This window comes from Halorussus rarus, assembly GCF_003369835.1.
Classification (GTDB): Archaea; Halobacteriota; Halobacteria; order Halobacteriales; family Haladaptataceae; genus Halorussus; species Halorussus rarus.
The window spans coordinates 1,481,565-1,537,148 of record NZ_QPMJ01000002.1; the positions used below are offsets into that span (position 1 = coordinate 1,481,565).

General features: G+C 68.4%; 55 protein-coding genes (2 of these 55 running past the window's edge). 37 read left to right on the forward strand and 18 right to left on the reverse strand.

The window, feature by feature from the left end; all coding sequences use genetic code 11:
- The 5 genes from DVR07_RS15710 to DVR07_RS15730 all read left to right on the forward strand — a co-directional run.
- Positions 1-185 carry the end of an SRPBCC family protein gene (locus DVR07_RS15710; protein ID WP_115798210.1) on the forward strand. 223 nt of this gene lie to the left of the window's left edge, so the window shows 185 of its 408 coding nt (coding positions 224-408); its start codon lies off the left edge, out of view; the stop codon is at positions 183-185.
- Between the two features lie 134 nt (positions 186-319).
- Positions 320-544, forward strand: a complete 225-nt coding sequence (locus DVR07_RS15715) for a zinc-ribbon domain-containing protein (RefSeq protein ID WP_115798211.1) — start codon at positions 320-322, stop codon at positions 542-544.
- A gap of 69 nt (positions 545-613) precedes the next feature.
- Entirely contained in the window at positions 614-913 is a 300-nt protein-coding gene (locus DVR07_RS15720) for a hypothetical protein (protein WP_115798212.1), read from the forward strand.
- Complete coding sequence (locus DVR07_RS15725; protein ID WP_115798213.1) at positions 913-1,884, forward strand: ArsA family ATPase; 972 nt, start codon at positions 913-915, stop codon at positions 1,882-1,884. Before DVR07_RS15720 ends, DVR07_RS15725 begins: the two co-directional genes overlap by 1 nt.
- A 240-nt stretch (positions 1,885-2,124) precedes the next feature.
- Positions 2,125-3,969: a carbon starvation CstA family protein gene (locus DVR07_RS15730; RefSeq protein ID WP_115798214.1), complete on the forward strand. Its 1,845-nt coding sequence runs from the start codon at positions 2,125-2,127 to the stop codon at positions 3,967-3,969.
- Here DVR07_RS15730 and DVR07_RS15735 read toward each other — a convergent pair.
- Positions 3,966-4,643, reverse strand: a complete 678-nt coding sequence (locus DVR07_RS15735) for a hypothetical protein (protein ID WP_193570152.1) — start codon at positions 4,641-4,643, stop codon at positions 3,966-3,968. The genes DVR07_RS15730 and DVR07_RS15735 overlap by 4 nt on opposite strands.
- The gene (locus DVR07_RS15740) at positions 4,640-5,014 is read right to left on the reverse strand and encodes a cupin domain-containing protein (RefSeq protein ID WP_115798215.1); all 375 of its coding nucleotides are present in this window, start codon (positions 5,012-5,014) and stop codon (positions 4,640-4,642) included. The genes DVR07_RS15735 and DVR07_RS15740 overlap by 4 nt, the downstream gene beginning before the upstream one ends.
- A gap of 142 nt (positions 5,015-5,156) precedes the next feature.
- On the opposite strand from DVR07_RS15740, the gene DVR07_RS15745 reads away from it, so the two are divergent.
- Positions 5,157-5,384 (forward strand): hypothetical protein, encoded by a 228-nt coding sequence (locus DVR07_RS15745; protein ID WP_115798216.1) that lies wholly within the window; start codon positions 5,157-5,159, stop codon positions 5,382-5,384.
- A 19-nt stretch (positions 5,385-5,403) separates the two neighbouring features.
- Here the strand turns inward: DVR07_RS15745 and DVR07_RS15750 are convergent, their stop codons facing one another.
- Together DVR07_RS15750 and DVR07_RS15755 are read right to left on the reverse strand one after the other, a co-directional pair.
- Positions 5,404-6,891 (reverse strand): hypothetical protein, encoded by a 1,488-nt coding sequence (locus tag DVR07_RS15750; protein WP_115798217.1) that lies wholly within the window; start codon positions 6,889-6,891, stop codon positions 5,404-5,406.
- 1 nt (position 6,892) lies between these two features.
- The gene (locus DVR07_RS15755; RefSeq protein ID WP_115798218.1) at positions 6,893-7,834 is read right to left on the reverse strand and encodes a DUF7537 family lipoprotein; all 942 of its coding nucleotides are present in this window, start codon (positions 7,832-7,834) and stop codon (positions 6,893-6,895) included.
- A gap of 178 nt (positions 7,835-8,012) precedes the next feature.
- Between DVR07_RS15755 and DVR07_RS15760 the strand changes: the two genes are divergently transcribed.
- Both DVR07_RS15760 and DVR07_RS15765 read left to right on the forward strand, forming a co-directional pair.
- Complete coding sequence (locus DVR07_RS15760; RefSeq protein ID WP_115798219.1) at positions 8,013-8,699, forward strand: DUF5828 family protein; 687 nt, start codon at positions 8,013-8,015, stop codon at positions 8,697-8,699.
- A gap of 129 nt (positions 8,700-8,828) precedes the next feature.
- Positions 8,829-10,016: an inorganic phosphate transporter gene (locus tag DVR07_RS15765; protein WP_115798220.1), complete on the forward strand. Its 1,188-nt coding sequence runs from the start codon at positions 8,829-8,831 to the stop codon at positions 10,014-10,016.
- Positions 10,017-10,067: 51 nt separating this feature from the next.
- Here the strand turns inward: DVR07_RS15765 and DVR07_RS15770 are convergent, their stop codons facing one another.
- On the reverse strand, positions 10,068-11,480 hold the full coding sequence (locus DVR07_RS15770) for a hemolysin family protein (protein ID WP_115798221.1): 1,413 nt from the start codon (positions 11,478-11,480) through the stop codon (positions 10,068-10,070).
- A gap of 133 nt (positions 11,481-11,613) precedes the next feature.
- On the opposite strand from DVR07_RS15770, the gene DVR07_RS15775 reads away from it, so the two are divergent.
- From DVR07_RS15775 to DVR07_RS15790, 4 genes are all read left to right on the forward strand, one after another.
- Positions 11,614-11,931, forward strand: coding sequence for a glutaredoxin family protein (locus DVR07_RS15775; RefSeq protein WP_115798222.1), 318 nt, complete (start codon positions 11,614-11,616; stop codon positions 11,929-11,931).
- Positions 11,931-12,443 carry a redoxin domain-containing protein gene (locus DVR07_RS15780; protein WP_115798223.1) on the forward strand — a complete coding sequence of 171 codons (513 nt, stop codon included), beginning with the start codon at positions 11,931-11,933 and terminating at the stop codon, positions 12,441-12,443. The genes DVR07_RS15775 and DVR07_RS15780 overlap by 1 nt, the downstream gene beginning before the upstream one ends.
- A gap of 39 nt (positions 12,444-12,482) precedes the next feature.
- The gene (locus tag DVR07_RS15785; RefSeq protein ID WP_115798224.1) at positions 12,483-13,112 is read left to right on the forward strand and encodes an L-threonylcarbamoyladenylate synthase; all 630 of its coding nucleotides are present in this window, start codon (positions 12,483-12,485) and stop codon (positions 13,110-13,112) included.
- Between the two features lie 285 nt (positions 13,113-13,397).
- Positions 13,398-13,715: a HalOD1 output domain-containing protein gene (locus DVR07_RS15790; RefSeq protein ID WP_115798225.1), complete on the forward strand. Its 318-nt coding sequence runs from the start codon at positions 13,398-13,400 to the stop codon at positions 13,713-13,715.
- Positions 13,716-13,722: 7 nt separating this feature from the next.
- Here DVR07_RS15790 and DVR07_RS15795 read toward each other — a convergent pair whose 3' ends face one another.
- A complete protein-coding gene (locus tag DVR07_RS15795; protein ID WP_115798226.1) occupies positions 13,723-14,394 on the reverse strand; it encodes a CRISPR-associated protein Cas4 in 672 nt (223 codons plus the stop codon).
- A gap of 316 nt (positions 14,395-14,710) precedes the next feature.
- Positions 14,711-15,313: a conditioned medium-induced protein 4 gene (locus DVR07_RS15800; RefSeq protein WP_115798227.1), complete on the reverse strand. Its 603-nt coding sequence runs from the start codon at positions 15,311-15,313 to the stop codon at positions 14,711-14,713.
- A 115-nt stretch (positions 15,314-15,428) separates the two neighbouring features.
- Here DVR07_RS15800 and DVR07_RS15805 point away from each other — a divergent pair, with 115 nt between their 5' ends.
- The 4 genes from DVR07_RS15805 (at position 15,429) to DVR07_RS15820 (ending at position 19,811) form a co-directional block, all read left to right on the forward strand.
- The gene (locus DVR07_RS15805) at positions 15,429-16,013 is read left to right on the forward strand and encodes a biotin transporter BioY (protein ID WP_115798228.1); all 585 of its coding nucleotides are present in this window, start codon (positions 15,429-15,431) and stop codon (positions 16,011-16,013) included.
- Positions 16,014-16,033: 20 nt separating this feature from the next.
- Positions 16,034-16,762: an energy-coupling factor ABC transporter ATP-binding protein gene (locus DVR07_RS15810; protein WP_115798229.1), complete on the forward strand. Its 729-nt coding sequence runs from the start codon at positions 16,034-16,036 to the stop codon at positions 16,760-16,762.
- On the forward strand, positions 16,759-17,466 hold the full coding sequence (locus tag DVR07_RS15815; protein ID WP_115798230.1) for an energy-coupling factor transporter transmembrane component T family protein: 708 nt from the start codon (positions 16,759-16,761) through the stop codon (positions 17,464-17,466). The genes DVR07_RS15810 and DVR07_RS15815 overlap by 4 nt, the downstream gene beginning before the upstream one ends.
- Before the next feature lie 158 nt (positions 17,467-17,624).
- Positions 17,625-19,811 carry a heterodisulfide reductase-related iron-sulfur binding cluster gene (locus DVR07_RS15820; protein WP_115798231.1) on the forward strand — a complete coding sequence of 729 codons (2,187 nt, stop codon included), beginning with the start codon at positions 17,625-17,627 and terminating at the stop codon, positions 19,809-19,811.
- 280 nt (positions 19,812-20,091) lie between these two features.
- On the opposite strand, the gene DVR07_RS15825 is transcribed toward DVR07_RS15820, so the two are convergent.
- Positions 20,092-20,817, reverse strand: coding sequence for a DedA family protein (locus DVR07_RS15825; protein ID WP_115798232.1), 726 nt, complete (start codon positions 20,815-20,817; stop codon positions 20,092-20,094).
- 251 nt (positions 20,818-21,068) lie between these two features.
- On the opposite strand from DVR07_RS15825, the gene hemB reads away from it, so the two are divergent.
- Complete coding sequence (gene hemB, locus DVR07_RS15830) at positions 21,069-22,055, forward strand: porphobilinogen synthase (protein WP_115798233.1); 987 nt, start codon at positions 21,069-21,071, stop codon at positions 22,053-22,055.
- Positions 22,056-22,288: 233 nt separating this feature from the next.
- On the opposite strand, the gene DVR07_RS15835 is transcribed toward hemB, so the two are convergent.
- Entirely contained in the window at positions 22,289-23,167 is an 879-nt protein-coding gene (locus DVR07_RS15835) for a mechanosensitive ion channel family protein (protein ID WP_115798360.1), read from the reverse strand.
- Positions 23,168-23,251: 84 nt separating this feature from the next.
- Positions 23,252-23,746: a cupin domain-containing protein gene (locus DVR07_RS15840; RefSeq protein ID WP_115798234.1), complete on the reverse strand. Its 495-nt coding sequence runs from the start codon at positions 23,744-23,746 to the stop codon at positions 23,252-23,254.
- A gap of 369 nt (positions 23,747-24,115) precedes the next feature.
- On the opposite strand from DVR07_RS15840, the gene DVR07_RS22545 reads away from it, so the two are divergent.
- The 3 genes from DVR07_RS22545 to DVR07_RS21800 all read left to right on the forward strand — a co-directional run bounded on the left by DVR07_RS22545 (position 24,116) and on the right by DVR07_RS21800 (position 27,103).
- Positions 24,116-25,759, forward strand: coding sequence for an ammonium transporter (locus DVR07_RS22545; protein ID WP_115798235.1), 1,644 nt, complete (start codon positions 24,116-24,118; stop codon positions 25,757-25,759).
- A gap of 148 nt (positions 25,760-25,907) precedes the next feature.
- Positions 25,908-26,324: a DUF5518 domain-containing protein gene (locus tag DVR07_RS15850; protein ID WP_162829603.1), complete on the forward strand. Its 417-nt coding sequence runs from the start codon at positions 25,908-25,910 to the stop codon at positions 26,322-26,324.
- A gap of 128 nt (positions 26,325-26,452) precedes the next feature.
- Complete coding sequence (locus tag DVR07_RS21800) at positions 26,453-27,103, forward strand: DUF7504 family protein (RefSeq protein WP_162829604.1); 651 nt, start codon at positions 26,453-26,455, stop codon at positions 27,101-27,103.
- Positions 27,104-27,105: 2 nt separating this feature from the next.
- On the opposite strand, the gene DVR07_RS21805 is transcribed toward DVR07_RS21800, so the two are convergent.
- Positions 27,106-27,546 (reverse strand): hypothetical protein, encoded by a 441-nt coding sequence (locus DVR07_RS21805; RefSeq protein ID WP_162829605.1) that lies wholly within the window; start codon positions 27,544-27,546, stop codon positions 27,106-27,108.
- Between the two features lie 129 nt (positions 27,547-27,675).
- Here DVR07_RS21805 and hemL point away from each other — a divergent pair, with 129 nt between their 5' ends.
- Both hemL and DVR07_RS15860 read left to right on the forward strand, forming a co-directional pair.
- On the forward strand, positions 27,676-29,016 hold the full coding sequence (hemL, locus tag DVR07_RS15855) for a glutamate-1-semialdehyde 2,1-aminomutase (protein WP_115798362.1): 1,341 nt from the start codon (positions 27,676-27,678) through the stop codon (positions 29,014-29,016).
- A 201-nt stretch (positions 29,017-29,217) separates the two neighbouring features.
- Positions 29,218-30,567: a sodium:calcium antiporter gene (locus DVR07_RS15860; RefSeq protein ID WP_115798236.1), complete on the forward strand. Its 1,350-nt coding sequence runs from the start codon at positions 29,218-29,220 to the stop codon at positions 30,565-30,567.
- A 172-nt stretch (positions 30,568-30,739) separates the two neighbouring features.
- Here the strand turns inward: DVR07_RS15860 and DVR07_RS15865 are convergent, their stop codons facing one another.
- Positions 30,740-30,937 (reverse strand): hypothetical protein, encoded by a 198-nt coding sequence (locus DVR07_RS15865; RefSeq protein WP_115798237.1) that lies wholly within the window; start codon positions 30,935-30,937, stop codon positions 30,740-30,742.
- A 133-nt stretch (positions 30,938-31,070) separates the two neighbouring features.
- Here DVR07_RS15865 and DVR07_RS15870 point away from each other — a divergent pair, with 133 nt between their 5' ends.
- From DVR07_RS15870 to DVR07_RS15910, 9 genes are all read left to right on the forward strand, one after another.
- A complete protein-coding gene (locus tag DVR07_RS15870) occupies positions 31,071-31,529 on the forward strand; it encodes a hypothetical protein (protein WP_115798238.1) in 459 nt (152 codons plus the stop codon).
- A gap of 90 nt (positions 31,530-31,619) precedes the next feature.
- The gene (hemC, locus tag DVR07_RS15875) at positions 31,620-32,795 is read left to right on the forward strand and encodes a hydroxymethylbilane synthase (RefSeq protein ID WP_115798239.1); all 1,176 of its coding nucleotides are present in this window, start codon (positions 31,620-31,622) and stop codon (positions 32,793-32,795) included.
- Entirely contained in the window at positions 32,788-33,582 is a 795-nt protein-coding gene (locus DVR07_RS15880; RefSeq protein WP_115798240.1) for a uroporphyrinogen-III synthase, read from the forward strand. The genes hemC and DVR07_RS15880 overlap by 8 nt, the downstream gene beginning before the upstream one ends.
- Positions 33,583-33,929: 347 nt before the next feature.
- A complete protein-coding gene (locus tag DVR07_RS15885; protein ID WP_115798241.1) occupies positions 33,930-34,595 on the forward strand; it encodes an RNA 2'-phosphotransferase in 666 nt (221 codons plus the stop codon).
- 349 nt (positions 34,596-34,944) lie between these two features.
- Positions 34,945-36,402 (forward strand): single-stranded-DNA-specific exonuclease RecJ, encoded by a 1,458-nt coding sequence (locus tag DVR07_RS15890; RefSeq protein WP_115798242.1) that lies wholly within the window; start codon positions 34,945-34,947, stop codon positions 36,400-36,402.
- A 558-nt stretch (positions 36,403-36,960) separates the two neighbouring features.
- A complete protein-coding gene (locus DVR07_RS15895; protein WP_115798243.1) occupies positions 36,961-37,293 on the forward strand; it encodes a DUF5783 family protein in 333 nt (110 codons plus the stop codon).
- A 292-nt stretch (positions 37,294-37,585) separates the two neighbouring features.
- Complete coding sequence (locus tag DVR07_RS15900) at positions 37,586-38,830, forward strand: ABC transporter substrate-binding protein (protein ID WP_115798244.1); 1,245 nt, start codon at positions 37,586-37,588, stop codon at positions 38,828-38,830.
- A 156-nt stretch (positions 38,831-38,986) separates the two neighbouring features.
- Positions 38,987-39,352: a NifU family protein gene (locus DVR07_RS15905; protein ID WP_115798245.1), complete on the forward strand. Its 366-nt coding sequence runs from the start codon at positions 38,987-38,989 to the stop codon at positions 39,350-39,352.
- Positions 39,353-39,446: 94 nt separating this feature from the next.
- Entirely contained in the window at positions 39,447-40,979 is a 1,533-nt protein-coding gene (locus DVR07_RS15910; protein WP_115798246.1) for a sulfatase, read from the forward strand.
- An 86-nt stretch (positions 40,980-41,065) separates the two neighbouring features.
- Here DVR07_RS15910 and DVR07_RS15915 read toward each other — a convergent pair whose 3' ends face one another.
- On the reverse strand, positions 41,066-42,091 hold the full coding sequence (locus tag DVR07_RS15915) for a lysylphosphatidylglycerol synthase transmembrane domain-containing protein (RefSeq protein ID WP_115798247.1): 1,026 nt from the start codon (positions 42,089-42,091) through the stop codon (positions 41,066-41,068).
- Between the two features lie 276 nt (positions 42,092-42,367).
- On the opposite strand from DVR07_RS15915, the gene DVR07_RS15920 reads away from it, so the two are divergent.
- Entirely contained in the window at positions 42,368-42,562 is a 195-nt protein-coding gene (locus DVR07_RS15920; protein ID WP_115798248.1) for a hypothetical protein, read from the forward strand.
- 64 nt (positions 42,563-42,626) lie between these two features.
- Here DVR07_RS15920 and DVR07_RS15925 read toward each other — a convergent pair whose 3' ends face one another.
- The 5 genes from DVR07_RS15925 to DVR07_RS22190 all read right to left on the reverse strand — a co-directional run bounded on the left by DVR07_RS15925 (position 42,627) and on the right by DVR07_RS22190 (position 49,392).
- Entirely contained in the window at positions 42,627-43,586 is a 960-nt protein-coding gene (locus tag DVR07_RS15925; protein WP_115798249.1) for a ketopantoate reductase family protein, read from the reverse strand.
- Positions 43,587-44,047: 461 nt separating this feature from the next.
- Positions 44,048-44,389, reverse strand: a complete 342-nt coding sequence (locus DVR07_RS15930; protein ID WP_115798250.1) for a DUF7130 family rubredoxin-like protein — start codon at positions 44,387-44,389, stop codon at positions 44,048-44,050.
- 218 nt (positions 44,390-44,607) lie between these two features.
- Positions 44,608-48,702 (reverse strand): DNA-directed DNA polymerase II large subunit, encoded by a 4,095-nt coding sequence (locus tag DVR07_RS15935; protein ID WP_115798251.1) that lies wholly within the window; start codon positions 48,700-48,702, stop codon positions 44,608-44,610.
- A complete protein-coding gene (locus tag DVR07_RS15940) occupies positions 48,702-49,121 on the reverse strand; it encodes a PPC domain-containing DNA-binding protein (protein ID WP_115798252.1) in 420 nt (139 codons plus the stop codon). The genes DVR07_RS15935 and DVR07_RS15940 overlap by 1 nt, the downstream gene beginning before the upstream one ends.
- Positions 49,122-49,221: 100 nt before the next feature.
- On the reverse strand, positions 49,222-49,392 hold the full coding sequence (locus DVR07_RS22190) for a DUF7556 family protein (protein ID WP_165881768.1): 171 nt from the start codon (positions 49,390-49,392) through the stop codon (positions 49,222-49,224).
- Between the two features lie 294 nt (positions 49,393-49,686).
- Here DVR07_RS22190 and DVR07_RS15945 point away from each other — a divergent pair, with 294 nt between their 5' ends.
- The 5 genes from DVR07_RS15945 to DVR07_RS15965 form a co-directional block, all read left to right on the forward strand.
- On the forward strand, positions 49,687-51,501 hold the full coding sequence (locus DVR07_RS15945) for an ABC transporter substrate-binding protein (RefSeq protein WP_115798253.1): 1,815 nt from the start codon (positions 49,687-49,689) through the stop codon (positions 51,499-51,501).
- 211 nt (positions 51,502-51,712) lie between these two features.
- Positions 51,713-52,729, forward strand: coding sequence for an ABC transporter permease (locus DVR07_RS15950; RefSeq protein WP_115798254.1), 1,017 nt, complete (start codon positions 51,713-51,715; stop codon positions 52,727-52,729).
- A 1-nt stretch (position 52,730) separates the two neighbouring features.
- Positions 52,731-54,128: an ABC transporter permease gene (locus DVR07_RS15955; RefSeq protein ID WP_115798255.1), complete on the forward strand. Its 1,398-nt coding sequence runs from the start codon at positions 52,731-52,733 to the stop codon at positions 54,126-54,128.
- Entirely contained in the window at positions 54,128-55,210 is a 1,083-nt protein-coding gene (locus DVR07_RS15960; protein ID WP_115798256.1) for an ABC transporter ATP-binding protein, read from the forward strand. Before DVR07_RS15955 ends, DVR07_RS15960 begins: the two co-directional genes overlap by 1 nt.
- A protein-coding gene (locus DVR07_RS15965) for an ABC transporter ATP-binding protein (RefSeq protein ID WP_115798257.1) crosses the window boundary here: on the forward strand, positions 55,207-55,584 show its beginning. 954 nt of this gene lie beyond the right edge of the window; only the first 378 of its 1,332 coding nucleotides appear in the window; its start codon is at positions 55,207-55,209; its stop codon lies off the right edge, out of view. Before DVR07_RS15960 ends, DVR07_RS15965 begins: the two co-directional genes overlap by 4 nt.

Below are 55,584 nucleotides of genomic sequence, written 5' to 3' on the forward strand. Positions count from 1 at the left end.
AGGGACCGTTCGACGCGATGGAGACGACTCTCTCGGTCGAGTCCGAGGACGAGGGGAGCCGCGTGACGGCGCGCTCGGCGGTGAGCCTCGGTCTCCCGGTGCCCGCGGTCTCCGACCGCGTCGCCGCGTGGAAGCGCCGGGGCGAGCTCCGGCGGGCGCTCGACGCGCTGGCCGAGGACGTCTGAGCGCCGATACCGAGCCCCGCCGACGGTTCCGAACGGGCGACCGAAGACCCGCATCCGGGCGTCCGCGCCGCCCATCGTCGGGGCCGCGCACACGTCGCCGAGGATTTATGTGTCGCCGTGCTGGAAGCAGTATCATGGGTGTGATTGCCACAGTCAAGGACCTGCTCGGGGCGTCGACCGGATCGTCGGGTTCGGAGACGAGGGCCGACGAGCGGTCGAAGGGCGCCTACTGGTGTCACGACTGCGGCGAGCGCGTCCGCGACGTCGCCGTCGAGGGCGACTCGGCCCCGGACTGTCCGGACTGCGGCGACGAGATGGCGTTCGAGCGCTTCCCCGACTCCGGAGGGTGCGCCTGCTGAAGCGCCGCGGGACGGCCGGAATCCGGAGGGCGGCAGCCTTTTATCGACGGGACGACTGGTTGCCAAACGATGACACTTGCCGACCGAATCGAGGCGTTCCGCGAGGTGGTCGAGGAGTGGTTCCACGGCTTCTACCACGGGATGATTGAGCACCCCGCCTTCGAGCTCATCGAGAAGGAGGCCGAGGACACCGACGACGCGTTCATGTTCGCGTGCTTCGCCGACGCGTTCGGCATCCCGAGCCCGGTGTCGTACTACACCGTCGAGCTGCTCCCGTACCTCGCCGACGACTTCGAGGGGTGGGAGCGCCGGATGTGGGACCGCGGATCGCTACTCGAACGCAAGGGCGAGCAGTACCACGTCCACTGATGGAGAAGTTCGTCTTCTTCGGCGGCAAGGGCGGCGTCGGCAAGACGACCGTCTCGTCCGCCTACGCGCTGACGAGCGCGCGGGCGGGGCTCCGGACCCTCCTCGTCTCGACCGACCCGGCCCACAGCACCTCCGACGTGTTCGACCAGTCGTTCGACGACGAGCCCCGGCAGGTGACCGACCGGGAGAACCTCCACGTGATGGAGATCGACCCCGAGGAGGAGGTCGACGACCACATGCACGAGATCCGGCGGCGGATGGGCGAGCAGGTGAGCGCCGGCATCGTGAACGAGATCGACCGCCAGCTGGAGCTCGCCCACCAGACGCCCGGCGCGTACGAGGCCGCGCTGTTCGACCGGTTCATCGAGGTGATGCGCGACAGCGAGGAGTACGACCGCGTGGTCTTCGACACGTCGCCGACCGGCGGGACGCTCCGGCTGCTGTCGCTGCCCGAGTTCCTCGGCGACTGGATCGACCGCCTCGTCCAGAAGCGGACCAAGAGCATCGACCTGTTCGAGAAGGCCGCCATCGGCGAGCGGAAGGCCCGGCGGAAGCTGGAGAACGACCCCATCGTCGCGCACCTCCGCCAGCGCAAGGAGAAGTTCGAGTTCGCCCGGGAGACGCTCAGGAACGACGCCGCGTTCTTCCTCGTGATGAACCCCGACGAGCTCTCGATCCGGGAGACCGACCGCGCCGTCGAGAGCCTGCGGGAGTACGGGCTCGACGTCGACGGCCTCGTCGTCAACAGGCTGACGCCGGAACCCGACGACGACGACCGGGGCCGGGGCGGCCGGTACCTCCGCGAGCGCGTCGCCACCGAGCGCGAGCGCGTCGACCAGATCCACGAGGCGTTCGACCGGCCGGTCGTCGCCGTCATCGAGAGCCGGGTCGAGGAGGTGAAGGGCGACCTGCTGGACGACGTGGCGTCCGAACTCGACGTGGAGGTCGAGCGCGAACCGCCGCGAGCGTGACCGTCCAAACGCTTCTCGCCGTCCGCAGAACGGTCGTCGGGACGCTCGAAGGCGGAATCCCCTCGCATATCTGAAACGGCGCGCGCTCCGTCGGCGGTGTCCGGCTCCGTCGGATTCCTCCCGCAATCGGCGAACGGTAGGCTCAATCACACGAACGTCATTTTTTAACCGTTTCCCATCAGAATATAAGCGAATCTTTAAGACATCCTTTTTCGTTACGTTGGCATGTGGTGACTCTCCATGGTACAAGTAATGTGGATGGCGGTCGCGGCATTGGTAACGTTCACGGCGGGGTATCTCGGCTACTCGAGGTATCTGGCTCGGTTCGTCGAGCTCGACGAGCAGAGTGAGACCCCGGCGCACAAGTACAACGACGGGCAGGAGTACGTCCCGTCGAAGAAGCCGGTACTGCTGGGGCATCACTACTCCAGCATCGCGGGCGGGGCGCCCATCGCGGGGCCGATCACGGCGGCCGCGGCGTTCGGCTGGCTGCCGGCGGTCATCTGGGTCGCCATCGGGAATCCCCTGTTCGGGGCGGTCCACGACTTCATGTCGCTGTCCTCGAGCGTCCGCCACGAGGGGCGGTCGATCGGGTACATCATCGGCGAGTACGTCGGCGAGAGCGGCAAGAACATGCTGCTGTGGTTCGCGTACCTCACGATCATCCTCGTGATCGCGGCGTTCGCGTACCTCATCGGGCTGGTGTTCGACGCGTTCCCCTGGACGGCCACCGCGTCGATCGTCTACATCGCGCTGGCGGTCGTGTTCGGGGTGTACCTCTACCAGCTCGACCTGCCGTTCCTGCCCGGCGCGGTGGCGTTCGTCGCGATGGTGTTCGGCGGCGTGTGGGTCGGGCTCCAGTACCCCATGGCGCTGTTCGCGCGACCCGACCTCCCCGCCGACACCATCATCCTGTTCGGTGACGGCGGCGGCTGGCTCCCCCTGGCGAGCGCCGCGAATCCGAACATGGCCGGCTGGGTACTCGTGACGGTGCTGTACGCGTTCGCCGCGAGCGTCCTGCCGGTGTGGGTGCTGCTGCAGCCGCGCGACTTCCTGACGTCGAGCCTGCTGTACACCGGCGTCGGCGGCATGATCCTCGCGGCCATCGTCGGCACGCTCGCCGGCTTCACCGGCGTCACCGTCAGCGTGCCCTCCGCGGGCATCGACGGCGTCCAGGTGTCGTCGCTGACCACCCAGATTCCGGCGTTCACCGGGTTCGTCCACTCGGACCTCGGACCGCTGTTCCCGTTCCTGTTCGTGACCATCGCGTGCGGGACCATCAGCGGCTTCCACTCGCTGGTCTCCTCGGGGACCACGGCCAAGCAGCTGAACAAGGAGACCGACGCCCGGCTCATCGGGTACGGCGGGATGCTCGGCGAGGGGCTGCTCGCCATCACGGCCATCATCGCGGTCTCCATCATCGCGGGCGGTACCGACTCGCTGAGCTCCGCGCTGGTGACGTTCCCGGCGGGCGGGGGCGCGCTCCTGTCGGTGTTCGGCCTCGGCATCACCGCGGCCGCGACGTTCATCGGGCTGGTGTTCGTGAGCTTCCTGCTGACGAGCACCGACACCGCGATGCGGCTCGGTCGGTACATGATGGAGGAGATCGTCGGGACGCCCGAGAGCTCGACCCAGGAGACGATGACCAACCGGTACGTGAACGCCGGCGTGCTCTCGCTGGCCGGCTACCTGCTGGTCGCGAGCGGCACGTGGTCGAACATCTGGCCGCTGTTCGGCGGCGCGAACCAGTCGCTCGCCGCGCTCGCGCTGCTGGTGGCCACCATCTGGCTCGCCAACTGGGACGACAACAAGCAGCTCGTGAGCACCGGCGTCCCGCTGGTGTTCATGCTCGGCGTGACGGTGATCGCGCTGCTCTGGATCGGCATCCTGCGCAACCCCCAGGACCTGCTCGCGGGTAACTACGACGGCACCTTCGCGGCCGTGTCGCTCGTGCTCCAGAGCGTCATCGCGCTGGTGCTTGTCGGACTCATCGTCCAGCTCGTGCGGCTCGGCGTCGGGAACATCCGCGAGGCCAGACAGGGCCTCGACCGCGACGCCGTCACGGGAGGGCCGTCCGACGACTAGCCGAACAGCCGGCTCAGGAGTCCGCTCGACTCCCCGGTCTCGTCGAGCGACTCCCAGAGTCTGAACGCCGCCGCCACCTCCGCTTCCTCGCTTTCGACCGCTTGCTCCTCCTCGGGCGCGACCGCGACGAGATTCACCTCGTAGTCGCCGTAGTAGCCGAACTTCAACAGCGTCCGGTCGCGGAACCCGGAGACGAACGCCCGGACGTCGTCCGGAATCTCGGGTGCGACCACGACGAAGGTGAAGTCGGTGCCGAAGTGCTCCTCGTCGGCGTCGATCCACTCGTCGGCGAGGGCGTGGCCGAGCTCGACCAGCGACTCGAGGTCGGCTCGCGAGACCGCGTCGGCCCGCCGGACGAACAGGTGCTCGCGCTTCTCGTGGTTGCCGTAGTTGAGCGCGGCGTGGAACAGCTGTTTCTGGGACTCGATGCGCATCTCGCCGTACATGGCGAACGCCCGGTTCCGGACGCGGCGCTCCCTCTCGAGGTCGAAGCTGAACATCAGCCGGTCGCTCACCCGGTCGAGGTACTCGTCGTCCCAGTCGGGCACGTCGTCGGGAACGGCCTCCTCCGGGACCGGCTCGCCCGCGACGGTCACCTCCCGCGCCGGGTCGGCCTCCGCGTTCGGACCCTCAACGTTGTCGGAACCGTCGACCTCCGAGGCGTCGTCGCTCATGCGTCGGGGTCGTAGGCGTGGACGTCGTCGACCGAGGGCGCGCCGACGACGAGCGTCCGGACCGGCTCGTCTGCGTCCTCGGGGACGAACGCGCGCTGGGGGCTGTCGGGCTCGACGACGAAGAGGTGTCCCGCGGGGACGACCTGCTCGCCCTCGGGGGTCTCGACGCGGAGTTCGCCCGACTCGACGTAGAAGACCTCCTCCTGGTCGTCGTGGTAGTGGTACGCCAGCGGGATCTGCTCGCCCGGCTCGACCTCGTAGAGGTTGACCGCGGCGTTCTCCAGGCCCGCCTCGTCGCCGACCGCCCGCTGGACGCAGGGCCGGTCGGGGGTCGGTTCGACCGCCTCCGGGTCGATGACGTGGTATCCCATGTGTGACCACAGTTCGCAGGAGTTTAAATACTCTCGGACGCCGGGACCGTCGTCCGGCGGCGGGGCGCGGACCGGGACCGCGAACCGTTCGCCGCCGAAACCTTAAGAACTGAGACGCCCAACGACCATGCAAGACAGACCCATGGACGACCAGCGAACCGAGGCGTGCGGCCGGTGCTCGATGACCTCCGTCGTCTCGATGGCCACCGACGACGAGGACCGCGAGCCCGTCGGGCGCAACCCCTTCGACGGCGAGCGCATCGAGGTCGACGAGTCCGAACTGAGGGCCGTCAGCCGCCACGTCGTCTGGCTCGGCCGGCTCAAGCACCGGCTCGACGAGGCGGCGACCCGGCTGACGTACGGCCGCTGACCGGCGGTCCGAACCGGACTCAGTTCTCGGCCACCGCGACCGACAGGTTCCCCTCCTCGACGGTCAGGTCCGTCCCGCGCACGAAGCCGTCGGACCCGGCGAGGACGACCGTCCACTCCTCGCCGGGCGACCGGACGTCCATCGTCGCGCCGTCGACCGTCCAGGTCCCGTTCGCGGCCGGCGCGCGGGCGTCGAGCGACGCCGCGAACGCCGCGGCGAACTCGCTGGCGTTCGCGGGGTCGTCCCACCGGAGCGCCCACGCGTAGCTGGCGTCGCCGGTCGCGCGCCGGAACGTGTACAGCGTGTCGTTACCCCAGCCGGCGGCGCCGCGCGCGGCGCGCGACTCGTTCAGCCCGTTCCGGAGCGCGACGCGGACGAACGGCTCGCCCAGCGTGTCGGTCCCGGCCCGCCGCCAGGCCGACCCGGCGGCGTTCACCGAGACGGGCAGCGGTCGCGCGGGCTCGACGCCCGGCGGGTAGCCGTGGAGCACCTGCTCGCCGGTCCGGGGCGGGCGCTCGTAGACCGCCGCCAGCCGGTCTGGCGAGTCGACCCGGCCCGCGACGTAGCGGTGGCCGGCGATGTACCGGAGGTTCGCGTACTGCTGGCGGCTCCCCGGCGCGAGCCGCCGGTCGTATTCGGTGTAGAACTCGGAGTTGAGCCGGTCGCCGGGGACGTACCGCCGGAGGTACGCGTCGGTCGCGACCACCGCCGCGCCCTCCAGCACGCTCCGGACCACGAACCGGTCGTCGGTGGTCGAGCCCGAGAGCGCCCGGCGGAGCTGCGCGCTCCGGCGGTTCTTGAACTGGACGTAGTGGACGTACTCGTGGGCCAGCACCCACTCCATCGACGAGGCGGTGTAGTTCGCCGGCGGATAGAGCCGGATTCCGCCGAACAGGGTGGTGGCGCCGTTGGGAATCCGGCGGCGCTCGGACCGGTTGAGCGTCGGCTCGGACTCGACGCCCGCGAGCTGCCAGAACCGGTAGAGCTCGAGCGACCGGCCGCGGTCGGCGGTCGCGTCGTCCTCCGCGGTGGTGGTATCCTCGGCAGCGTCGTCGTCGGCCGGCGCGGCGGTCTCCGGCGCGGTCGTGTCGTCATCGGAAGTCGTGTCGTTCCCCGGGCCCGCGTCGCCGTCCGCGGTGTCGTTGCCGAACCGGTCGTCGACCACGTAGACGTACTCCGGCGGGGTGACGTTCGTGCCGAGGAGGCGCTGGACGCGGGCGAAGACTAGGGTCTGGTTCACCGGGAGCGGCGCGCCCCGGGCCTCGATGGTGCCGGTATCGGCGTCAGTCGCGCCCGACGCGGCGGTCGTCGCAGTCGCCGCGGTCGTCTCACCGGGTGGCTCCGACGCGGTCGGCGGCTCGCCGGTCGTGGCGGACGACGCCGTCGTCGAGGGCTGGTCGGCGACGGCGCGCTGTCCCTCGCGGACGCTCGTCGGGGCGGTGCAGCCGGCGACGACGAGCAGCGCGGCGGCGAGCAGCGCCGCGCGGGTCGGGGACGACGCGGCCATGTCAGGCGGTCGTGGTCGCGGGCTGGTCGTCCGAGGCGGACGAGGTCGTCTCCCCGCCCGTCGTGGTCGTCGCGTTCAGACGGTCCTCGAGCGAGACGGCCGTCTCGGCCGCCGGCGGGAGCCGGACCGACACGTCGTCGCCGTAGCCCGAGAACCGGAGCGTCAGCTCCTGGTGGAGGTCCATCTGCCGGCCGCGCACCGAGACGGTGGAGTTTATCGTGGTGTTCGATCTGACCGGGAGGTGGCTATCCTCGGCGATCCAGTAGGTGACCGAGACGTTCTCGACCGTGCCGACCGACCTGGTCGAGACGTTGGCCGAGAGGTTCGCGTACCGCTCGGCGTCGGGCGTGGCCTCCAGCACGTACGCCGCCGTGCCGTCGACCGTCTCCCGTCCGACCAGTTCGACGTCGGAGATGTTCAGGAGCTCGCGCTGGCGGGTCAGCGTGTCGAGCGACGACCACCGCTGCGAGAAGTTGCCCGAGAGGTTCCTTTGGACCCACTTCGAGGAGAACGCCCGCGTGAGCTGCGGGCTCCGCTGGTAGAGCGTCCGGTTCACCACGTAGGTCGAGACGCTGTTCGACCGGCCGGCCACCCGGGCGGTCCGGTTGATGCGGAGCTCGCGTTCGGTCCGGTCGACCGCGCCGGTCGAGTTGGTGACCGTCCGACGCTCGACGTTATTCGACGAGATGAGCGTGACGATGTTGGCGTCGATGCGGTACGTCTCCACGTCGGCCATCGCCGAGACGGCCGCTCGCTTGACCGCCGCGGCGTCCGCGGACGTCGCGGTGGAGGGGCCGTCGGCTTCGGCGGAACCGGTCGTGGTCGGGTCGACCGTGGTCGCGTCGGTCGTCGTCGCGGGGTCGGTCCCGCTGCCCGAACAGCCCGCCAGGACGACGAGCGAGGCCAGGAGGAGGGCGACGAGCGTACGCCGTGCGTTCGACATCGGGGAAAGTACCGGTATCTGACAGCATAAAACCATCGATGACCCAACAGATCGGGGCTCTCCCGGACGGCCGAGGTCGGTGACACCCCCGTCGTCTCGACATCGTCACCCGGTCGCGCGGGACGCCGACGCAGGGATAAAAGATAAACCTACCCGCGCCTTACGGTCGCCGACCAGAATGGAAGAGAGCGTTTCGGGCTTCAAGCTCCGCGGCACGTGGGGCGACATCGTCGAACACGGCGAGCGCATCACCGAGGCACTCCGCGAGGCCGACGCGTCCGGCGACGCCTACGAGGAGTGGGACGAGTGGCGGCCCAAGCACCACGAGCGGCTCGGCGAGGACGTCTCGGAGAAGACCGCCGAGCAGGCCTCCGTCGGCGAGGGCGAGGGCGAGAAGAAGGGCAAGGCGCCCGACGACGACCTCAAGACCGCGGGCGAGAAGATAAGCGAGTCCTACGAGAAGCTCGAGGACGAGAAGACCGACGAGGCCGTCGACAAGTGGCAGGACTCGGTGAGCTACGTCGCCCGCGCGGCCGACTCCGCGAGCCGGAAGGCGCTCCGGAAGGTCGAGGACACCGTCTACCAGAAGGTGATGACCCGGCTGGCGCCCTACTACTTCGACAACGACCTCATCAGCGCCAACGTCCAGCAGGTCGGCCGGGGCGACGGCGAGGAGGAGTTCGTCTTCGAGGTCAACATCAACGACGACGACCTCAAGGAGCAGGTCAGCGACCGGCTGGCCGAGTACGAGGACGAGGTCACCCGGTGGCACGTCGCGACCGAGAAGCGGACCGACACCGCGGAGGCCGCCGAGGGCGTCGAGCCGCCCGAGGAGCTCGAGGAATCTCACTCGAAGACGACCTGAACGCCGAGACGACCTGAGCGCCGAGACGGCCCGCGGCCCCGCTCGGTTCGTGCCCCGCGAGGCGACGGTTCCGGGAACCGAGGACCCCGAAGCCGGTACACTATTCTACCGTCGGTAACACGTTCACCCATGGTCGGGAGTGGCGTCGTCACGTTGGTAATCGCAGCCCTGGCCAGCCTCTTCATGGCGTGGGCCATCGGCGCGGGATCGTCGGGGTCGACCCCGTTCGCGCCCGCGGTCGGCGCGAACGCCATCTCGGTGATGCGCGCCGGCTTCTTCGTCGGCCTGCTGGGGTTCCTCGGCGCGGTGATGCAGGGCGCGAACGTCTCGGAAGCGGTCGGAACGGAGCTCATCGGCGGCGTCCAGCTGACCGCCATCGCGGCCACGACGGGGCTGCTCGTCGCGGCCGTGCTGGTCGCGGTCGGCGTGTTCACGGGCTACCCCATCGCCACGGCGTTCACCGTCACGGGCGCCATCGTCGGCGTCGGCCTGGCGATGGGCGGCGACCCGGCGTGGGCGAAGTACCGCCAGATATCGGCGCTGTGGGTGCTGACGCCGTTCATCGGGAGCTCCATCGCCTACGCGACCGCGAGGCTGCTTCGCTCGGAGCGGACCTCCGAGCGGGTCGTCAACCCGGTGCTCGCCGGACTGATCGGGCTCATCCTGGCCAACATCAAGTTCGTCGCGCTCGGCCCGCCCGACGTCAGCCAGTCGGTCGCCGAGACCGTCGCGGCGTCGCTGGCGCTGCCGCCGGTCGCGGGGATCGAGACGGGGCGAATCGTCGTCTCGCTCGCCATCGCGGCCGCCATCGCGGGGGTGCTGGCGTGGGACGTCCACCGCGACCTCGAGGCCGGCCAGCGCCACTTCCTGCTCGCGCTCGGGAGCCTCGTGGCGTTCTCGGCGGGCGGGTCGCAGGTCGGGCTGGCCATCGGCCCGCTGGTCCCGCTGCTCGACCCGTTCGACATCCCGCTGGTGCCGGTGCTGGTCGGGGGCGGCCTCGGCCTGCTCGCCGGCTCGTGGACCGGCGCGCCCCGGATGATAAAGGCGCTCGCCCAGGACTACTCGGCGCTCGGCCCGCGCCGGTCCATCGCGGCGCTCATCCCGTCGTTCGCCATCGCGCAGGTCGCGGTGTTCTTCGGGATTCCGGTCTCGTTCAACGAGATCATCGTCAGCGCCATCGTCGGCAGCGGCTACGCCGCCGGCGAGGGCGGCGTGAGCCGGGAGAAGATGGGGTACACCGTGCTGGCGTGGATCGGGTCGCTCGTGCTGGCGATCGGCGTGGGGTACGCGGCGTTCGCGCTCATCGAGACGCTGTAGCCGGAAGCAAACTCAGAGGGAGAAGGACGGGCAGTCGAAGCGGAGCGGCCGTCAGTCGCTCTCCGTTTCGACGCCCTCGCCGACCTCGACGCCGTCCTCGGTCGCGTCCTCGCTCTCGGCGCGCTCCTGCTCGTCGAGCTTGGTCACGCGGGCCTTCATGATGCGGGTGTTCTCGACCTGTTCGACGTGGAGCCGCACCCCGTCGTAGGTGATGGTCTCGCCCTCCTCGACCAGCCGGCCCGCGCGGTTGAAGATGAAGCCCGCGATGGTCTCGAACTCCTCGCCCTCGGGGAGGTCGATGTCGAGCGCCTCGTTGACCTCGTCGATGTTGAGCTCCCCGCGGACGATGATGGTGTCGTCTTCGACGTACTCGACGGGTTCCTCCTCCTCGCCCTCGAGGATCTCGCCGACGATCTCCTCGACCATGTCCTCCATCGTCACGAGCCCCTCGGTGGTGCCGAACTCGTCGATGACGATGACCATCTGCATCCGGTTCTCGCGCATCTCGGCCAAGAGCTCGTCGACGTTCTTGCTCTCGGGGACGTGGAGGGTCGGCTGGATGACGTCCTCGAGTTCGAGGCCGTCGTGCTCGCCGTAGGTGTGCTCGCGGACCAGGTCGCGGATGTGAATGACGCCGATGACGTTGTCGAGGCTCCCCTCGTAGACGGGGACCCGCTCGTGGCCGCTCTGGACCAGCGTCTCGATGGCCTCCTCGACGCCCGCGGTCTTGGGCACCGCCGTCATGTCGAGCCGCGGGGTCATCACCTCCTTCGCGATGGTGTTGTTGAACCGGAAGATGCGCTGGAGCATCTCGCGCTCGTCCTCCTCGATGACCCCCTCGCGCTCGCCGGTCTCGATCATGTCCTGGATCTCGTCGCGGGTGACGTAGGAGGTCTCGATGGCCGACCGCCCGCCGGTGACCTTGTTGACGACCCGCGTCAGGTAGTCGAACGTGACGACCAGCGGGAGCAGGGTGTACTCCGAGTACTTCAGTGGTTTCGCGATGCGGAGCGCCCACGACTCGGTGTTCTCGACCGCGTAGGACTTGGGGGCGCTCTCGCCGAACAGGAGGACCAGTGCGGTGATGCCGAAGGTGGCGACCGCCACGGCCTGTCCCTGCGTGAGGTGGAGCGCCAGCACCCCGGTCGCGATCGAGGACATCGCGATGTTGACGATGTTGTTGCCGACCAGGATCGTCACCAGCAGGCGGTGGGGGTCGGACTTCAGCTCCGCGACCGCCTCGGCGCCGGGCACGCCGTCGTCCAGAAGAGCGTTGACGCGGTGCTTCGCGAGCGAGAACATCGCGATCTCCGACGAGGAGAAGAAGCCCGAGAGCGCGATGAGGACGACGATGGCCGCGGCTCCGAGGATCGTGATCTCCATGTCAGAGATGGGAACGCCGAACACCTCCGCCAACGGAACCGGACCGACGGTCGCAGCAGCGAGTATCGGGAGTGACACCATTCAACAGTCCACCTTGAGGGTCGGCGGGATTAACTCTTTATTCTTTTCCTCGGACGTGACGCGTCGCTGTCGTGCAGCGCGCGGGACTGCCGCGAGCGAAGACCTTACGGCGCTTTCGCGCCAACAGACGCCCATGAGCCAGTCAGCGACCGGCGGACCTGCCATCACGCTGTACCGCCTGCAGGCGTGTCCGTACTGCGAGCGCGTCGTCCGGACGCTGCGGGACCACGACCTCGACTACCGGTCGCGGTTCGTCGAGCCGATGCACAGCGACCGCGACGCGGTCAAGCGCATCTCGGGCAAGCGCACCGTCCCGGCCATCGTCGACGAGAACACCGGCGTCACGATGAGCGAGAGCGCCAACATCGTCGACTACATCGAGAACACCTACGGCGACGTGACCCGGACGGACGGCGGCCGCGCGCCGGCCGACGAGGGAGGCGAGCGCTGATGCCGGACTTCGACGTCGTCGAACTCCCCGAGACCGACCACGTCGCCGAGGGCGACACCGCGCCGGACTTCACCCGACCGCTGGTCGACGAGGAGTACTGGGAGGACGCCTCGCTGTCGGACCTGACCGACGAGGGACCGGTGCTGCTCGTGTTCTTCCCGATGGACGGGGCGTTCCCCGCGACGTACGTCTGGAACGAGATTCGAGATAGAGGATGGGGACGCGACGAAGATGTCACCGTCGTCGGCCTCTCCATCTCGGACCCGTACGCCCACAAGCAGCTCATCGAGGAGCGCGGGATGGACTACCGGTTGTTCTCGGACCCGCAGAACGGCGTCGCCGAGGAGTACGGCATCGTCAACGACCTCGACGGGATGGCGGGGGTGAGCGAGCCCCGGCCCGCGGTGTTCCTGCTCGACGAGGACCGCACCGTCGAGTACGCCTGGGTCGCCGAGGAGTGGCCCGACTTCCCCGACTACGACGAGGTCGAGGACGCGCTCGAAGCGGCGTAATCGACGCGCATTTTCCTCCGAAGCGCGTACCTCCGCCCGATGAACCAGGCGGACATCGAGCGGGCCGCGACCGCGATTCGGGAGGGCGACCTCGCGGTCTACCCGACCGAGACGGTGTACGGACTGGGCGCCGACGCGCTGAGCGAGGCGGCCGTCGAGCGAGTGTTCGAGGCGAAGCGACGGTCCCGCGACAAGCCGGTGTCGCTGGCCGTGCCGGACGTCGACGCCGCGCTGGAGTACGTCCGGGCCACCGAGCGCGAGCGGCGGTTCATGCGCGAGTTCCTGCCCGGCCCGGTGACGGTGCTCTGCGAGAAGCGCGAGGCGGTCCCCGACGCGCTGACCGGCGGTCGCGAGCGCGTGGGGGTCCGCGTCCCGGACCACGAGGTCGCGCTCGGCCTGCTGGAGGAAGTCGCGCCGGTCACGGCGACGAGCGCGAACGTCAGCGGGCGGCCGAGCGCGACCCGGGTCGCCGACCTCGACGAGGAGATACGGGACGCCGCCGCGGTCGTGCTCGACGGGGTTGCCGAGCCACGGTCGGCAGCACGTCAGACGGAGTCCGACGATGACGAGACCGGCGACACCGGCAGCACCGTGGTGAACGTCGAGACCGGCGACATCCACCGCCGGGGCCCGAACGCCGACGACGTGGCGGCGTGGCTGGCCGAGTGACCGCCGACCTGTCGGGCGATACTGCGGTCCGCCTCGGCGGATGGGCGCCGCGGTTTCGTCGGGGGCGGTCCCGCGCGCTCGGTCGACATGTTCCTCGCGGCGGTCGCACCGATATCGGGGAGGGCCGGCGCGCCGAGTCGCGGAACCGAGAGGCTGCCACCGAGCGTAAGCGGTGATTACCACGACGCTGACATTGACTGCCGTATCGGCGGGCTCGCGACCGAGCGGCGTCAGGCGGGTCGTAACAAAGGGACCGGAGCGTTACGGTGTGAATAGGGACGACCAATGGCAACCACAGCAAAGAACACCGCGGCGGAGCCGCTGTACCGGGCGAACCACGACCGGGACCGCGACGGGCCGTTGAGCGACGCCGTCGTCGAGGCGCTCGCCGCGGTCGAGAACGTCGACCCCGACGAACTCGACCTGCGGCTGTACGACAGCGTCGACGGCGACGCGCTCGACCGCCTCTACGAGGTCACCGCCGAGCGCAGCGAGCGACTCCGCGTCACGTTCTCCATCGGCGACTACGAGGTGACGGTGCGGGACGACGGCCTGCTCGAGGTTCGGGCCCGGAGCGACGGTCCGGTCGGAGACGGTCGGTGAGACCGGATCACAGCCCGAGCAGCGACTTGAGCGAGCGCGTCCGGACCCCGCACTCCGAGCGGTACTCGCAGGCGTCGCACTTCGCGTCGCCCCGGAGCCGCGGCGGCGGGCCGTCGAGCGACCGGACCGCCTCGACGGCCGAGCGGTAGGCGGCCTTCCGGCGGGTCGTGAGCTCTATCTCCCGAACCGCTCCGTGAGCGGGGTACTCGACGAAGGCGCGGTCGACCGACCGCTCGGCCTCCCACGACAGCGCCTTGGCGGCCGCGACGGTCCGGACCGCCTGGGGCTCCCAGACGCCCTGCTCGGGCGGGTCGCCCGCGAAGACCATCGCCGGCGCGAGACCGACCGCGTCGTCCGAGAGCACCTTGTGGACGACGCCCCGGCACTCCCGGCCCTCGGCCAGCCGGTCGCGCTCGCTCGGGTCCCGAATCGCGAACCACGCCGCCTCGAACCGCCGTCGTGCGCGATCGAGGTTCGCCCGGAACTCGGCCGGTCCGACCGCCAGCGGGAGGTCGACGAGGCTCTCGGCGGGACCCTCCAGCAGGTCGCCGTACCGGAACGCGAGATCGCGGCGCTCGGCCACCCGCTCGGGTACGTCGACCCCGTCGCGCCGCCGGTAGTAGAGCTTCCGCGGGCAGTACGCCGCGGTCTCGAGTTCGCTGAAGGGAATCTTCGACACGGGAAGGGTTCGTCCCGTTCTCCGGTATAAAGGTCAGCACCGAGAGCCGGCGAGTAATCACCCGTCAAGAGCACCTCCAAGGAGGACCCCGGAACGAGCATCCGCGCGAGCGCCGGAAGAGCCTCGCTCTTCCGAGCAGTCGCGCCTTCGGCACGACGAAGCGAGCGCGGTTCTCCGCGAGCGAGGAGCGCAGCGACGAGCGAGCGGACCAAGGAACCCTCGAAGGGGCGAAGCGACTGAGGGGGTGACGCCGTGTTTTTGGCCGAGTTTTTGCAAGCGAGCGGCGTTCAGGCCGCGAGCGCTGGAAAAGGTCGTTTCAGAAGGAAACGTTCGTCTCCATCCCCTCGGTCGCGTCGTCGAGGCCGTCCTCCTGGACGCCCTCGGTCATGCGGTCGGAGAGCTCGCGGTCCTGGAGGACGTTCTCGAACTCGTTGCGGAACTGGTCGTTGACGGTGCGGCGCTGCTGCTGGGCCTCGAGGACCCGGCGATAGCGCCGCACCGTCGACTCGCTCACGTCGAGTTGTCCGGCGCACTCGGTGGTCGACGCGTCGTCGTCGAGCAGGTCGCGGAGGTCGTCCATGTCGAACGGCGCGTCCTCGTCAGCGTCGCGGATGAGATGCAGGTCGATGCGGGCGCGCGAGACGGTCTTGCCGAGCGACGAGTCGCCGAGCTCCCGGGCGATCTCGGCGTCCGAATCGCCGGCGTAGTACCCCCGGACGACGGTCACGAGTTCCTCGTCCGAGAGCGAGGTGCCGAAGTCGTAGCGGTCGCGCATGCGCGCGACAACCTCCTGGAGGCGCTCCTCGACCGCCGTCTCCGAACTCAGCGAGCCGTGAGTCTCCTCCTGGCGTTCGGTGACGGTCGATTCGTCGGTGACATCCATGAAGATGTCACGTAGTTCCTCTGTCTTCTCGTCCATTCTCCTATGGTGTGGGTGCCTCGTCACCCTTATATAAAAAGGTGGCGGCGGTCCGAAGGCGGCGCGAGCTTCGTCAACCGAACCTTTCATTCCGGTTGACGGAGCACGGTCGAGTATGAGTACGGACACTGCCTCAGTCGAACTGGTCGGCGAAGAGACCGCGGGGAACGTCGCGCGCGCGGCGCTGCTGGCCGCGCTGACCGGGGCGTTCGCCTACGTCTCGTTCCCGAACCCCATCTCGCCGGCGCCCGTGACACTGCAGGTGCTCGGCGTCTTCCTCGCCGGACTCCTGCTCGGACCGGTCTGGGGCGGCGCGTCCATGGTCCTGTACCTCGCCGCCGGAGCGGTGGGTGCACCGGTCTTCTCGGGCGGCTCGGCCGGAGTCGCGGTGCTCTGGGTGCAGCCCACGAGCGGCTACCTCTGGTCGTACCCGATCGCGGCGTCCGCCGTCGGCGCCGTCGTCCACGGCGGCCTGCGGATTCGGGACCCCGCCGAGCGGAGCCTCGTCCGGCTCGTCGCCGCGATGGTCGTCGGGACCGCGGTCATCTACGCCTTCGGCGTGGTCGGTCTCGCGCTGGTGCTCGACATGTCGCTCCGGACGGCGTTCGTCGCCGGCGCGGCCGCGTTCATCCCTGCCGAGGCGTTCAAGATCGCGGCCGCGGTGGGCGTGGTCCGGAGCGACCAGATCGCCGCCGCGTAGCGATCCTCGGACGATCCCAGATGATAGAGACCCGCAACCTGGTCCACCGGTACGGCGACGACGGCCCGGCGGCGGTCGACGGCGTCTCGCTGTCGATCGCCGACGCCGAGTTCGTCCTGCTGGCCGGCCCCAACGGATCGGGCAAGTCCACGCTGGTCCGGCACTTCAACGGCCTGCTCGCCCCCGACGAGGGTGACGTTCTGGTCGACGATACTCCGGTCGGCGAGGACCTGGTGGCCGCCCGTACGAAGGTCGGGATGGTGTTCCAGCAGCCCCGCGACGGCTTCGTCGCGGCCACGGTGGGCGCCGACGTGGCGTTCGGTCCCGAGAACCTGGGGCTGGCCCACGACGAGATCGACCGCCGGGTCGAGGCGGCGCTGGCCGCGGTGAACATGGCCGACCGGCGCGAGGAGCGCATCGACGAGCTCTCGGGCGGCGAGCGCGAGCGGGTGGCCATCGCGGGGGCGCTGGCAATGGAGCCCGACCACCTCGTGCTGGACGAACCGTTCACCGGGCTCGACGCGCCCGCGCGCGAGTCGGTGGTCGACCAGTTGCGGGCGCTCGGGGAGTCCGGCACCGGCGTCGTCCTCGTCACGCACGACCTCCGGGACGCCGTCGACCTCGCGGACAGGGTCGTCGCGCTCGCCGACGGGCGAGTGGCCGCGGACGGGACGCCCGACGAGGCCCGCGATCGTCTGCCCGACCTCGGGATACGAGTGCCGCCGCGGAGGGCGACCGAGCGACCGTGACGCTCAGCTACCGGCCGGGCGACTCGTTCGCCCACCGGCTCGACCCCCGGACGAAGCTGGGCTTCCAGGTCGCGTTCGCGGTCGCGGCGTTCGCACACACCACGCCGGCGGGGCTAGCGGCGCTGACGGCGGTGACGGTCGGAGTACTCCGGAGCTCCGGGCTGTCGGCTCGCCGGGCGCTCGTCGAGTACCGGTTCGTCTTCCCGTTCCTGGTCGCCGGCCCCGTCCTCTCGGCGCTGACGCTGGGGCCGCCGTGGGTCCGGTGGGAGCCGGGGTTCGACACCGCGCTCGCCAGCTACCGGGTCGTCCTGGTCCTGCTCGTGAGCGCCGCCTACCTGCGGACGACCCCCATTAGAGACTCGCGGGCCGCCATCCAGCACCTCGTTCCGGGCAGGGCCGGCCGGCTGCTCGGCACCGGCGTCGGCTTCGTCTTCCGGTTCCTGCCGGTACTGCAGGCCGACCTCCGGCGGATCCGCGACGCCTCGGCCGCTCGACTGGGCGACCAGCGGGCGCTCACGAGTCGGATGCGGCTCGTGGGGGTCGCGGGGCTGGCGCGGGCGCTCTCGCGGGCCGACCGGTTCGCGCTGGCGCTCCGGGCCCGGTGTTTCTCGTGGAACCCGACGCTGCCGCCGCTGTCGTTCTCGCGGTCCGACCTGCCCGCGCTGGCGGCCGGGCTCGCGCTGCTGGCGTGGGCAGTCGCGTGAGTTCCGGAACCGAATCTGACGCTCGGAGACGGGCCGGCGCGGTCGTCGCCGAGGTGGCGCGGCTCTGAACGGAGAACTATAAACTCCGCGTCCGTTTTCTCGCGGGGGGACGGCCTGAGTCGGTAAAACTTAAGCGAATCGTGTTCCCCGTGTAGAACATGGCAAGATTCGTGCTGGCGCAGGCGGGGGCCGAGACGACCCGGCCGACGTTCTGGCAGATCGGCCACATCGGCGAGGCCATCTTCTACTACCTCTCGGCGGTGGCGATAGCCATCTTCCTGTTCGGGCTCTACGAGCGGTTCGCCACGTACGCGACGGGGACCGAGTCGTGGTTCGACCGCCTCGACGACCTGTCGGGCCGGGTCGCCTCGGCGACGAAGATCGTCTTCTCGAACCAGAAGCAGTTCGACCGGGACCTCTACGCGGGACTGATGCACGCGTTCATCTTCTGGGGCTTCCTGACCCTGCTCATCGGGACGACCATCCTGGCCATCGACATGGATATCTGGACGAAGGCGCTCGGCCAGGAGTCGTTCTTCGAGGGGGCGTTCTACCTCTCGTACTCGCTGGTGATGGACGCGATGGGCCTGCTGTTCGTCGTCGGGGTCGGCATGGCCATCTACCGGCGCTACTGGGTCCAGAACCGCCGGCTCTGGGGCCGCCACACCTCGGTCGAGGACGACCTGTTCGTCTGGACGCTGTTCCTGCTGGGCGTCGGCGGCTACCTCACCGAGGGCGTCCGCATCCTCGGGACGAGCGCCACGCGAAACGTCTCGTTCGAGACGGTCAGCTTCGTCGGCTGGTTCGTCTACGACGTGATGCGGGCGGTCGGCGTCACCCCCGAAATGGCGACCGCGGCCTACCCCGTGGTCTGGTGGTCCCACGCCGTCCTGGCGCTGGCGTTCGTCGCCTCGGTGCCGTACGCCAAGCCGTTCCACATGATCTCGTCGTTCGCCAACGTCGTCACCCGCGACGAGAAGGCGGGCAAGCGCCTGCCGGGCGTCCCCGACGACGCCAGCCCCGAGGAGATCGGCCACGGCTCCATCGAGGACTTCTCGTGGAAGGAACTGCTCGACCACGACGCCTGCACCAAGTGCGGGCGCTGCTCGTCGGTCTGCCCCGCGAAGGCCTCCGACCGGCCGCTCGACCCGCGGGACGTCATCCTCGACCTGAAGCGGTACCGCGAGGACCGGGACGCCGGCCGGGTCGAGGACATCCCCATCATCACCGACACCACGACCGACCAGACGTACTCGCCGGAGGGCGTGACCGAGGCGGTGGCCGACGGGGGTACCGCGACCGCCGACTCGGTCGTCGCGAGCGAGACCATGGAGGCGTGCATGTCCTGCATGGCCTGCATGGACGCCTGCCCGGTCGAGATCGAGCACGTCGAGCAGTTCACTCAGATGAACCGCCGGCTGACCGAGTCGGGCCAGATGGACCCGAACGTCCAGGACACGATGATGAACGTGTTCCAGAACGGCAACACGTTCGGCGAGCCCGAGCGCAAGCGGCCCGAGTGGGCCGACGAGTTGGACTTCGAGATTCCGGACGCCCGCGACGAGCCGGTCGAGTACCTCTGGTACGTCGGCGACTACCCCAGCTTCGACGAGCGAAATCGGAAGGTGGCGCGGTCGCTGGCGACCATCTTGGAGAAGTCGGGCGTCGACTACGGCATCCTCTACGAGGACGAACAGGCCGACGGCAACGACGTGCGCCGCGTCGGCGAGGAGGGCCTCTACGAGATGCTCGTGGAGGACAACGCCGCCGCCATCCAGGACTGCGAGTACGACAAGATCGTCTGCACCGACCCCCACAGCTACAACACCTTCAAGAACGAGTATCCGGAGTTCGACGCCTGCGAGTGGACGGAGGACGACGTGTTCCACTACACCCAGGTCGTCGAGGAACTGTTCACCGAACTCGGCCTGACGGGGTCGGAGCTCGACTACACCGTCACCTACCACGACCCGTGCCACCTCGGCCGGTACAACGACGAGTACGAGGCCCCGCGCGAGATCGTGAGGGCGACGGGCTGCGAGCTCGACGAGATGCCGCGCAACCGCGACAACTCCTTCTGCTGCGGCGGCGGCGGGGGCGGCCTCTGGATGGACTTCGACGAGGACCCCAAGCCGAGCGAGGAGCGGCTGCGCGAAGCCCTCAACGACACCGACGCCGGCAGCCGGGTCGAGAAGTTCGTCGTGGCCTGCCCGATGTGCATGACGATGTACGAGGACGGCCGCAAGACCGGCGGCTACGAGGACGACATCGACATCGTGGACGTCTCGGAGCTACTGGTCGAGGCCATCGGCGCGAAGGAGCGCGTCGAGGTCGCGGCGGACTGACTCCTCTCGCTGCTCGTCTTCTCGACGGCGCCGAAGCTTCGGGAGTGGCTACCGGAGTGACCGGGTTCTCGAAAAAGACTGCCGCACCCATCGCGGCAGAGATGCGCTCGCGTGACGTTCATTGCATGGCACGCGATGAGGTCGGCACGCGAGCGCAATCTGGGTTACGTACCGCTGCTTGTTAGGTCTGACGCATACCAGTTCGCGGAGAAACGCGTTTCGATAGCGAGTCGAGTTGTGTCGGCCTCCGAGCTAAATCCCGAACCTCCCAGACCCGGACTCAGAGGAACCCGAAGAGTCCGAGTTCGAGCGCGTACAGCGCGGCGGCCGCGAGCCACGTCTGGAAGATCAGGGTGCCGAGCGCCGAGAGGACGATGAACTCCCCGTCGTTCATCTCCGCGAAGCCGGCGGGCACCGTGAGCATCCCGCGGGTGAACAGCAGCGCGTTGCTCACCGGGACGACGACCCGGCCCCACTTCTGGAACCAGCCGTCGAAGCGGTCGAGCTGGCCCTCGTCGATGCGGAACCACCGCTTCTCCAGCAGGTACTCCCGGCCGCCGCGCTTGGCCAGCAGGAACAGCGCGTACTGGCCGATGGTCGCGCCGACCACCGCGACGCCGATGACCGCCGCGATGGAGGCGTAGTCGGTCGCCGACTCCGCGAGCAGGGTGACGCCCAGCGGGACGAGGCTCTCGCTCGGCGCGAAGTACAGCAGCATCGCGCCCTCCAGGATCAGGATGAGGAAGAGCGCGAGCAGGCCGTACTGGTCGAGCCACTGCCTGGCGAGCTCCTCGTTCCCGACGAAGAACAGGCCGACGCCGACGACCGCCGCGAGGACGACGCCGACCGCGAGCAGCAGGAGTCCGTTGTCGGCGAAGAACTGCCGGATAGCGCCGGGTTCGGTCGCGTTCGACAGCAGGACGCCGGCGACGAACGGAATGCACGCGAGCAGGGCCGCTCCGAGGGCTATCGGCGCGTCGGCGACGAGGGCGAACGGGGACAGCATTCGTGACTGTCGTATCGACAGGGGTGACTAAAGGCGTTGTGACCCCGACTCAGCGATGCGTTTGCGGGGGGTTGTCCCGAAGGAATCGACGGTAGTGACCGAGATGTGGCGAAAACGGTGTAGAAAGCCCCCGCCGCTCGCGGCCCTTCCAGTTCCGCCCGGATGAGCGCCCGCCGGGAGAAGGATTCCGAGAGATTCCCGAGCGTTCCGCGAGCGACGCGGTTTTGACACCTGCGCCGCAACATCCGGACATGAATCTCACCGACCGGCCCCGCCGGCTCCGGCGGGACGGCATCCGCGGGATGGTCAGCGAGACCGACGTGGACGCCTCGGACCTCATCGCGCCCGTCTTCGTCGACGCGACGACCGACGAGCGCGTCCCCATCGAGTCGATGCCCGGCCACGACCGCGTCCCGGTCGACGACGCGGTCGCCCGGGTCGAGGAGGTGCGCGAGACCGGCGTCGAGGCGGTCATGGTCTTCGGCATCCCCGAATCGAAGGACGAGCGCGGCACCCGGGCGTGGGCCGAGGACGGCGTGGTGCAGGAGGCGGTCCGCCGGATCTCCGCGGAGACCGACGCCTACGTCATCACCGACGTCTGCCTCTGCGAGTACACGAGCCACGGCCACTGCGGGGTGCTCGAGGACGGCGCGGGCCCCGAATCCGACCCCCGCCTCACGGTCCGGAACGACGAGACGCTCGACCTGCTGGCCCGGACTGCCGTCTCCCACGCCGAGGCCGGGGCCGACATGGTCGCGCCCTCGGCGGCGATGGACGGGATGGTCGGGGCCATCCGCGAGGACCTCGACGACGCCGGTTTCTCGGACGTCCCCATCATGAGCTACGCCGCCAAGTTCGAGTCGGCGTTCTACGGCCCGTTCCGGGACGCCGCCGACGGCGCGCCCGCGTTCGGCGACCGGCGCCACTACCAGATGGATCCCGCGAACCGCCGGGAGGCGCTGCGGGAGGTCCGACTCGACGTCGAGCAGGGCGCCGACGTGCTGATGGTCAAGCCCGCGCTCCCGTACCTCGACGTGGTGCGGGACGTCCGCGAGGAGTTCGACCACCCGGTCGCGGCGTACAACGTCTCGGGCGAGTACGCGATGCTCCACGCCGCGGCCGAGAACGGGTGGCTGGACTTGGAGGAGGTCGCGTTGGAGTCGCTGGTGTCGATGAAGCGCGCCGGGGCGGATTTGATTCTGACGTACTTCGCCGAGGACGTGGCCGACGCGCTCTGAGAGAACTCGGCCGTCTCCGGCGGTCCGAGCGACGGCCGCCGGGGTTACCGGTAGTTGGCAAGAGAATTCCGCCACCGGTTCGAAGTAGAGAAAGTCACGATTAGTACGGAGCGTGTGTTCGTAAGGGTCGTGTATCACCGCTCTCCTCCTCCGCCGGTTACCGACGCCAGCCGTATGAGGCGAGCCGAACGAGTGGGAACGAGACGCCCCCGGCACTGGACGGAGTCTCGCAGTCAGTCGTGGGAGGGTGCTTCGATTTCACCCACGTTCGTGATTTCGAGTCCGCCGGAGAGTTCGGTGTTGGGGTACGGCATGTCGAGCTCTTCGGCGTCGAACCGCTCTTTGACCGCCTCGACGAACCGGGCGCGGATCGCGCCGTAGCTACTCTCGTTCGGGTCGATCCAGACCCGTCCCGACAGCACGACCGCCGAGTCACCCAACTCCGTGACCGGGGCCGACGGCGCGGGGTCAGCGAGTACCCCGCCGATGCGCGCCCCTTCGTCGATGATGGCCTCCCGCGCCTGTTCGATGTCGTCGTCGTATCCGATACCGAAATCGCAGGCCACCCGGCGTTCGTCGTTGGCCACGTTGTTCAGGACTGCTGCGCTGGCGAGGTCGCTGTTCGGCACCGTCACCAGTTCGTTGTCGAACGTGTCCAACTTGGTCGTTCGGAGATTCACTTCCCGAACCACACCGCTGTTGCCGCTCCATTCGATCCAATCGCCAACGGTGAATGGTTCGTCCTGAATGATGAAGATGCCCGCGACGAAGTTGGAGAGCAGGTCTTGGGCGGCGAAGCCGACGGCGAGCGCGAGCGCTCCGGCCAAGGTTGCGAACGCGGCGAGGACGACCCCGAAGCCAGCGACCGTTGCGGCCAGCGCGACCGCCACTACAGCAGTAATCGCGGCAGTTATGGTCACCGCGAGATTGATGAGTAATTCGTCAAAGTCGCGGTGTTCGAGGCCGCGACGCACGGCGCGGGTCATGAAGTATTTCCCGAGCCAGTAAATGACGGCGAAGACGACGATGAACAACACGACAGTCGTGACGGCACTGACGATTGCTGGTTGGTACTGCTGTGGGTCGAGTGGCAATCCTTGCAGCGGTATCATAGCCGCCAACTGAATACAATGGATAATCATGAAAAACTGTCGCCTCCTGAACCCCCGTCCAGCGGACTGCGCTACGAATCACCGTTACTCCGGACCCGCAGTCATCTCGGTGAGTTCGGCGCCACAGGACGCGCAGGAGAGCACGTACGTCTCGCCGCCGTCGCGCTCCTCGTAGTCGCGGTCGGTCTCCTCGCCGCACTCCGGACACTCCTCCTCGATGATGGCGCCGTCGGCCGCCTTGGGCGCCCCGACCGCGACGATTCGCGCGGGCTCCTCGCCCGCCGCGACCGCGCGCTGGCGGGCCTCCGGCGGGACGAAGAACGCCTCCCCCGATTCGACGCGGTAGTCACCGTCGGGGGTCTCGACGCGGATCTCGCCCGCGAGGACGTACAGCAGTTCCTCGTGGTCCGGGTGGCGGTGCTCGCCCCAGGGCAGTTGCTGGCCGGGGTCGGCGACGAACACGTTGAAGCCGAACTCGGTGGCGCCGACCGCCTCGTCGACCTCCTTCTTGCGCCGGGTGGGGTTCGGGGCGTCGGGCAAATCGTCGACCGCGACCTTGCGGAACTCGCCGTCGGTCATGCGCCCCGATAGGGCGCCGACCCCGAAAAGGGTCCGCCTCCGGTCCGTCGGCGAAGGGAGTTCTCCCGCGCGCACCGCGGGAACCGGCGTCGCGAACCCTCGACAACCCCGTCCGACGAACGGTCGGAAATCGGGTGGTCGAACGACCGGTTTCTGGACGGAATACAACCTTATATCGCTATTATCCGATTGTAAATCGGACGAGCGTCTATTCAACCCCTTCTATTTTGGATAATGACAACACTTAGGCTTATGTACTGTGTCGCCGTGGCAGTATATCGTGAGCGAACACACGAACCAAGAAGAATTCGAGGTTTTCCTGAACAGTCGTCCAGACGACCTGGTCGAAGTGTCCACGGAGGGCGAGCAATGCTAGACGTTCCCCTGCAGGTCGACCCCGGCGCCATCGCCGACGGGGTCAACAACGTCTGGGTCCTGACCGTGACCTTCCTCATCTTCTTCATGCACGCGGGCTTCGCGATGCTGGAGGCGGGGCAGGTCCGGTCGAAGAACGTCGCCAACCAGCTGACCAAGAACATGCTGACCTGGAGCGTGGGCGTCGTCGTCTACTTCCTGGTGGGCGCGGGCATCTCGTCGATAGTCGGCGGGGCGGCCGACCCGTTCGCCTACGTCAACGGCGGGTCGGACTCGTGGATCGGCTGGCTGTTCGGCGCGGTGTTCGCCATGACCGCCGCGACCATCGTCTCCGGTGCGGTCGCGGGGCGGGCGAAGCTCCGGGCGTACGTGACCTACACCGTCCTGCTGTCGGCGGTCATCTACCCGGTCGTCGTCGGCTTCACCTGGGCCGGCGGCTTCCTCACCGGCGTCGGGCCGGGCTTCCAGGACTTCGCGGGCGGCGTCATCGTCCACGGCATGGGCGGCATCGCCGGGCTCACCGCGGCCTGGATCCTCGGCCCGCGGGTCGACCGCTACAACGACGACGGCTCGGTCAACGTCATCCCGGGCCACTCGGTGACGTTCGCGGTGCTCGGGACGCTCATCCTCTGCTTCGGCTGGTACGGCTTCAACGTCGGCACGGCCGCGAGCGTCTTCGTGGTCGAGAACGGCTCGCTCGCGCTCGGCGCGTTCGCCGACACGGTGGGCCGGGTCGCGCTGACCACCACGCTCGGGATGGCCGCGGGCGCCATCGGCGCCGGCACCCTCTCGCTGGTCAAGACCAGGAAGGTCGACACCCTCTACGTCGCCAACGGGATGCTCGCCGGCCTGGTCGGCATCACCAGCAACACCAACGGCATCACGTGGGTCGGCGCGCTCGCCATCGGTCTCATCGCGGGCGGCCAGCTCCCGGTCGTCTTCGAGTTCGTCGAGAAGCGGCTCAAGATCGACGACGTCTGCGCGGTGTTCCCGGTCCACGGCTCGGCGGGCGTGCTCGGCGCGCTGCTGTTCCCGTTCTTCGCCGTGCCGGGCTACGAGGTCAGCTTCGTCGCCCAGGCGACCGGCGTCGCCGTCATCGCGGCGTGGACCGTGGCCGCGACCGCGCTCGTCTTCGGGGTCCTGAAGGCGCTCGGCCAGGCCCGGGTCAGCAAGGAGCACGAGCGCGAGGGGCTCGACATCTCCGAGCACGGCGTCGACACCTACCCCGAGTTCGGCGGCCCGGACGTCTCCGAGGGGAGCGCGGTCCGGACCGACGGGGGCGAAGTCCCCTCGGGTGAGATCAAGATGGTCACCGCAGTCATCCGGCCCGACCGGCTGAGCGACGTCAAGACCGCGCTCGCGGAGGTCGGCGCGCCCAGTCTCACCGTCACGAACGTCTCGGGCCGCGGGAGCCAGCCGGCCAAGACCGGCCAGTGGCGCGGCGAGGAGTACACGGTCGACCTCCACCAGAAGGTCAAGATCGAGTGCGTCGTCGCCGACGTGCCGGCCGACGACGTGGTCGAGGCCATCCGCGAGGCCGCCGACACCGGCGAGCCCGGCGACGGCAAGATATTCGTGCTGCCGGTCGAGGACGCGGTCCAGGTCCGGACCGGCGCGCGCGGCCCGGAGGCGGTGTAAGCGGGCGCTGCTCTACCCGCAGACGGCCGTCGTCTCGCTGACGCGCATCGAACGCTCTCGAACCACTCCTGCTTCCGGCACGGACACCACTGACCCGACAGCCGCCGGCACGGCCAACATACTTGTTCTCGCGCTGAGAACAGTCTGTATGGCTGAGAGACAACGCACCGCCCGGTCGACGAGCCGCGCCCCCTCGTCCGCCGACAGGCCGCCCCGCGACGAGCCCAACACCCTGCTGAACGCGGTCGTCGGCGCGGTGGTCACCGTGGTGACCGCGCCGGCGCTCCCGTTCGCCGCCATCGTCGGCGGCGCGGTCGCGGGTTACCTCCAGCGGGGGACCCTCGGGGAGGGCGCGACGGTCGGCGCGCTCGCGGGCGCGATGGCGGCGATTCCGGCCGCGCTGTTCGCGTGGGTCGTCGTCGGCTTCCTCTTCATCGGGGCCGACCCGTTCTTCGCGCTGTCGACCGTCTTCGCCGCCGTCCTCTTCGTCGTGGTCGCGGCGTACCTGGTCGGCGCCGGCGCGCTCGGCGGCGCGCTCGGGACGTACCTCCGCCGGGAGCTGTGAGCCCGAACGACCGGTCCCGGCGTCCGCCCCGAGAACGACGCGCTCGGACGACCGCCGGAGACGTTCCGCGACGCCGCGGTCCGGACGTGCTACCTTTATAACCGCGTGCCGACACGCTTCCGGTAACAGTGCCCGACGTCGAGGCCGGCGGAGAACTGCCCCTGTCGCCCGAATCCCTACCTGAGGGGACGAACGTCCTGATCGCCGGCGAGCCGCTGACCAGGAAGCGCGCGGTGATGCTGGAACTGCTGGAGACGCCCGACCGCGCGGCCATCCTCGCGACGACCAAGCTGAGCGCGGCCCGGATGCAGGAGTCGTTCGACCGGCGACACGACGCCGCTGCGTGGGACCTCCGGTTCGTCGACTGCGCGAGCAGGAGTCGGTCGGTCAATCCCGTCCGCGAGACCGGGACGGTGAAGTACGCGAGCGACCCCGGCGACCTCACCGGCATCGGCATCGACCTCTCGGGGTTCATGCAGGAGTTCTACCACCGCGACGACGCCGACCACGTCCGGCTGGGCTTCGGTTCGCTGTCGCCGGTCCTGATGTACGCCGACCTCCGGCGGGTGTACCAGTTCCTCCACGTCATCACCGGTCGCGTCGCGAGCTCCGGCTTCGCGGGGGTGTTCACGCTCGACACGGTCGGCGGCGACGATCAGATCACCCGGCAGCTGACGCAGGTGTTCGACGCGCTCGTCGAGGTCCGGAGCACCGCGGAGGGCCAGGAGCTCCGAGTGCGGGGCGGCGGGTTCGGCCCGGAGACGTGGACCGAGTTCTGACGCTACTCGTCCTGGAGGTGGCGCTTCGCGAGGTCGACGATGGGCGACTCGTGGCGGTCGAACACGAACGCCAGGCCCGACCACTCGCGGTAGGGGAAGTGGGCGACCTGGACGTTCTCGTACCACCGGACGGTCGCGTCGAGCGTCCCGAAGTCGAACAGCGGCTCCTCGCGCGGCGGGTCGCCGAGTCCCTTCATCACGATGGTCTCGATCCGCTCTTCGAGCTCGGCGTCGGTGTACTGCTCGCGGACGTCCTCCCGGATGAACAGCACGTCCGACTCGTCGCCGCTGAACCGGACCGCGAGCCGGAGCGGAGCCGCCCTCCGGTCGCGGAGCTGGTCGATGAGGTCCCGGATGTCGGCGTTCACGTCCTCCAGGTCGTCGGATATCTCCTCCAGCTCCTCGTCCAGATTCTCCTGGGGCTCCTGTGGGGCGTCGACCATGTGGTTGCACCAACCGAGGCGGGGTCGTGGTATAACAGTTGTTGAAGTCTCGAGGACGACCGGTCGCGGGGAGGGTCAGTGGTCCCGGAGACAGAAATCGACTTCACGCAGGAGTCCGAACTCCCGCGCATGAACCGCGACCGCTCGCGAGACCTGTACGACCGGGCGCTGTCGGTGCTGCCGGGCGGGGTCAACTCCCCCGTCCGGGCGACCCGGCCCTACCCGTTCTTCGTCGAGAAGGGCGACGGGGCCCGCGTCGTCGACGCCGACGGCAACAAGTACGTCGACTACGTGATGGGGTACGGCCCGCTGCTGCTGGGCCACGACCTGCCCCAGGAGGTCCAGTCGCGCATCCAGTCGCAGCTCGCCGACGGGCCGATGTACGGCGCGCCCACCGAGGTCGAGGTCGAACTCGCGGAGTTCATCGCTCGCCACGTCCAGAGCGTCGAGATGCTCCGGTTCGTCAACTCCGGCACCGAGGCCACGACCTCGGCGGTCCGGCTGGCCCGCGGGTACACCGGTCGGGACAAGATAGTGGTGATGCAGGGCGGCTACCACGGCGCCCAGGAGTCGACGCTCGTGGAGGGCAAGTCCGGAGGCGTCGGCTCCCCGAGCTCCGACGGCATCCCCGCGGCCTTCGCCGAGGAGACCATCACCGTCCCGTTCAACGACGAGCGGGCGGTCCGGGAGGTGTTCGAGGAGCGGGGCGACGAGGTCGCCGCGGTGCTCACCGAGCCGATCCTGGGCAACTGCGCCTCCGTGGGGCCGGTCTCCGGCTACCTCGACGCGCTCCGGGAGGTCACCGACGAGCACGGCGCGCTCCTGATATTCGACGAGGTGATGACCGGCTTCCGGGTCGGCGGCCTCCAGTGCGCCCAGGGCAAGTTCGGCGTCACGCCCGACCTCACCACCTTCGCGAAGGTCATCGGCGGCGGCTTCCCGGTCGGCGCGGTCGGCGGCCCGGCCGAGATTATGGAGCAGTTCACGCCCACCGGCGACGTGTTCCAGGCCGGCACCTACTCGGGCCATCCACTCTCGCTCACCGCGGGCCTGGAGATGCTGCGGTACGCGGCCGAGAACGACGTCTACGACCGCCTCGCCGACCTCGGCGAGCAGTTGCGCTCGGGGCTGACCGACATCCTCGCCGACCGCGCGCCCGAGTACACGGTCACGGGCTACGACAGCATGTTCAAGGTCGTGTTCACCCGCGAGGGGCCCCGGGACCTCTCGGGCCAGTGCGAGGCCGGCAGTCGCCAGGACCCCGACTGTCCCCGGTACGAGTACGCCCCGAAGAACAAGGCCGACGTCGACGCCGCCGAGACCGAGCGGTGGGAGCGGCTGTTCTGGCCGGCGATGCGCGAGGAGGGCGTGTTCCTGACCGCCAACCAGTACGAGTCGCAGTTCCTCAGCGACGCCCACACCGAGGAGGACGTCGAGCAGACGCTCGAAGCGTACAAGGAAGTGCTGTAGCGCGGTTTCGTACTCGACAGCCCACCGGAGTCTTCGACCTTCAGTGGCCGTCGATACGCGGTGTGAACTCTCACTGATGGCCACGCCACTCGGCGGAGAGGAACCGATCGGACGGGGTTGGCGGCTGTTTCTGCGGAAGATACCCGGAAAACGACTACTCGGGCGTAAGAAGTAGGTGTCTATCCCGTCGTTATCGAACTAGTGCCCAATCGGTTTCGCCACCCCCTCGTCGCGGTTGCCGTCGCGCTGGTACTGACAGTCCCGTGGATCGCGACGTTCGTCTCGTCCGGCGGATACGGAACCGTGCACCCGGGCGAGAACATCACGCCCGGTATGGCAGTCCTCGTCGGTGGCCTCGCGATCGTGGGTGCGGCGTTCCTGCTCGCGTGGGCGGCCGAGACCGCCGAGAAGGACGTCCCACAGGCGTTCGCCATCGCGGTACTGGCGGTGCTCGCCGTGGCTCCCGAGTACGCCGTCGACGCGCTCTACGCGTGGCAGGCCGGTGCCGGCTCGAGCGAGGCCGCCAACCTCGCAGTGGCCAACATGACCGGTGCGAACCGGATTCTCATCGGCCTCGGATGGTCGGGCATCGCGTTGTTCACGATCTACCGCGCGAATCGCACCGCCGACGCCGCCGTCGAGGACCGCCCGGGGTTCCTCACCGATGCGGTCACGCTCGACCCGGGAATCGCTACCGAGATCACGTTCTTGCTGGTAGCGACGGCGTACGCGTTCTTCATCCCGCTCAGTGGCGGTATCGGGCCGATCGATACGCTCTTTTTGGTCGGACTGTTCGTGCTGTATCTGCTCGTCGTCATCCGCGGTGACGTCGAGCACTCCGAAGAGCATGTCGGCGTCCCCGCGTACTTCCAGCAGTATCCGAAGATACCGCGCATCGCGTTCGTCCTGCTCGGCTTCGCGTTTTCGGGCGCGATAATCTTCACCGCCGTCCACCCGTTCGCCGAGGGGCTCGAGCAGTTGGGCCTGCAGTACGGCATCCCCGAGTTCTTCATGATCCAGTGGTTCGCACCGCTCGCCTCGGAGAGCCCCGAACTCATTGTCGTCGCCTACCTGGTGAACAAGGCCCGCTCGACTGCCGGCTTCAACGCGCTCATCTCCTCGAAGCTCAACCAGTGGACCCTGCTCATCGGCACGCTGGCCGTCGTCTACTCCATCTCGGCCGGTGCTATCGGGACGCTCTCGTTCGATTCGAAACAGGCGGCGGAGATCTGGATCACCGCCGCCCAGAGCCTCTTCGCGATCGCGATCCTGACGAACTTCGAGATCAGCATTCGAGAGGCCGTTACGCTGCTCGTCCTGTTCGCTACGCAGGTTCTGGCGGAGTTCTACGTGATTCAGACCTACGCTGAACCGACCGCAACCAGGATCAGTATCTCAATCCTCTACGCCTTTACCGCGGTCTACGTCGTTCTCGGTCTCGGGTTGTTCATCAAACGCGGCGAGAGCGTTCGCGAACTCCTCCGGCGAAGCGTCTCGAACGCTCGGACTGCGATAGGACTCGGTACGAGCCGGTCGGAACACGCGGACTGACACCGCCGCATCGACGGAGTGACGCCACTACTCGGCCACCGTGGTTGTGCGAACCCGTCCCCACCGCACCCGGACGCCGTCGGCTTCGTCGATGACGACGCACGGATCGACGTGATGGGTGACGTGTTCAGTTGTTCAGATTCTCGTCACGGCGAGGTCGACTCGGCCGGCCCTACGGCCCGGAGTAGTCGACCTTCCCCTCCTCCTCGCTCGTCTCGATGGCGTAGAGCCGCGTGTCCGGGACGTGGAGGTAGCTGCCGTCCTCGCGCTGGACGCGGACGCCGCGGACCTTCCCGGACTCGGATACCTTCCCGCCGTCGACCTCCAGGGTCTCGACGCCGTCGGGGTCCTCGTAGGTGATTCTCGCCATGCCCGCAACGTGGGCGCCCCAGTCCAATAAGGATGATTGCGGCGGTGGCAAGCCGCCCCGTCGAGGTTCCCCGCGCTCGGCCGGCTCGACCGCTTGCGACACGGGTTTAGGGGTCGCGTCCCCAACTCCGACCATGAGCAGCGAACGCGCGAGCGGGAACCGCACGAGGCGTCGCCGGTCGCATCACTGGTACTGGGTGGCCGCCATCCCCGCGGCCTTCTGCCTCTGGCTGGCGAGCCTCGCGTGGCTGGCGGTGGCGTCGACGTGGGAGGCGTTCGGCTTCGGCCAGAACACGTTCTCGCTGTCGCTGGTCGCGCTCGGCGTCCCGTTCCTGTTTCTGACCGCCTACTTCCCGCTGGCGGTGTACCGCGACGCCGACTACGTGAACCGCACCAGCGGGAAGTGGGCGCCCGACCCGAGACAGCAGGCGCTGCGGGCCACGGCGGGGCTGGTCGTCCTGGTGCTCGCCGCCGTCACGTCCGTGCTGCTCGGCCTGCCTCCGACGGTGCCAGTCGTCGCCGGGTTCGTGGTCAGCGTCCCGTTCGCGGCCTACTACCTCTACCGACGCCACGAGACGGTCGGGACGCCGTAGGCGACGCGGACGCCGTCGCGCCGGCGAACTCGGCCGCGCGCCCGCCCCGCGAACGAACAATGTTTCAACGTCCGACGCCGACCCTCCCACATGAGCAGACACGGGACAGAGATACGCCTGGCGACGCGGGGGTCGGACCTCGCGCTCCGGCAGGCGGGCGAAGTCGAGGCCGCTCTCGAGGACCGGCGCTTCGAGGTCGAACTCGTGGAGGTCGAGACGACCGGCGACGAGATACGCGACGAGCTCATCCACCGGCTGGGCAAGACCGGCGCGTTCGTCCGGAGCCTGGACGAGAAGGTGCTGTCGGGCGAGCTCGACGGCGCCATCCACTCGATGAAGGACATGCCGACAGACAGCCCCGACGAGCTGGTGGTCGCGGCCATCCCCGAGCGGGCCAGCGCCAACGACGTGCTGGTGACCCCCGACGGCGAGAGCCTCGACGACCTCCCCGAGGGCGCGACGGTCGGCACCTCCAGCCTCCGGCGGCAGGCCCAGCTGCTCCACCACCGCGAGGACCTGGACGTCCAGCCGCTCCGGGGCAACGTCGACACTCGGGCCGAGAAACTGCTCGCGCCCGCGCTCCAGCGCGAGCACGAGCGCCGCACCGAGGCCGAAGCGGAGGAACGCTCGGACAAGGCGAAGGCCCGGAAGGGCCACAAGAAGGAGTACGAGGGCGAGTTCGACCGGACCGTCGAGGAGTGGTTCAACGACCTCGCCGAGATCGAGCGCCGGGCGCTCGAGCGCGAGGTCGAGACCGAGTACGACGCCATCGTGCTGGCGCAGGCGGGCCTCGAACGCAGCGGGCTGGCCCACCACCTCGAGTACGTCGAGCTCCCGAGCGGCGAGTTCGTGCCCGCGCCGGGCCAGGGCGCGCTCGCGGTGACGGCGCTCGACGGCGAGCTGGCGAGCGACGTCAACGCGGTGCTCGACCACCCCAGGACGCGGGTCGAGACCACCGTCGAACGGACCATCCTCGCGGAACTCGGCGGCGGGTGCGTCGCGCCCATCGGCGTCCACGGGCTCATCCAGGGCGAGCACGTCCACGTCGACGTCCAGGTGTTCTCCCAGGACGGCGCGGAGGTCGTCGAGGCCAGCCGGGACGTGCCGGTCGAGAACCACGTCGCGGCCGCCAAGGAGCTCGCGGCCGACCTCGCCGACCGGGGCGCCGACGAGCTCATCGCGGCCGCCACGGCGGACGCCGACGCCGACGAGCCGGAGGGCAAGCGCGGCGAGTCGGTCCACGAGGAGGACGTCGAGGATGAGTAGCGAGGTCCGGGTCGCGGTCTTCCGACCGGACGACGAGCGCCTCGCGGAGGCCGTGGAGCTGCTGGACTCGCTGGGCGCCGACCCGGTCGCCGACCCGATGCTCGAAGTCCGGCCGACCGGGAACGCGCCCGAGGCGGGCGACTACGTCGTCCTGACGAGCAAGACCGGCGTCGAGCTCGCGGCCGGGGCCGGGTGGGAGCCGGGCGAGGTCTCCGCGAGCGAAGCGAGCGGAGGCTCGGAAGAGCGGGAATCTTCCGGTGCCACCGTCTGCGCCATCGGCGAGAGCACCGCCGACGCACTCCGCGAGGCGGGCTACGAGGTCGACGTCGTGCCCGCGGAGTACTCCTCGACCGGCCTGGTCGAGGCCCTCGAGGACGAGGTCGCGGGCCAGCGGGTCGAGGTGGCCCGCAGCGACCACGGGAGTCCCGTTCTGACCGAGGGGCTGGCGGACGCCGGCGCCGACGTAAATGAAACTGTGCTATATCAATTGGTGCGCCCCGAGGGCTCGGGCGAATCCGCGGAACTCGCCGCGGAAGGCCGTCTCGAGGCCGCTCTCTTCACTTCCTCGCTGACCGTGGCCCACTTTCTCGAGGCCGCAGACGAGCGCGGCGTCCGCGAGGCGGCCGTCGCGGGGCTGAACGACGCCGTGGTCGGCGCTATCGGCGAGCCGACCCGCGAGACCGCCGAGAGCGAGGGCATCGCGGTCGACGTGGTGCCGGAGGTCGCGGACTTCGAGCAGCTGGCGTGCGCGGTGGTCGAGGAGGCCGCGCCGTCGTATAACGGCTGACCGCGGTATTTTCAGAACTGGTGTCCGGCGCGCGCTGGCGCGGCCCCTGTGGCCGCGCCGATATGCGCGAGGTCTGCGTGAGCGAAGCGAACGCAGGCTCGTCAGAGCGTGCTCTGACGGTGGAGGCGGCCGCGTTTATGCGGCCGCCGAGGCTGGGGAGGGGGAGGCCCGCGGCCGCGGTGTGGTGCGGTACAGAGGTACCGGCAGTAGCTAGCTCAAACGCAATTCCCCTCACAGTCACTGCATCACCCCCTTCACCGCGAAACAGTTTATCGAATCCCTCTAATCTACGAACCGACAATCGACGCCGAGCCGCCTTTCCGCGACGAACGACTACCTCCGACAGCGTGACCGACCCCATCTACCGCTGTCCGGACCACGGGTTCGTAACCACAGCCGAGGGAGCAGCCCCGAAATGTCCCGAGTGCGGGGACGACGTCGAGCGAGTGCTCGCCGGCGGGTGCAGGCGACAGCTCTCGAAGTTCGTCAGCGGCGCGCTCCGGCACTTCCCCGACGACGCCGGACTCGAACTCGACGACGGGGGACGGACCGACTACGACGACCTGGTCGACGCGGTGGCCCGCAAGTACGACTGGGCCGGGCGCGAGCAGGTCGACGCCGTGGTCGCGACCGACCCGAAGGGCCGGTTCGAGCGCCGGGAGGGCCGGAACGGACGGGACCGAATCCGCGCGGCGTACGGTCACTCCGTCGACGTCGACCTCGAAGACGCCGAGTCGGACGTGCCGGACCGGCTGTACCACGGCACCGACCCGGGCAACCTCGACTCGATTCTGGCCGAGGGCCTGCAATCGATGAACCGACAGGAGGTGCACCTTTCGGCGACGCCCGCGGAGGCCCGGGGAGTCGGACGGCGCCACGCGTCGGAGCCGGTCGTGCTCGGCGTCGACGCTGCCGGGATGGTCGCCGACGGGCGGCGGGTGTCGAAGCGGGGCGAGGGGACGTACACCGCCGACGAGGTGCCCCCGGCGTATCTGGCGGTTCGGGAGGAGTAGAAGGAGACTCGTATCCGTGGCCCGGGACAGGGAGGGGCAATCGAAGCCGAGGATTTCGTATCTGCACTACCAGCAGTACAGCAAGAAGGAGGGAGCTAGCTACTGCCGTCACCTCTGTACCGCAACCGTACGGCTCCGCGACCGCGGGCCTCATCCCTCCCCGGCCGCCTGCGCGTCTCGGTCGTCGCTTCGCCCCTCCCTGCGATGCTCAGCCCTCGCGCAGAGATGGTGCGGCATGAAGCCGCGCCAGCGCGCGCCGGTCGTTGAGTCCCGCTCATCGAAGCGTCGAGAGACGTCCCCGAGCCGCCAAGCGGAGGTTTATAAGCGATAGCGACCTACCTGCCCTCGAATGGCTTCCGCTGGTCCAGTTCCCGCCCTCGCCGAGCGTGCCGCCGCGTGCGCCGACCGCCTGCGGGACGCCGACGAGGTGCTGCTCGCGTCCCACATCGACGCCGACGGGCTGACGAGCGCGGCGATCGCGTCCGCGGCGCTCGAACGCGCCGGGATTGCCTTCGAGACCGTCTTCAGCAAGCAGCTCGACGCCGAGGAGGTGGCGTCCATCGCGGCGACCGATTACGAGACGGTGCTGTTCACCGACTTCGGGAGCGGCCAGCTCGACGTCATCGCCGACCACGAGGCCGCGGGCGACTTCACGCCGGTCATCGCCGACCACCACCGGCCGGCCGACCCGGACACCGAGTTCCACCTCAATCCACTGCTGTTCGACGTCGACGGCTCCTCGGAGCTCTCGGGCGCGGGCGCGGCGTACGTGCTCGCGCGAGCGATGGAGTCCGACGGGGTCGACAACCGCGACCTGGCCGGCCTCGCGGTGGTCGGCGCGGTCGGCGACATGCAGACCACCGACGGCGAACTGGTCGGCGCGAACCGGGCCATCGTCGAGGAGGGCGAGGCGGCGGGCGTCGTGGAGTCCCGTACCGACCTCGCGATGTACGGCAAGCAGACCCGGCCGCTCCCGAAGATGCTGGAGTACGCCAGCGACACGCGGATTCCCGGCATCACGAACAACGAGAACGGCGTCCTCCGGTTCCTCGACGGGCTCGACGTGACGCTCACCGACGGCGACGGCGAGTGGCGGTGCTGGGTCGACCTGACCGAGGACGAGCGAAGCACCGTCTCGAACGCGCTCATCCAGCGCGCGCTCTCGAAGGGGGTCAGCCCCGACCGCATCGACCGGCTGGTCGGCACGGCGTACACGCTCACCGCCGAGACCGAGGGGACCGAGCTCCGGGACGTGAGCGAGTTCTCCACCCTCCTCAACGCGACCGCCCGCTACGAGCGCGCCGACGTGGGGCTGGCCGTGTGTCTGGGCAACGTGACCGACCTGGAGAACCGCGACGGCGCGCTCGAACGCGCGCGGGAACTGCTCCGGAACCACCGCCGGAACCTCTCTGAGGGGCTCCAGAAGGTCAAGCGCGAGGGCGTCACCCGCGAGGACCACGTCCAGTGGTTCCACGCCGGCGACGAGATCCGCGAGACCATCGTCGGCATCGTCGCCGGGATGGCGGTCGGTGCGGAGGGCATCGACCGGGGCACGCCCATCGTGGCCTTCGCCGAGAAGACCGACGAGGACGGCGCCGACGCCACGGAGGTGAAGGTCTCGTCTCGCGGGACGCCCTCGCTCACCCGGCGCGGTCTCGACCTCTCGACCGTCATGCGCGAGGCCTCGCAGGCGGTCGGCGGCGACGGCGGCGGTCACGACGTCGCGGCGGGCGCGACGATTCCGAAGGGCACCGAGTCGGAGTTCCTCGAACACGCCGACGATGTCGTCGGCGAGCAGTTGGGGTAGCCGACGCCGAATCGGAATGAAACACTGTGTATCTTCGAGCGACTGCTGTCGGTAGCGTCGCCGTTCTGCGAGCGCATGAGATCGGCGTGACGGAATCAGCGCCTCTGCCCGCCGAGCTCGGCGGCTCTATCGACGTTCCGCCGACAACTACCAGTGAGTGAACACGGACGAATTAGTATCGTAGTATTTGGTTTATGCCGACGCGGATACTGATTCACCCGATCTGCCGAATCACGCGTCGAAATGGTGTGAGCTACCGAGACACCTACTCACACTCGTGAACCGCCCGGACACAGGTGCGTACCGCACTTCTCCCAGTCGAATCGGACGACCAGGCGGACGTCGGAAGTGGTCCGAACGGTGGCGGACAGAAGGGGAGTCGCGCAGTTCCAGATGGGGACGCTCGGTATCAGATGATAGAGGGCAGCACTGAGCACGGAGTTAGTATCAGTCCTCGCGCACGCGTGAACCACTTTACGGGCCACTGTCGTGCTTCCCCACGGACCGCTGCCGCGAGGCATCGCCCGACTTTTATCCGCGCTCGTCCAACTCCGGCACATGAGCGACTTCGACCCCGAGAAGTTCGAGGAGAAGTACGTCCACTACTTCAACGAACTCCAGCGGGCGTACAAAAACGCGTTCAACCGGCTCAACGAGCAGTACGACTCGGAGCTGATCCACGCCATCGACCAGCAGATCCTCAACGAGTCCGAGCCGTTCTACGAGGGCGACGGCGAGTTCCGCGTCGAACTCCCCGACGACCCCGTGGACCGCGTGGAGGGTATCGTCGTCGCCGACGAGAAGGTCGCCGAGATGCTGGACATCTACGTCGAGGAGATCGAGACAGAACTCCGGCGGGTGTTCGGGTTCGAGTCCGGCGGCGAGGAATGACCGACCCGGCGCGACTGCCGACCGTCGATCACCGACACGTCGGGCGGGTTGTCGATCTCTCTCATCGAACTGGGGCCGGTTTCCGGTAGAATGGAAACGTGACCGCTTAGCTCACGCTCCTCGCAAAAGACGGTAGATACGGAACGATTCGGTCGTGAACTGTATCTTGCTATATCGAATACTGCCAACCGGTCCGAGAACGGACTGCGAAGGTTCCACTCGGGAGTCCGCGGAGCCGCGACCAGTTTAGGCGAACCAAAACCATTAAGCGGTGTTTAGGCTACCCTAAACTATGGACGGAGCGCCAACTTCGAGATTGACGCGGCGGAGACTCCTGAGAGGTGCCGGCGCGGCGGGCGGCGCCGCCCTCGTCGCCGGCTGTACCGGCGGCAGGTCGGGCGACGCCGACACGACGACAGGGACAGACTCGACGACCGCAGAGCGGACTTCGACCGAGAAAAGCGCTACGACCGCAGACGGGACGGGACCGTACTCGGTGACGATGTCGCCGATGGGCGAGGTCGAGTTCGAGGGGGTGCCCGAGAACGTCTTCACGGTGTTCCCGCAGTACGCGGACATGGCGGTCGCGCTCGGCCACGGCGACGCGGTGAACGCGACGTACGTCCCGGAGATGTCCGGGACGACGATGAACCACTACTACCACCACCTCGACGGGGTCTCGTTCGACTGGGAGGGGCTGGCCGACCCGCTGACCGACGGACTGCCCAAGGAACTGCTCTTCGAACTCGACAGCGACGTCCACCTCGCCGACCCCGCGTGGGCATCGACCCAGGACAACTGGACGAAGACCGACGTCGAGGAAATCGAGTCCCAGATCGCCCCGTGGTTCGGCAACTTCTACAGCGGGACGCAGGCGCCCGCGCCCGAGGGGTACGACGACTACCGGTACTACGACCTCTGGGAGCTGTTCGGCAAGGTCGCCGCGGTGTTCCGCGAGACCGAGCGCTACGAGGCGCTGGCGCGGATTCACTCGGACCTCGTGTCCACCATCCAGGAGAAGCTCCCGCCGAAGGAGGAGCGGCCGACCGCGGTGCGGGTGACGCTCGCGGGCGACGGCGAGTCGTTCTGGACCTACCACCTCAACAAGCCCGGCTACTGGCTGGCGGACACCCGGCCGCTCGGCGCGAACGACGCGTTCGCCGAGGAGGACTGGGGCAGCCTCTGGGGCCAGGTCGACTACGAGACCATGCTCCAGGCCGACCCCGACGTCGTCCTCCACCTCTGGGGGATGACGCCGAACTACAGCATGAGCGACACGCTCGCGTCACTGCAGGACCACCCGGTCGGGAGCCAGCTCACCGCGGTCGAGAACGACCGGGTCTACCCCGCCGGCATGCGGTACCAGGGCCCGATCATGAACCTGTTCCAGATCGAGATGGGCGCCAAGCAGCTCTACCCCGACCTGTTCGGCGAGTGGCCCGACTACGAGGACGGCCAGCACTACCCCGAGGTTCCCGAGGACGAACAGCTGTTCGACCGGACCGAGGTGGCCGAGATCATCGCGTCGGGCGGCTGACGAAATCGACCCCGACCGAGGTGGTCGGGAGCCGCCGAATCGACGGGTTGACGCCCGGATGCGGCCATCGAGTAGCGTCGTCTCCGGGGCTCGCCCGGCCGTTTCCGTCCCGGGGACAGGAAAAGGTTGAAGACCGCACACACCCTACCTCGCAGTATGAGCACCGAGACTCAGGACGACGGAGACGACCTCGAGGAGCGGGTCAGCAACTTCCTGCGCCGCAACTTCCCCCAGATCCAGATGCACGGCGGGAGCGCGGCCATCCAGAACATCGACCGAGAGACCGGCGAAGTCAGCATCCAGCTCGGCGGCGCGTGTTCGGGCTGCGGTATCTCGCCGATGACCATCCAGGCCATCAAGAGCCGGATGGTCAAGGAGATCCCCGAAATCGAACAGGTCCACGCCGACACCGGCATGGACGGCGGCAGCGGCATGGGCGGCGGTGGCGGCATGAGCCCGTCGTTCCCCGGCGAGACGACCGACGACGGCGACGACGACGAGGGTCCGCAGGCCCCCTTCTAAGTTCGGATTTCCGGCCCGGAAACGGCCCAATTCTTCGCGTAGAACGCGGCTAACATCAGGATATTTATCCCGAAGGGTGTTGGACGGTACTGGTATGACCAACGACGATGCGGGGAACGTCGTGTTCGTGGTCATGGACACGGTTCGCAAGAGCCACCTCTCCGTCTATGGCTACGACAGACCGACGACGCCGGGCCTGGAGCGGTTCGCCGAGGAGGCGGCCGTCTTCGAGCAGGCGGTCGCCCCCGCGCCGTGGACGCTGCCGGTTCACGCCTCGCTGTTCACCGGGATGTACCCGAGCGAGCACGGCGCGAGCCAGGAGAACCCGTACCTGGAAGGCGCGACGACGCTCGCCGAAACCCTCTCGGACGCGGGCTACGAGACGGCCTGCTACTCGTCGAACGCCTGGATCACGCCCTACACCCACCTCACCGACGGCTTCGACGACCAGGACAACTTCTTCGAGGTGATGCCCGGCGAGTTCCTGTCGGGCCCGCTGGCGAAGGCCTGGAAGACGATGAACGACAACGAGACGCTCCGGAAGGCCGCCGACTGGCTGGTGTCGGTCGGCAACAAGATCCACGAGTACACCGCCTCCGGCGAGGGCGCCGACTCCAAGACCCCGGAGGTCATCGACCGGACCATCGAGTTCATCGACGACGCCGACGACGACTACTTCGCGTTCATCAACCTGATGGACGCCCACCTGCCGTACCACCCGCCCGAGGAGTACAAGGAGGAGTTCGCGCCCGGCGTCGACTCCACCAAGGTCTGCCAGAACTCCAAGGAGTACAACTGCGGCGCCCGGGACATCTCCGACGACGAGTGGGAGGCCATCGAAGGACTCTACGACGCCGAGATCCGCCACATCGACTACCAGCTCGCGCGGCTGTTCTCGTGGATGGAGCAGAACGACGAGTGGGACGACACCATGGTCGTCGTCTGCGCCGACCACGGCGAACTCCACGGCGAGCACGACCTCTACGGCCACGAGTTCTGCATCTACGACCCGCTGGTCAACGTCCCCCTGCTGGTCAAGCACCCCGAGATGGAGACCGACCGGCGCGACGACCAGCAGGTCGAACTGCTCGACCTCTACCACACCGTCCTCGACCACGCCGGCGTCGACGCCAGCCGGGCGACCGTCCCGCTCGACCGGACCCGGTCGCTGCTGTCGGCCGACTACCGGGACTTCGCGGAGAGCGGCGCGTCGGGCGCCTCGAAGTCGCCCGGGAGTCACCCGGGCGACGGCGACTACGCCTTCGTGGAGTACTACCGGCCGGTGGTGGAGCTCAAGCAGTTAGAGGAGAAGGCCAGCGACGCCGGCATCGAACTCGACCGCGACTCGCGGTTCTACTCCCGGATGCGGGCCGCCCGCCGCCCCGACGCCAAGTACATCCGCAACGAGCGCATCGCCGACGAGTTCTACCACCTCGACGTCGACCCCGGGGAGACCGACAACGCCCGCGGCGAGGGGAGCGACGAGGAGCTCGAGCTCGAGGGCGCGCTCTCGGAGTTCGAGGAGAGCGTCGGCGGCGAGTGGAAGGAGGTCGAGGACGAGGACGTGCTCGACGACATGAGCGACGACGCGAAGGACCGCCTGCAGGACCTCGGCTACATCGACTGACGAAGCGAGGCCTCCCGATCGATTTCGCCGGCCGGAGAACGCGAACGGCCCTCTCCCTTCTCACACCGAGCTGATTCTCACACCGTTCACACCGAGTCGACGCCGACCAGGCTCACGACCCCGCCGCCGATGGCGATGGGGACCCAGTAGATCGCGCCCCGGAAGATGATGACAGCCGCGAGGGCGGTCTCCCAGCCGATCCCGATGCCGGGGAGGCTGGACAGCAGTCCGACCAGCACCGCCTCGATGCCGCCCGCGCCGCCGGGGAGCGGCGTCACCCCGGCGATGGCGCCCACCGGGACGACGAACAGGAGGACCGGGAACGGGATGGGCGAGCCGATGGCCGCGAACGCCAGCCACAGCGCGACCATCTGGCACACCCACCCCGCCGTCGAGGCGGCGAGCGCGAGGGTCAGGCCGCGCCGGTTCGTCGCCACGCGCTCGATCGAGTCGAAGAACTCGCCGACCCGCGTCTCGAGGGTCTCGCGGCTGAGCGACACGTCGACGGGGGCGACCCGCGTGACGAACCGGAGCACCGGGGCGAGCACCCGCGCGATGGCCCGACGGAGTCGCCCCCGGTTCCGCCAGCCGAAGAACCCCGCGAACGGGACGGCGACCGAGAGCACGACGATGGCCGCCGTCGCGAGCCGGAGGCGGCGACCGAACGTCGTCTGAGTCGCGTAGAACCCCGCGCCGCCGAGCGCGAGCACGATGGACGGGACGAAGTTGAGCGAGTCGACGCTCGCGATGGCCGCCAGGCCGCGCTCGTACTCGGTGTCCGCCACCTTCGAGATGAGCAGCGCCGTCACCGGCTCGCCGCCCGCCTGCCCGAAGGGCGTGATGTTGTTCGAGAACATCGCGCCGTTCAGGATGAAGAAGGACTTGACGAACGACACGTCGACGCCGAGCACGTCAAGGACCGTCCGGAGGCCGAACCCCCACGCGCCGAGCCAACCGAGCGTGACCAGCACCATGAGCGCGACGGTCTCGCCGTCGGCCCGGCGGAGCTCCCGGACGAACTCCTCGATGCCGACGAAGTACAGCAGCAGGCCGAGAACCGCGAACGTCCCGAGAAACCCGATAATCGTGGTCCGCAGCTGCGCCCCGTTCATGGCCGTTGCTTGCCGTCTGCACTAATCAGTATGTCGAAACCGCCACTCGGGGCTCCGGGACGGAACGGGAGACGCGTCGGCATGGGTTCTCGCCTAAGAGGGCGTCGGCGGAGCAGTTCAATCCTGTGGGCGGTCCGCGCCTCACAGGCCGGCTTAGAATCGTTAAGGCGCGGTTGACCGCCGCTCTACGATTCGACACGAGCGGAAGATGGGCTTTCTCCGGGGGCTTGCCACAGCAAGGGCACGCTATTTCCCCGTGGAGCGACTATCGAACGTATGGCGAACTTCAACGCGGACTCGGCGAACAAGCTCAGCATGGTCTCGACGCTGGTCGACGCGGCGATGGCCTTCGCCCGCGGCCGACCCAAGAGCGGACTCCTGCTGGTGGGCGCCGCGGCGCTGTCCTCGCGCGTCCCCGGCCTCGGCACCGCGACGTCGCTGCTGCTGCGTCTGGTCCGGCGGTTCCGGTAATCCGCCTCGCGGTCCAGGCTCGCTATTTTTGGTGAGAAGCTAGGAGATGTAACAGAGCGGTCGCTCAGTCCCGCGGGTCGCCATCGACGTGGCCGTCCTCCCAGGCGCGGAGGAGATTCCGGAGCGTCCGGTTGACCGGGACCGGAACGTCGCGGTCGCCGGCGGGCCCGTCGTCGGCGTCGCGCGTGCCGGCGGCCGCGTTCGCGTCCGCCCGGGCGACGACGTACCCGTTGATGGCCTCGACCTCGGTCCGGCGGCCGGCCGCGACGTCCCGGCGCATCGACGACTCGTTGGCGGCGGTGGCTTCGGCGACGAGCTCGGCGGCCCGCACCGCCTCGTCGCCGCCCAACTCGACGCCCTCGGCCCGGGCGACTCCGGCAGTCTCGCGAGCGGCCTCGGCGGCCACCTCGCGGGCCGGTCCGTCGAGCAGCGCGCCGTTCTCCACGCGGGCCAGCGCGGTGGTCGCGTTGATTCCCGCGTTGACCGCGAGCTTCTCCCAGAGGCGGCGGGGCATGTCGTCGGCGACGGTCGTCTGGATGCCCGCGGTGGAGAAGGCTCGGCCGACACGGTCGGCCGCTTCCGAGGCGCCGCCCTCTCGCGGTCCGAGGACGACCTCGCCCCGGCCGGTGCACTCGACCAGACCGGGCTCCCGGAGCACCGCGCCGTAGGTCGCGGTGCCGGCGAGAATCGGGCAGTCGAGGCGCTCGGCGAGCGCCTCCTCGTTGCCCATCCCGTTCTGGAGCGAGAGCGCGGCGTCGAACGCGCCGGTCGAGAGCGTCCGGGCCGCCGCGTCGGTGTCGAAGGCCTTGACCGTCACCACCGCGAGGTCGGCCGCGAGCCCGGTCCCGTCGGTGGTCGCGTCGGGACGCACCGTGAAGTCGTACTCCCCGCCGACGCGCAGGCCCGACTCCCGGACCGTCCCGACGTGGGGGTCGCGGCCGACCAGCGTGACCGCGTGCTCGCGGGCGAGCAGGCCCCCGACGAGGCTCCCGAGGCTCCCCGCGCCGAACACGACGACGTCCATGTCCGCACGGTGGAACCGCGGGTAGAAAAATCGGTGCGTCTCGTCGGCGAGCGGAGAAGGTGGATCATCCGCCTCGGCGCGTACGGTGAATCGTCCGATACCGGCGCGCACTGGCGCGGCCTCTGTGCCGCGCCATCTCCGTGCGAGGGACGAGCATCGCAGCGAACGCAGTGAGCGAGAAGCGCAGGAGGTTGGGGAGGTGTGAGGTCTGCGGTGCGGTGTTTGGGTGGGTGAAAGGGGCCGGCCGGTCGCGCCCGAAGGGCTTGGTCGCTTGCGCGACCACTCTCCGACGCAACCACGTCCGTCGGAGATGTTGCGCAACGACCGCGACCGGCCGGGGGCTTTCGAGGCGTTCGTCACTACGATGGTCGTGATACTGGCCGAGTCAATCGCGAGGGAGTACGAGTCGATAGCAAAAACGTCCGCCGTGCAAATTCCACACCCGGAAGGAAAGCGTGCGCCTAGTCCTCGGTCCAGTACATCAGCGCTTCCTTGGACTCGCCGCAGTTCGGGCACTCGTCCGGGATGCCCTCGTCGATCTCGCCCATCTCGCCGCACTCGGTGCAGCGCCACATCAGTTCGCCCTCGCCGAACTCGTGGCCGGCCCGCGAGTGCTCGACGCTCAGGCTCTCGACGCCCGAGCGCGTCGAGACGAAGAACCCGCCCTTCTCGAGGCCCCGAATCCGGCCGAGTTCGTTGCCCTCGTCGTCGTACACCGTCTCGCCGAAGTCGACCTCGCGGGTCATCGCCTCGGCCTCCGTGTCGCCGTCGTCCTCCACCGGTTGCTCTCCGTGACCACTCATACCAGACCGTACGCCGTCGTGCGTGATAAAGCCCGTCGCCGATTTGAAGGTGGGCGAGTGCGGAACGGGCCACGTCAGTAGTTCCACCGCGAGCGAACGCAGTGAGCGAGCGGGCCAAGGAACCCTCGAAGGAGCGAAGCGACTGAGGGGGTGACGCAGGCTTTTCATGAACGTTTTGCAAGGGAGCGCCGCCTGGGGCGCTCCCGCAGCAAAAGGTTCTACATGAAGTCCGCGATGCTGCCCTGCTTGTTCTTGTCGTTCTCGAAGATGCTCTCCAGCCGGGTGTCCATGATCTCGAGGCGCTGCTTGGTGTACTCCCGGCAGTCGTACTTCTCGGCCACCTGGATGGCGGTCTCCATGTACTTGTTCACCGACCCCTGGTGGACCGTGAGGTTGACCCTGCCGCCGCACTCCCGGCACTCGCCGGTCAGGGGCATCCGGCGGTACTTCTCGCCGCAGTCGAGACACCGGGTCTCCTGCCGCGAGAAGGCGCGGAGATTGCCGATGAGGTCGGGCAGGAAGTGGTACTCGATGACCCGCTCGGCCACGTCGGTCTCGTCGACCGACCGGAGCTTCCGGGCGAGCTCGAGCTGGGCGTCCATCTTGTCCATCATCGAGCCGAGGGTCTTGTACGCCGAGAGGTCCGGACCGAGCGCGATGTCGGCGGTGTCGTGGCTGTGGTGGAAGTCGGTGTACTCGCGGTCGGTTCCCAGGTTCTCCTCGGCGATGGTCATTACGTCCTCGACCTCGCCGGGGTCGGCCATCTCGCGGGTCGCCTCGTAGAACTCCAGGGGGTACTCCCGGACGATGTCCATGTTGTGGGCCTCGTCGTCGATCTCCGAGGGGTCGATGCGCGAGGACATCACCAGCGGCGCGTCCATCTGTCCACCCCGCTTGTCGGGCAGGAACTCTTTGCTGAAGTTGAGCAGGCCGTCCATCAGGAGCATTACGCAATCCTCGTCTCCGTCGCAGTTTGCGGTGTAGAGGCCGTTCGCTACCAGCGAGTGGGTGTCCGCGACCGTAATTGAATAGGTGTGTTCCGTGTCGCTTTGGACGATTTCGACGGATGCAACCTCGTCTGGTTCGACCGCACCACCGTCAGCGACTACCTCCGAAGCGGCGGAGGTGTCGGTCGTTGCTGGAAGGTTCGGTTGCGCAGGAAGTTCGTCCCCGGGGCCGACCTCGTGGGAATTGACGCGCTCGACACCGTCACCGTTCCAGACGAGAACGGGGTGGTCCGGAGTAACCGTAATCTCCCGGCCACTCCGAGTCTCGATCTCCACGAGGTGCTCGGGCGCGGGATGCTTCGAGACAGCCTCGACCGGCTTCTGAACGACATCACCGTCTTCGTCTACCGAGGGGACCCACACGTCTCCGTCCAACTCCTCGACCAATGCGCCGAAGTCGTCCTCGCGCGGGTCCTTCAGCCGGTCTTCGACCAACGACCGAATCTCGTCGTAATGCCAGTCACCGGACTCGTCTTCGTACCAGACCTTCGTCTCGGGGTGGAAGCAATTCCGGCGTTTCGCGGCGTGAAAGTACGGATGCGCGTATCCCACGGCCGCCGAGGTGAATCCGACGATGCGGCCCACCACTGCAGCGGAGGTGTGAGGCGCCATCCCGAAGACGAGTTCGCCGACGAGTTCGTCGCGCTCGTCCACCTCGTAGAACGGCTCCAGCCCGTAGTACTGCTCCAGCAGGTCGTCGACGAAGTCGGCGGTCTGCAGCAGGTGCTCGGCCGCGCCGTCCGAGAGCACGATGTCCTGAACCTTGAGCTCGACCAGCTGGTCGTCGTGGCGCAGCGGGTCGCCGTGGACGTCCTCCTCGTAGCCCAGCGACCGGAAGTGGTCGGCCGACACGTCGAGTTCCGCGGGCCGGACCGACGTCACCGGCAGGTCGGTCATGTCGTACCGGACCGTGCCGTCCTTGAAGGCCGAGACGTCGTGCTTCGCGCGGAGGACGCCCTTCTCGATGGGTTCGGGCGTCTTGTACGACGACGACAGCCCCTTGACGCCTTTCAGCGTGTCGAAGGCGTTCTCGCGCTCCCCGACCGACTCCAGGGCCGACCGGAACTCGTCGTTGACGTCGATGGTCCGGTACTCGACCGAGGAGGCCTCGACCTCGCAGCGGTCGCAGACCGCACGGCCCGACTCGTCGAGTTCGACCACCTGGTCGCAGTCGGGACACGTGAAGTGGGCGAAGGTGTTGCCGCCGCACTCGGGGCACTCGGCCTTGAAGGTGTGTTCGCCGCAGTCCTCGCACTCCCGGCGGCCGACCTGGGCCTCGACCAGGCCGGGCGTGCTCTCCATGTCGGGCGCGTGTTTCGCGGCCGCCGCCACGTCGCGCTGGCTGCCGCCGGCCTCGCCGATGGGGAAGAGGGTGTGGACCGCCGGCGAGAGCTCGCGCTCCTCGGACTTCTCCGGGCGACCCATCCGGTTGCCGATGCGGGTCGGCGCGCGCTCCCGGACCTCGAACGGGGCGACCTCGTTGACCGCGCGGACCGCGTTGTCGCCGTCCGCGTCCTCGCCCCAGTTGCGGGCCTCCGGCGAGAGGTCGTCCCACGTCCGCTCCAGGTCGCCGGTCTCGTCGTCCACCTCGACGCCTAGGGAGCGCGCGAGGGGTCGCCATTCGGGGATTCGAATGGTTTCGTCCCCCTGTTCGTGGGGGACGAGGATGCATTCGAGCGCGGTCCGGACGGCCTCCTCGGTGAACTCGATCACCAACTCGCCGTCGACCAGTTCCCCGACCGCGACTGCGTCGGCGAGCGCCTCGAACTGTGCGACGGTCAGGTCGTGCCAGAGGTAGGTGTACTTCGGGTGGAGCGGGCAGTCGTACTCGGTCGCCCACGTCAGCGCCTCGGCGGGGGACGGGTCCGAGAGGTCGACGCTGGGCGAGTCGCGCAGCGCCTGCACCTCGGCGCCGGCGTCCTCGAACTCCTTGACCCACCACTCGACGGTGTAGGAGGCGGGCGCCAGCGGATGGTTGTTCTCGACGAACTCGCCGTAGTTGACCAGGTACTCCCCGAGGTCCAGGATCTTCTCGACCCCGTTGCGGAGTTCGAGCGCCTCGTCGGGGTCGTCGATGCGCCGGACGTCGCCGTTCGCCAGCCGGACGGTCGGCCCCTCGATGGAGTCGACCGGCACCACGCCCGCGGCCTTGCCGGGCCGCTCGGTCTTGATCTGGGTCCCGGTCGCGAGGAAGTCGTCGACGAGGTGCATCGTCGCGGGGTGGACGCCCGCGGTCGCGAACCCGTGGTTGCGCGCCCGACCGTAACGCAGGCGGAACCCGCCCGACTCGCTGGGGTGGCCGAAGACGGGGCGGCCCGCGATGAGGTCGCGGAGGAACTTGGTCGCCGGCTCGACCCGGGGCGGGCCGTCGACCGCCTCGAGTTCGTCGGCGGCGTCCTCCTCGGCCGCGTCCGCGTCGGCGTCCTCCTCGGCATCTCCGTCGTCGGCCTCCTCGTCGCCGTCCTTGCCGATAGTGCCGTCGATGAGGTCCTGGAGCCACGGCCAGTCGACCTCGTCGAGGTTCCGGGTGTAGCGCTGTATCTTGGGCGCCTTGAGCGCGATGCCCTCCGCGAGGACCAGACACATGCCGCCGCGGGCGTTGTTGGTGTCGACCCGTTCGAGGTCGCGGAACCCCGAGACCTCCTCGTCGCCCGTCGCCTCGCCGTCGAGCATGATGGGCATGTGCTCGGCGATGAACTTCGACTCCTTGTCCTTGGGCGAGTACTGGAGCCCCGTCTCCTTGTCGTAGAGGTTTATCTCCTCGGCGTAGCGCTCGATCTCGTCGTCGCGACCCTCGTACTCCTCGATACCGATGAGCGCGCGGGTGTAGTCCGCGACGAGGACCGACAGCGCCTGAGCGGTCCCGCCGGCCGACCGGATCGGCCCGGCGTAGTAGACGTTGACGAACTCGGTGCCGTCGTCGTTCTCCAGGATCTCGACCCGGTCGATGCCCTCGATGGGGGCGGCGACCACGCCCTCGGTCAGCAGCGCGACCGCGGTCCGGACCGCGCCCTCGACCTTGCCGGCCCTGCTCTCGTAGTCGCCGACCCGGCCCTCCGCGAAGTCCTCGGCGAGCTCCAGGGCGGCCTCCTCCCTGCTCATCTCGCCCTCCAGTTCGCGGACGCGCTCGGCGACCCCGTCGATGCCGAGGATGTTCTCGACCCGGTCGGCCATGTCCTTGGCGACCGGAATCTCGACCTCGGGCTTGGGGTCGCCGCCGTTCGCACGGGCGTCGCGGGCGACCTCGAAGGCGTCGTCCAGGTCGGCTTCGAGGTCCTCGAAGTAGCGCTCGTCCTCCGCGCGCATTATAGCCAGAGGTCGAGGTCGGTGGGTTCGTCGGGCTCGCGCACCAGTTCGTCCTCGAAGGACCGCACGTACAGCTCCCCGGCGAAGACGGTGGCGGCGTCGAGGTGGCCCGAGAGGGTCTGGCCGCTCTTGCGCGAGAGGACGGCGTGAGTGTGGGCGAACCGGTCGCCGTCCAGCCACGAAATGTTGCCCACGCAGGACGCGACCTCCAGCGGTTCGTCGAACTCGACCTCGCGGTACTCGAGTTCGTCCTGGTCGTAGTACCAGACGGTGGCGTCCTGTACCGCGCCCATGGCGAGGAACCAGGCCGCGTCGACGTCCTCCTCGGCGGCCAGCGATTCGATCTCCGCACGCCAGTCCTCGCCGTGGCCGAGTCGCGCTACGAACTCGCGATCCCCTGAGACCTCCCGATAGTTCATGTTCCGGGGAAGGAGGACCGTCGGCAAAAAGGTTCAGTATTGCCCCGCTACCGTCGGGCAGCGGGTCGTGTCGAGTCGACCGGAGGCCGGGCCGCGACCGCTACTGCCAGTCCTGGAGAGGTGCGCTCCCCGAGACGGGGACCGAGAGCCACGCGTCGTCGGCCGCCGTGTCTGCGATGATGAGCCGCTCCGTGCGACCGTCGTCGTCCAGCGAGGCCATGACCTCGCCCTGTGCGACCGAGTCCGACGGAGCAGCCGTATTCGGCGCCATATGTGACACGTGGTACCACGGGTTGATAAACGCACCGATACGTCAGACCTGCGTCGGAAACCGACGCGTTCATATATGCGATTCGGTACCGCATTTCAGTCCGTCCGGAACGCCGTCACATTACGGTCGGGCCGTCGCGACCGTTGTTTCCGGATACGCGTCGGATACGAAGCGCGAAAATCAGACAGATGGCGGTAAAGCAGCCCATATAGGAGACGATTCGAGGGTTGTGGAACCCTTTCTCGAAGTAATAAACGGTAACTTTATCCGGGGCGCTTTGCAATGAGCGGTTGGATGACAGATACTGACAGCGTTAGCCGCCGCCGCTTCCTGCAGGCGACGGGCGGTGCGGCATCAGCGGTAGCTCTAGCTGGTTGTACCGGCGGAGACGGCAGCGACTCCGAGGGGACGACGACCGACGGCTCCGGTGACAGCGGCGAGGGACGCAACCTCAAGGTCACGTGGCGGCCGCTCGACACGCTCGACCCCATCGCGTCGACCGACTCGGCGTCCGGGTGGGTCATCCAGCAGGTCAACGACACGCTGGCAAACTACAAGGAGGGGACCGTCGAGATCGAGAGCCGGCTCGCGACCGACTGGTCCATCGAGAACAACACGAAGTACACGTTCACGCTCGCGGAGAACGCCAAGTTCCACAACGGCGAGGACGTCACGGCCGACGACGTCGTCTACTCGCTCGAGCGACTGGCCGGGTCGCCGAGCTCCCGGCGGGCGTCGTTCATCCTCAGCGACCTCGGCGTCAAGCACGAGACCCGGACGGTCACCAAGGACGGCGAGCAGGTCGAGGAGTACAAGCCCGGCACGCTCGCGGTGAACGCCGAGGACGAGCACACGGTGTCCATCGAGCTCGAGGAGCCGTTCCACGCGAGCCTCCCGATGCTGGCGTACACCTCGTTCGCGGTGATCCCGGAGGGCATCATCGGCGACGTCGGCGACTACGAGGGCCAGATGAGTCAGAAGAAGTTCGCGAAGGAGCCCGTCGGCGCCGGGCCGTTCGAGTTCGACCACTGGAAGCAGGACACCGAGGCCGTCGTCACGCGGTTCGAGGACTACCACGGGAAGGTTCCCGAGGTCGCGGGCGTCCACTGGCGGCTCATGTCGGACGACACGGCCCGGTACACCTACCAGATGAACAAGAACGCCGACATCTTCAACATCCCCACCTCGAAGTTCGACCCGAGCATGGTCTCGGTCGAGGAGACCGACGACATGGGGCGCAAGCACGGCACCTACGGCCCCGTGCGGAACGGCGAGACCGTCAACTTCGGCCGGGTCGGGACCATCAGCAACCACTACGTCGGCTTCAACTGCGAGAAGGTCGACAAGAAGGTCCGCAAGGCGTTCGCCTACGCGCTCAACCAGGAGACGGTGGCCAACACCATCTTCAAGGGCCGCTCGAAGCCCGCCCAGCACTTCACGCCGCCCGCCATCTTCCCCGGCGGCGCCAGCGGCTACGAGGAGCACGCCAAGGACTACCCCTACGGCAGCGACGAGCTCAGGCTCCAGAAGGCCAAGGAGCTGATGAAGGAGGCCGGCTACGGGAAGAACAACAAGCTCGACATCACGCTGACCACCTACGACGCGAACGTCTACATCGAGATCTCGAATCTCCTCCGGGACAAGCTCGCGAGCGCGTACATGAACATCTCGGTCGAGCCCGTGCAGTTCCCCACGCTGGTCAACCGCGGCCGGAACGGGAAGCTCGAGGCGTACACGCTCGGGTGGCTCATGGACTACCCCGCGCCGGACAACTTCCTGAAGCTGCTGTACCCGCCCAAGACCGACACCTCGAAGAAGGGGATGGCGTCGTACGTCAACTGGTCGGGCACCGAGGCCGCCGAGAAGGCGACCCAGGCGTGGGAGAAGATCCAGGCCAACACCAAGCCCACCGAGGCGGCCCAGAAGGCCCGCAACGAGGCGTACCTGGCGATGGAGGAGGCCAACTGGGAGGACGCGGTGATGATTCCGCTGGACCACCCGTACGAGGACCGGATGTCGTACGACTGGGTCGACGTGCCGATGTTCGGCGGCGGCGGACGCTCGCGCCAGATGCTGAACACCGCGAAGTTCACCGGCAAGCGCAACTGACCGCGGACGCCGTCGGCGGTATTTTTTCTGAGACGATGAACAGTTATGATTACTAGATTTGGGTATAGACAGGTTGAGCCGTCTGAGATGGGCGGTTGGGGGAAAACACAAGACCTAATGAGACGACTGTCAAAATAGCGGTCATGTGCGCGGTCCAGTTTGGGTACGTTCAACACGACAGGAGTAGCCGTATCTGCGGCGGTGGTTCGCCGTGAGCAGGTGGCAGTACTTCGCGAAGCGGGTACTGCTCTCGGTTCCGGTGTTGCTGTTCGGGGCGTCGATCACGTTCCTCGTGATCCGAGCGGGACCCCTCGACCCGGTGTCCGCGATACTGGGACCGCAGGGGAACCCGCAGGCCTACCAGACGATCCGACGCCAGCTCGGGCTGAACCAGCCGCTCTGGCAGCAGTACATCGACTACATGATCAACATGTTCACCTTCGACCTGGGCGAGTCGTGGGTAATCAGCCCCGACACCAGCGTCTACTCGCTGGTGACCAGCTACGCGCCCCGGACCATCTGGCTGGGGTTCTGGTCGGTGCTCATCGCCATCTTCATCGGCATCCCGCTGGGGTTCTACGCGGGGCTCAACCCCAACACGTTCAGCGACTACGTGGCGTCGTTCGGCGGCATCGTCTGGCGCGCCATGCCGAACTTCTGGCTGGCGGTCATCCTGATGAGCGTCCTCTCGCAGTCGGGCGACTTCATGTTCGGATTCGACTGGGAGAACTGGCTGTACTCGACGAACGTGACGGGCCCGCCGCCGCTGGGCAACCTCACGTCGTTCGAGGGGTTCGTCACGGCGCTCAAGAAGATCGCCCCGGCCGCGCTCGTGCTGGGGTCTGCGTCGATGGGCAACGAGATGCGCATCGGTCGGACCGCCGTGCTGGAGACGGTCAACTCGAACTTCATCGAGACGGCGAAGGCCAAGGGCGTCCCGCCCCGGTCGCTCGTCTGGAAGCACATCTTCCGGAACGCGCTCATCCCGCTGGTGCCGATCATCACGGGCGAGGCGTTCATCCTCATCGGCGGGTCGGTGCTGGTCGAGACGGTGTTCGACATCAGCGGCATCGGGTTCCTGTTCTTCCAGGCGGTCAAGAACGGCGACATGCCGCTGGTGGGATCGCTGATGTTCATCTTCATCCTGCTGGTGGTCCTCATCAACATCATCCAGGACGCGCTGTACACGATAATCGACCCGCGGGTCGGCTACGACGGAGGTGCCTGACATGAGCGCAGACCAGGACCGAGAGGACGTCTCGATTCTCGAACGCATCCGGGAGAACCCCGGGCCAGCGATGGGGTGGCTCGCCGGCGCGCTGGTGCTGTTCGCGCTCGAAGCCGGCGCAGTCGTCCACTTCGTGACCAGCCTGGTGGGGTCGCCGGTCGACCTGCCGACGCTGCTCACCCGCGACCTCATCCCGAACAACGGGTACGTGACGCCGGGCGGAGCGTGGCAGGAGACGTTCCTGAACCTGCCCGCCGCCTACGCGTGGGCGATCCGGGTCGTGCTCGTCTACGTCTACGCGTTCGTGTGTATGGTGTGGCTCTGGCGGGGCTACGAGATCTTCCGGGAGCACTACCGCTACGCCGACTGGACGCCCCGCGACGACATGGTGGACCGACTCAGGGGCCACCGCTGGGGCCAGTTCGGCGCGGTCATCGTGTTCGCGTTCGTCGTGATGGCGATGTTCGCGCCCGCTCTCGGGCCGACCACCGTCGAGCGGACCATCTCGAACCCGTACTCCCACTACATCGAGTACTACAACGACCAGGGCCAGCTCGAGAACGTCACGGTCGGGTCGGCCAACCTTGGGGCGCGCTCGCAGGGGACCCCGGACCAGAACGTCGGCCCGATGCAGTACGACCAGTACGGCCGGTGGCACCCGTTCGGGACGTTACCCAGCGGGAAGGACATGTTCACCTTCATGGCGGCCGGGGCGAGGATATCGCTGTTCATCGGGCTGACGTCCATCCTCGTCAGCGGGTTCGTCGCCGTCTCGTTCGCGCTGGTGACCGCCTACTACAAGGGGCTGGTCGACCTCCTGGTGGTCATCCTCGGCGACTCGATCATGTCGCTGCCGAGCCTGCTGTTCGTGATGCTGTTGTCGGTGGTGCTCGGCGGGACGTGGCTGGCCGAGATATACAGCGGCGGCTTCCTGCTGGCGGTCATCTTCGCGATAACCGGGTGGCCGTTCCTCTGGCGGTCGGTCCGCGGCCCGGCGATGCAGATCGCCGAGCAGGAGTGGATCGACGCCGCCAAGAGCTTCGGCCAGCGGCCCCGGGTGACGATGCAGAAGCACATGGCGCCGTACATCCTGGGCTACCTGCTGGTGTACGCCTCGATGCGGCTGGGCGGCATCATCATCGCGGTCGCGGGTCTGTCGTTCCTCGGGCTGGGCATCAACCCGCCCACGCCAGAGTGGGGCCGCGCGGTCAACATCGGCCAGGGGTACGTCACCACGGCGTCGTGGCACATCTCGTTCATCCCCGGCGTGCTCATCGTGCTGGTCGTGACCGCGTTCAACGCGCTGGGCGACGGCATCCGCGACGCCGTCGACCCGCAGAGCGAGGGCAGCGAAGGCGAGGGCGCTGAAGCCGCCGCGGCCGGCGGAGGTGGTGCCTGATGGCACAGCGCGAGACCGCCGCGACCCGCGGCGAGGAGCGAGCGCTGCTGTCGGTGGAGAACCTCCAGACCGCCTTCTTCACGGACAAGGAGGTCATCCGGGCGGTCGACGGCGTGAGCTTCGACATCCACGAGGGCGAGACCGTCGGCATCGTCGGCGAGTCCGGGTCGGGCAAGAGCGTCACCGCCCGGTCGATCATGGGACTGGTCGACACGCCCGGTCGGGTGCTGGAGGGCAGCAGCATCCAGTTCGACGGCGAGGAGCTGACCGACAAGTCCGAGAGCGAGTACCGGGCGCTCCGCGGGAGCGACATCGCGATGGTGTTCCAGGACCCGCTGACCTCGCTCAATCCGGTGTACACGGTTGGCAACCAGATCAAGGAGGCGCTCCGGCTCCACCAGGACATGCGGGGCGCGGCCGCCACCGAGGAGGCCATCGACCTGCTCGAGGCGGTCGGCATCCCCGACGCCTCCCGGCGGGTCAGGGAGTACCCCCACGAGTTCTCGGGCGGGATGCGCCAGCGCGCGGTCATCGCGATGGCGCTGGCCTGCGACCCGGAGCTGCTGATCTGCGACGAGCCGACCACCGCGCTCGACGTCACCATCCAGGCCCAGATCCTGGAACTGCTCGACGACCTGCAGGCCGAGCGGGACCTCGCCATCATGTTCATCACCCACGACATGGGCGTCATCGCCGAGGTCTCCGACCGCGTGAACGTGATGTACGCCGGCGAGATCGTCGAGAGCGCGCCGGTCGAGGAGCTGTTCGAGAACCCCCGGCACCCCTACACCCGGGGCCTGCTCAAATCGATCCCGGGCAACCAGCCCGGCGCCGACCGGCTCTCGACCATCGAGGGCGACGTGCCCACGCCGAACGAGCCGGCGACCTACTGCCGGTTCGAGCCCCGGTGCCCCGAGGCGTTCGAGGACTGCACCCGGGTCCACCCGGCGTCGGTCGAGGTCAACGACGACGCCGAGGACCACACAGCGGCGTGCCTGCTGTACCCCGAGGACGCCACCCAGGCGGAGGCGGTCGAACTCCACGAACAGCGCGAGAGCCAGCGCGAGGTGAGCGAACGATGAGCGAGCAAGTCCAACAGGAGTCGGTAAGCGTCGCCACGGGCGAGACGCTCGTGGAGGTCAACGACCTCAAGACCTACTACGACGAGGGCGGCATCGTCGACTCGAACCCGGTGAAGGCGGTCGACGGGGTCGACTTCGAGATCAAGCGCGGCGAGACGCTCGGACTGGTCGGCGAGTCCGGCTGCGGCAAGACCACGCTGGGCCGGACGCTCATCCAGTTGGAGAACGCGACGTCGGGCGAGGTGCTGTTCGACGGCACCGACATCACCGAGCTCTCGGGCAAGGAGCTGAAGGAGTGGCGCCGGAACAGCCAGATGGTGTTCCAGGACCCCGAGTCCAGCCTCAACGACCGGATGACCATCGGCGAGATCATC

What these genes read in the sequence shown, in the direction of transcription:
- DVR07_RS15790 (WP_115798225.1), top strand. Translation starts at nt 13,398, where the DNA reads ATGGCAACCACAGCAAAGAACACCGCGGCGGAGCCGCTGTACCGGGCG.
- DVR07_RS15925 (WP_115798249.1), bottom strand. Translation starts at nt 43,586, where the DNA reads ATGGACGTCGTCGTGTTCGGCGCGGGGAGCCTCGGGAGCCTCGTCGGG.
- DVR07_RS15745 (WP_115798216.1), top strand. Translation starts at nt 5,157, where the DNA reads ATGGACGACCAGCGAACCGAGGCGTGCGGCCGGTGCTCGATGACCTCC.
- DVR07_RS22545 (WP_115798235.1), top strand. Translation starts at nt 24,116, where the DNA reads ATGCTAGACGTTCCCCTGCAGGTCGACCCCGGCGCCATCGCCGACGGG.
- DVR07_RS15900 (WP_115798244.1), top strand. Translation starts at nt 37,586, where the DNA reads ATGGACGGAGCGCCAACTTCGAGATTGACGCGGCGGAGACTCCTGAGA.
- DVR07_RS15805 (WP_115798228.1), top strand. Translation starts at nt 15,429, where the DNA reads ATGAGTACGGACACTGCCTCAGTCGAACTGGTCGGCGAAGAGACCGCG.
- DVR07_RS15910 (WP_115798246.1), top strand. Translation starts at nt 39,447, where the DNA reads ATGACCAACGACGATGCGGGGAACGTCGTGTTCGTGGTCATGGACACG.
- DVR07_RS15760 (WP_115798219.1), top strand. Translation starts at nt 8,013, where the DNA reads ATGGAAGAGAGCGTTTCGGGCTTCAAGCTCCGCGGCACGTGGGGCGAC.
- DVR07_RS15715 (WP_115798211.1), top strand. Translation starts at nt 320, where the DNA reads ATGGGTGTGATTGCCACAGTCAAGGACCTGCTCGGGGCGTCGACCGGA.
- DVR07_RS15865 (WP_115798237.1), bottom strand. Translation starts at nt 30,937, where the DNA reads ATGGCGAGAATCACCTACGAGGACCCCGACGGCGTCGAGACCCTGGAG.
- DVR07_RS15935 (WP_115798251.1), bottom strand. Translation starts at nt 48,702, where the DNA reads ATGCGCGCGGAGGACGAGCGCTACTTCGAGGACCTCGAAGCCGACCTG.
- DVR07_RS15825 (WP_115798232.1), bottom strand. Translation starts at nt 20,817, where the DNA reads ATGCTGTCCCCGTTCGCCCTCGTCGCCGACGCGCCGATAGCCCTCGGA.
- DVR07_RS15835 (WP_115798360.1), bottom strand. Translation starts at nt 23,167, where the DNA reads ATGATACCGCTGCAAGGATTGCCACTCGACCCACAGCAGTACCAACCA.
- DVR07_RS15915 (WP_115798247.1), bottom strand. Translation starts at nt 42,091, where the DNA reads ATGAACGGGGCGCAGCTGCGGACCACGATTATCGGGTTTCTCGGGACG.
- DVR07_RS22190 (WP_165881768.1), bottom strand. Translation starts at nt 49,392, where the DNA reads ATGGCGCCGAATACGGCTGCTCCGTCGGACTCGGTCGCACAGGGCGAG.
- DVR07_RS15735 (WP_193570152.1), bottom strand. Translation starts at nt 4,643, where the DNA reads ATGAGCGACGACGCCTCGGAGGTCGACGGTTCCGACAACGTTGAGGGT.
- DVR07_RS15945 (WP_115798253.1), top strand. Translation starts at nt 49,687, where the DNA reads ATGACAGATACTGACAGCGTTAGCCGCCGCCGCTTCCTGCAGGCGACG.
- DVR07_RS15765 (WP_115798220.1), top strand. Translation starts at nt 8,829, where the DNA reads ATGGTCGGGAGTGGCGTCGTCACGTTGGTAATCGCAGCCCTGGCCAGC.
- DVR07_RS21805 (WP_162829605.1), bottom strand. Translation starts at nt 27,546, where the DNA reads ATGGTCGACGCCCCACAGGAGCCCCAGGAGAATCTGGACGAGGAGCTG.
- DVR07_RS15920 (WP_115798248.1), top strand. Translation starts at nt 42,368, where the DNA reads ATGGCGAACTTCAACGCGGACTCGGCGAACAAGCTCAGCATGGTCTCG.
- DVR07_RS15770 (WP_115798221.1), bottom strand. Translation starts at nt 11,480, where the DNA reads ATGGTGTCACTCCCGATACTCGCTGCTGCGACCGTCGGTCCGGTTCCG.
- DVR07_RS15725 (WP_115798213.1), top strand. Translation starts at nt 913, where the DNA reads ATGGAGAAGTTCGTCTTCTTCGGCGGCAAGGGCGGCGTCGGCAAGACG.
- DVR07_RS15750 (WP_115798217.1), bottom strand. Translation starts at nt 6,891, where the DNA reads ATGGCCGCGTCGTCCCCGACCCGCGCGGCGCTGCTCGCCGCCGCGCTG.
- DVR07_RS15810 (WP_115798229.1), top strand. Translation starts at nt 16,034, where the DNA reads ATGATAGAGACCCGCAACCTGGTCCACCGGTACGGCGACGACGGCCCG.
- DVR07_RS15740 (WP_115798215.1), bottom strand. Translation starts at nt 5,014, where the DNA reads ATGGGATACCACGTCATCGACCCGGAGGCGGTCGAACCGACCCCCGAC.
- DVR07_RS15785 (WP_115798224.1), top strand. Translation starts at nt 12,483, where the DNA reads ATGAACCAGGCGGACATCGAGCGGGCCGCGACCGCGATTCGGGAGGGC.
- DVR07_RS15890 (WP_115798242.1), top strand. Translation starts at nt 34,945, where the DNA reads ATGGCTTCCGCTGGTCCAGTTCCCGCCCTCGCCGAGCGTGCCGCCGCG.
- DVR07_RS15930 (WP_115798250.1), bottom strand. Translation starts at nt 44,389, where the DNA reads ATGAGTGGTCACGGAGAGCAACCGGTGGAGGACGACGGCGACACGGAG.
- hemB (WP_115798233.1), top strand. Translation starts at nt 21,069, where the DNA reads ATGAATCTCACCGACCGGCCCCGCCGGCTCCGGCGGGACGGCATCCGC.
- DVR07_RS15880 (WP_115798240.1), top strand. Translation starts at nt 32,788, where the DNA reads ATGAGTAGCGAGGTCCGGGTCGCGGTCTTCCGACCGGACGACGAGCGC.
- DVR07_RS15960 (WP_115798256.1), top strand. Translation starts at nt 54,128, where the DNA reads ATGGCACAGCGCGAGACCGCCGCGACCCGCGGCGAGGAGCGAGCGCTG.
- DVR07_RS15780 (WP_115798223.1), top strand. Translation starts at nt 11,931, where the DNA reads ATGCCGGACTTCGACGTCGTCGAACTCCCCGAGACCGACCACGTCGCC.
- DVR07_RS15870 (WP_115798238.1), top strand. Translation starts at nt 31,071, where the DNA reads ATGAGCAGCGAACGCGCGAGCGGGAACCGCACGAGGCGTCGCCGGTCG.
- DVR07_RS15850 (WP_162829603.1), top strand. Translation starts at nt 25,908, where the DNA reads ATGGCTGAGAGACAACGCACCGCCCGGTCGACGAGCCGCGCCCCCTCG.
- DVR07_RS15895 (WP_115798243.1), top strand. Translation starts at nt 36,961, where the DNA reads ATGAGCGACTTCGACCCCGAGAAGTTCGAGGAGAAGTACGTCCACTAC.
- DVR07_RS15800 (WP_115798227.1), bottom strand. Translation starts at nt 15,313, where the DNA reads ATGGACGAGAAGACAGAGGAACTACGTGACATCTTCATGGATGTCACC.
- DVR07_RS15720 (WP_115798212.1), top strand. Translation starts at nt 614, where the DNA reads ATGACACTTGCCGACCGAATCGAGGCGTTCCGCGAGGTGGTCGAGGAG.
- DVR07_RS15955 (WP_115798255.1), top strand. Translation starts at nt 52,731, where the DNA reads ATGAGCGCAGACCAGGACCGAGAGGACGTCTCGATTCTCGAACGCATC.
- hemL (WP_115798362.1), top strand. Translation starts at nt 27,676, where the DNA reads ATGAACCGCGACCGCTCGCGAGACCTGTACGACCGGGCGCTGTCGGTG.
- DVR07_RS15755 (WP_115798218.1), bottom strand. Translation starts at nt 7,834, where the DNA reads ATGTCGAACGCACGGCGTACGCTCGTCGCCCTCCTCCTGGCCTCGCTC.
- hemC (WP_115798239.1), top strand. Translation starts at nt 31,620, where the DNA reads ATGAGCAGACACGGGACAGAGATACGCCTGGCGACGCGGGGGTCGGAC.
- DVR07_RS15940 (WP_115798252.1), bottom strand. Translation starts at nt 49,121, where the DNA reads ATGAACTATCGGGAGGTCTCAGGGGATCGCGAGTTCGTAGCGCGACTC.
- DVR07_RS15905 (WP_115798245.1), top strand. Translation starts at nt 38,987, where the DNA reads ATGAGCACCGAGACTCAGGACGACGGAGACGACCTCGAGGAGCGGGTC.
- DVR07_RS15730 (WP_115798214.1), top strand. Translation starts at nt 2,125, where the DNA reads ATGGTACAAGTAATGTGGATGGCGGTCGCGGCATTGGTAACGTTCACG.
- DVR07_RS15840 (WP_115798234.1), bottom strand. Translation starts at nt 23,746, where the DNA reads ATGACCGACGGCGAGTTCCGCAAGGTCGCGGTCGACGATTTGCCCGAC.
- DVR07_RS15820 (WP_115798231.1), top strand. Translation starts at nt 17,625, where the DNA reads ATGGCAAGATTCGTGCTGGCGCAGGCGGGGGCCGAGACGACCCGGCCG.
- DVR07_RS15775 (WP_115798222.1), top strand. Translation starts at nt 11,614, where the DNA reads ATGAGCCAGTCAGCGACCGGCGGACCTGCCATCACGCTGTACCGCCTG.